At 61.3% G+C, this 56,963-nt stretch carries 49 protein-coding genes and 4 pseudogenes (2 of these 53 running past the window's edge); 23 read left to right on the top strand and 30 right to left on the bottom strand.

The features are described from left to right. Positions 1-405 carry the 5' portion of a non-homologous end-joining DNA ligase LigD gene (gene ligD, locus AC6CIG_RS24725; RefSeq protein WP_498324054.1) on the bottom strand. Its footprint begins 492 nt before the window's first position, so only the first 405 of its 897 coding nucleotides appear in the window; the start codon lies at positions 403-405; the stop codon falls past the left edge of the window. Positions 406-407: 2 nt separating this feature from the next. Then, positions 408-716 (bottom strand): hypothetical protein, encoded by a 309-nt coding sequence (locus tag AC6CIG_RS24720; RefSeq protein WP_102764896.1) that lies wholly within the window; start codon positions 714-716, stop codon positions 408-410. 172 nt (positions 717-888) lie between these two features. Between AC6CIG_RS24720 and AC6CIG_RS24715 the strand changes: the two are divergent. Continuing rightward, positions 889-1,205, top strand: a pseudogene (locus AC6CIG_RS24715) (Y-family DNA polymerase); the annotation flags it as partial. A 23-nt stretch (positions 1,206-1,228) separates the two neighbouring features. Here the strand turns inward: AC6CIG_RS24715 and AC6CIG_RS24710 are convergent. The 8 genes and pseudogenes from AC6CIG_RS24710 to AC6CIG_RS24675 all read right to left on the bottom strand — a co-directional run. Beyond that, positions 1,229-1,735 (bottom strand): annotated as a pseudogene (locus AC6CIG_RS24710) (BCCT family transporter); the annotation flags it as partial. A gap of 171 nt (positions 1,736-1,906) precedes the next feature. Continuing rightward, complete coding sequence (gene sucD, locus AC6CIG_RS24705) at positions 1,907-2,806, bottom strand: succinate--CoA ligase subunit alpha (RefSeq protein ID WP_102763156.1); 900 nt, start codon at positions 2,804-2,806, stop codon at positions 1,907-1,909. An 11-nt stretch (positions 2,807-2,817) separates the two neighbouring features. Further along, the gene (locus tag AC6CIG_RS24700) at positions 2,818-4,002 is read right to left on the bottom strand and encodes a malate--CoA ligase subunit beta (RefSeq protein ID WP_498324053.1); all 1,185 of its coding nucleotides are present in this window, start codon (positions 4,000-4,002) and stop codon (positions 2,818-2,820) included. A gap of 11 nt (positions 4,003-4,013) precedes the next feature. Next, a complete protein-coding gene (locus tag AC6CIG_RS24695) occupies positions 4,014-4,955 on the bottom strand; it encodes an HpcH/HpaI aldolase/citrate lyase family protein (RefSeq protein ID WP_127712387.1) in 942 nt (313 codons plus the stop codon). Positions 4,956-4,977: 22 nt separating this feature from the next. Further along, positions 4,978-6,168: an aminotransferase class V-fold PLP-dependent enzyme gene (locus tag AC6CIG_RS24690; RefSeq protein WP_498324052.1), complete on the bottom strand. Its 1,191-nt coding sequence runs from the start codon at positions 6,166-6,168 to the stop codon at positions 4,978-4,980. Positions 6,169-6,345: 177 nt separating this feature from the next. After that, positions 6,346-6,975 carry a LuxR C-terminal-related transcriptional regulator gene (locus AC6CIG_RS24685; protein ID WP_498324051.1) on the bottom strand — a complete coding sequence of 210 codons (630 nt, stop codon included), beginning with the start codon at positions 6,973-6,975 and terminating at the stop codon, positions 6,346-6,348. 561 nt (positions 6,976-7,536) lie between these two features. Then, positions 7,537-7,845 (bottom strand): annotated as a pseudogene (locus AC6CIG_RS24680) (HAD family hydrolase); the annotation flags it as partial. 118 nt (positions 7,846-7,963) lie between these two features. Continuing rightward, the gene (locus AC6CIG_RS24675) at positions 7,964-8,239 is read right to left on the bottom strand and encodes a hypothetical protein (protein ID WP_498324050.1); all 276 of its coding nucleotides are present in this window, start codon (positions 8,237-8,239) and stop codon (positions 7,964-7,966) included. Positions 8,240-8,623: 384 nt separating this feature from the next. On the opposite strand from AC6CIG_RS24675, the gene AC6CIG_RS24670 reads away from it, so the two are divergent. Together AC6CIG_RS24670 and AC6CIG_RS24665 are read left to right on the top strand one after the other, a co-directional pair. Then, a complete protein-coding gene (locus tag AC6CIG_RS24670; RefSeq protein WP_102762930.1) occupies positions 8,624-9,343 on the top strand; it encodes a response regulator in 720 nt (239 codons plus the stop codon). Continuing rightward, the gene (locus AC6CIG_RS24665) at positions 9,343-10,779 is read left to right on the top strand and encodes a sensor histidine kinase (RefSeq protein WP_338280681.1); all 1,437 of its coding nucleotides are present in this window, start codon (positions 9,343-9,345) and stop codon (positions 10,777-10,779) included. Before AC6CIG_RS24670 ends, AC6CIG_RS24665 begins: the two co-directional genes overlap by 1 nt. Positions 10,780-10,931: 152 nt before the next feature. Here the strand turns inward: AC6CIG_RS24665 and AC6CIG_RS24660 are convergent, their stop codons facing one another. Further along, entirely contained in the window at positions 10,932-11,195 is a 264-nt protein-coding gene (locus AC6CIG_RS24660) for a hypothetical protein (RefSeq protein ID WP_498324049.1), read from the bottom strand. Positions 11,196-11,668: 473 nt separating this feature from the next. Between AC6CIG_RS24660 and AC6CIG_RS24655 the strand changes: the two genes are divergently transcribed. The 7 genes and pseudogenes from AC6CIG_RS24655 to AC6CIG_RS24625 all read left to right on the top strand — a co-directional run bounded on the left by AC6CIG_RS24655 (position 11,669) and on the right by AC6CIG_RS24625 (position 19,651). Next, entirely contained in the window at positions 11,669-12,061 is a 393-nt protein-coding gene (locus AC6CIG_RS24655) for a c-type cytochrome (protein ID WP_498324048.1), read from the top strand. 75 nt (positions 12,062-12,136) lie between these two features. Further along, complete coding sequence (locus tag AC6CIG_RS24650) at positions 12,137-12,607, top strand: (2Fe-2S)-binding protein (protein ID WP_498324047.1); 471 nt, start codon at positions 12,137-12,139, stop codon at positions 12,605-12,607. Positions 12,608-12,617: 10 nt separating this feature from the next. Next, positions 12,618-14,789 carry a xanthine dehydrogenase family protein molybdopterin-binding subunit gene (locus AC6CIG_RS24645; protein ID WP_498324046.1) on the top strand — a complete coding sequence of 724 codons (2,172 nt, stop codon included), beginning with the start codon at positions 12,618-12,620 and terminating at the stop codon, positions 14,787-14,789. 864 nt (positions 14,790-15,653) lie between these two features. Beyond that, the gene (locus AC6CIG_RS24640) at positions 15,654-16,385 is read left to right on the top strand and encodes a helix-turn-helix transcriptional regulator (protein ID WP_498324045.1); all 732 of its coding nucleotides are present in this window, start codon (positions 15,654-15,656) and stop codon (positions 16,383-16,385) included. A 208-nt stretch (positions 16,386-16,593) separates the two neighbouring features. Continuing rightward, positions 16,594-17,664 (top strand): annotated as a pseudogene (locus AC6CIG_RS24635) (class I SAM-dependent methyltransferase). Then, positions 17,661-19,061 carry a hypothetical protein gene (locus tag AC6CIG_RS24630; RefSeq protein ID WP_498324044.1) on the top strand — a complete coding sequence of 467 codons (1,401 nt, stop codon included), beginning with the start codon at positions 17,661-17,663 and terminating at the stop codon, positions 19,059-19,061. Before AC6CIG_RS24635 ends, AC6CIG_RS24630 begins: the two are co-directional and overlap by 4 nt. A 56-nt stretch (positions 19,062-19,117) precedes the next feature. After that, a complete protein-coding gene (locus tag AC6CIG_RS24625; protein ID WP_498324058.1) occupies positions 19,118-19,651 on the top strand; it encodes a GNAT family N-acetyltransferase in 534 nt (177 codons plus the stop codon). Positions 19,652-19,791: 140 nt separating this feature from the next. Here the strand turns inward: AC6CIG_RS24625 and AC6CIG_RS24620 are convergent, their stop codons facing one another. Continuing rightward, positions 19,792-20,772, bottom strand: a complete 981-nt coding sequence (locus AC6CIG_RS24620) for a GlxA family transcriptional regulator (RefSeq protein WP_498324043.1) — start codon at positions 20,770-20,772, stop codon at positions 19,792-19,794. Positions 20,773-20,875: 103 nt separating this feature from the next. Between AC6CIG_RS24620 and AC6CIG_RS24615 the strand changes: the two genes are divergently transcribed. Continuing rightward, positions 20,876-21,478 carry a hypothetical protein gene (locus tag AC6CIG_RS24615; protein ID WP_029961246.1) on the top strand — a complete coding sequence of 201 codons (603 nt, stop codon included), beginning with the start codon at positions 20,876-20,878 and terminating at the stop codon, positions 21,476-21,478. A gap of 132 nt (positions 21,479-21,610) precedes the next feature. On the opposite strand, the gene AC6CIG_RS24610 is transcribed toward AC6CIG_RS24615, so the two are convergent. The 7 genes from AC6CIG_RS24610 to AC6CIG_RS24580 all read right to left on the bottom strand — a co-directional run bounded on the left by AC6CIG_RS24610 (position 21,611) and on the right by AC6CIG_RS24580 (position 28,246). Next, the gene (locus tag AC6CIG_RS24610; protein ID WP_498324042.1) at positions 21,611-22,606 is read right to left on the bottom strand and encodes a Gfo/Idh/MocA family protein; all 996 of its coding nucleotides are present in this window, start codon (positions 22,604-22,606) and stop codon (positions 21,611-21,613) included. Then, positions 22,603-23,484 (bottom strand): sugar phosphate isomerase/epimerase family protein, encoded by an 882-nt coding sequence (locus AC6CIG_RS24605; RefSeq protein ID WP_498324041.1) that lies wholly within the window; start codon positions 23,482-23,484, stop codon positions 22,603-22,605. Before AC6CIG_RS24605 ends, AC6CIG_RS24610 begins: the two co-directional genes overlap by 4 nt. A 22-nt stretch (positions 23,485-23,506) precedes the next feature. Continuing rightward, positions 23,507-24,340 (bottom strand): carbohydrate ABC transporter permease, encoded by an 834-nt coding sequence (locus tag AC6CIG_RS24600; protein WP_018098107.1) that lies wholly within the window; start codon positions 24,338-24,340, stop codon positions 23,507-23,509. Beyond that, positions 24,337-25,260 carry a carbohydrate ABC transporter permease gene (locus AC6CIG_RS24595; protein WP_498324040.1) on the bottom strand — a complete coding sequence of 308 codons (924 nt, stop codon included), beginning with the start codon at positions 25,258-25,260 and terminating at the stop codon, positions 24,337-24,339. The genes AC6CIG_RS24600 and AC6CIG_RS24595 overlap by 4 nt, the downstream gene beginning before the upstream one ends. 101 nt (positions 25,261-25,361) lie before the next feature. Continuing rightward, positions 25,362-26,564: an ABC transporter substrate-binding protein gene (locus tag AC6CIG_RS24590; RefSeq protein ID WP_338280658.1), complete on the bottom strand. Its 1,203-nt coding sequence runs from the start codon at positions 26,562-26,564 to the stop codon at positions 25,362-25,364. Positions 26,565-26,588: 24 nt separating this feature from the next. Beyond that, a complete protein-coding gene (locus AC6CIG_RS24585; RefSeq protein ID WP_498324039.1) occupies positions 26,589-27,566 on the bottom strand; it encodes an alpha/beta hydrolase in 978 nt (325 codons plus the stop codon). Further along, positions 27,563-28,246: a GntR family transcriptional regulator gene (locus AC6CIG_RS24580; protein WP_498324038.1), complete on the bottom strand. Its 684-nt coding sequence runs from the start codon at positions 28,244-28,246 to the stop codon at positions 27,563-27,565. Before AC6CIG_RS24580 ends, AC6CIG_RS24585 begins: the two co-directional genes overlap by 4 nt. 99 nt (positions 28,247-28,345) lie before the next feature. Here AC6CIG_RS24580 and AC6CIG_RS24575 point away from each other — a divergent pair, with 99 nt between their 5' ends. From AC6CIG_RS24575 to AC6CIG_RS24565, 3 genes are all read left to right on the top strand, one after another. Beyond that, positions 28,346-29,425: an ABC transporter ATP-binding protein gene (locus AC6CIG_RS24575; protein ID WP_498324057.1), complete on the top strand. Its 1,080-nt coding sequence runs from the start codon at positions 28,346-28,348 to the stop codon at positions 29,423-29,425. Positions 29,426-30,201: 776 nt separating this feature from the next. After that, positions 30,202-31,131 carry a YobF C-terminal domain-containing protein gene (locus tag AC6CIG_RS24570; protein ID WP_498324037.1) on the top strand — a complete coding sequence of 310 codons (930 nt, stop codon included), beginning with the start codon at positions 30,202-30,204 and terminating at the stop codon, positions 31,129-31,131. Between the two features lie 734 nt (positions 31,132-31,865). Beyond that, entirely contained in the window at positions 31,866-33,404 is a 1,539-nt protein-coding gene (locus AC6CIG_RS24565) for a PAS domain-containing sensor histidine kinase (RefSeq protein WP_498324036.1), read from the top strand. Between the two features lie 398 nt (positions 33,405-33,802). Here the strand turns inward: AC6CIG_RS24565 and AC6CIG_RS24560 are convergent, their stop codons facing one another. The 4 genes from AC6CIG_RS24560 to AC6CIG_RS24545 form a co-directional block, all read right to left on the bottom strand. Beyond that, positions 33,803-35,041, bottom strand: a complete 1,239-nt coding sequence (locus AC6CIG_RS24560; RefSeq protein WP_498324035.1) for an MFS transporter — start codon at positions 35,039-35,041, stop codon at positions 33,803-33,805. 72 nt (positions 35,042-35,113) lie between these two features. Continuing rightward, complete coding sequence (locus AC6CIG_RS24555) at positions 35,114-36,547, bottom strand: aldehyde dehydrogenase family protein (RefSeq protein ID WP_498324034.1); 1,434 nt, start codon at positions 36,545-36,547, stop codon at positions 35,114-35,116. 35 nt (positions 36,548-36,582) lie between these two features. After that, a complete protein-coding gene (locus AC6CIG_RS24550; RefSeq protein WP_498324033.1) occupies positions 36,583-37,812 on the bottom strand; it encodes a CaiB/BaiF CoA transferase family protein in 1,230 nt (409 codons plus the stop codon). A 54-nt stretch (positions 37,813-37,866) separates the two neighbouring features. Beyond that, positions 37,867-38,775: an NAD(P)-dependent oxidoreductase gene (locus AC6CIG_RS24545; protein ID WP_498324032.1), complete on the bottom strand. Its 909-nt coding sequence runs from the start codon at positions 38,773-38,775 to the stop codon at positions 37,867-37,869. 536 nt (positions 38,776-39,311) lie between these two features. On the opposite strand from AC6CIG_RS24545, the gene AC6CIG_RS24540 reads away from it, so the two are divergent. Further along, positions 39,312-40,640 (top strand): MFS transporter, encoded by a 1,329-nt coding sequence (locus tag AC6CIG_RS24540; protein WP_498324031.1) that lies wholly within the window; start codon positions 39,312-39,314, stop codon positions 40,638-40,640. A 69-nt stretch (positions 40,641-40,709) separates the two neighbouring features. Here AC6CIG_RS24540 and gcvA read toward each other — a convergent pair whose 3' ends face one another. Next, complete coding sequence (gene gcvA, locus AC6CIG_RS24535) at positions 40,710-41,618, bottom strand: transcriptional regulator GcvA (protein WP_498324030.1); 909 nt, start codon at positions 41,616-41,618, stop codon at positions 40,710-40,712. A gap of 123 nt (positions 41,619-41,741) precedes the next feature. Here gcvA and AC6CIG_RS24530 point away from each other — a divergent pair, with 123 nt between their 5' ends. From AC6CIG_RS24530 to AC6CIG_RS24510, 5 genes are all read left to right on the top strand, one after another. Beyond that, positions 41,742-42,140: a Zn-ribbon domain-containing OB-fold protein gene (locus AC6CIG_RS24530; protein ID WP_498324029.1), complete on the top strand. Its 399-nt coding sequence runs from the start codon at positions 41,742-41,744 to the stop codon at positions 42,138-42,140. Continuing rightward, on the top strand, positions 42,137-43,288 hold the full coding sequence (locus AC6CIG_RS24525; RefSeq protein ID WP_498324028.1) for a thiolase family protein: 1,152 nt from the start codon (positions 42,137-42,139) through the stop codon (positions 43,286-43,288). The genes AC6CIG_RS24530 and AC6CIG_RS24525 overlap by 4 nt, the downstream gene beginning before the upstream one ends. A gap of 1 nt (position 43,289) precedes the next feature. After that, positions 43,290-44,045: an SDR family oxidoreductase gene (locus tag AC6CIG_RS24520; RefSeq protein ID WP_498324027.1), complete on the top strand. Its 756-nt coding sequence runs from the start codon at positions 43,290-43,292 to the stop codon at positions 44,043-44,045. Between the two features lie 8 nt (positions 44,046-44,053). Then, on the top strand, positions 44,054-44,854 hold the full coding sequence (locus AC6CIG_RS24515; protein ID WP_498324026.1) for an enoyl-CoA hydratase/isomerase family protein: 801 nt from the start codon (positions 44,054-44,056) through the stop codon (positions 44,852-44,854). A 424-nt stretch (positions 44,855-45,278) separates the two neighbouring features. After that, the gene (locus AC6CIG_RS24510) at positions 45,279-46,127 is read left to right on the top strand and encodes an oxidoreductase (protein WP_498324025.1); all 849 of its coding nucleotides are present in this window, start codon (positions 45,279-45,281) and stop codon (positions 46,125-46,127) included. 198 nt (positions 46,128-46,325) lie between these two features. Here the strand turns inward: AC6CIG_RS24510 and AC6CIG_RS24505 are convergent, their stop codons facing one another. Continuing rightward, positions 46,326-47,312, bottom strand: a complete 987-nt coding sequence (locus tag AC6CIG_RS24505; protein ID WP_498324024.1) for a helix-turn-helix domain-containing protein — start codon at positions 47,310-47,312, stop codon at positions 46,326-46,328. 133 nt (positions 47,313-47,445) lie between these two features. Between AC6CIG_RS24505 and AC6CIG_RS24500 the strand changes: the two genes are divergently transcribed. After that, positions 47,446-48,252 carry an SDR family oxidoreductase gene (locus tag AC6CIG_RS24500; protein WP_498324023.1) on the top strand — a complete coding sequence of 269 codons (807 nt, stop codon included), beginning with the start codon at positions 47,446-47,448 and terminating at the stop codon, positions 48,250-48,252. Positions 48,253-48,344: 92 nt separating this feature from the next. Here AC6CIG_RS24500 and AC6CIG_RS24495 read toward each other — a convergent pair whose 3' ends face one another. Both AC6CIG_RS24495 and AC6CIG_RS24490 read right to left on the bottom strand, forming a co-directional pair. After that, positions 48,345-49,550: an adenylate/guanylate cyclase domain-containing protein gene (locus AC6CIG_RS24495; protein ID WP_498324022.1), complete on the bottom strand. Its 1,206-nt coding sequence runs from the start codon at positions 49,548-49,550 to the stop codon at positions 48,345-48,347. 25 nt (positions 49,551-49,575) lie between these two features. Beyond that, a complete protein-coding gene (locus AC6CIG_RS24490; protein WP_498324021.1) occupies positions 49,576-50,460 on the bottom strand; it encodes a LysR family transcriptional regulator in 885 nt (294 codons plus the stop codon). A gap of 119 nt (positions 50,461-50,579) precedes the next feature. Here AC6CIG_RS24490 and AC6CIG_RS24485 point away from each other — a divergent pair, with 119 nt between their 5' ends. Together AC6CIG_RS24485 and AC6CIG_RS24480 are read left to right on the top strand one after the other, a co-directional pair. Then, entirely contained in the window at positions 50,580-51,413 is an 834-nt protein-coding gene (locus AC6CIG_RS24485; RefSeq protein WP_498324020.1) for an oxidoreductase, read from the top strand. Positions 51,414-51,671: 258 nt separating this feature from the next. Continuing rightward, on the top strand, positions 51,672-52,409 hold the full coding sequence (locus AC6CIG_RS24480) for a gamma-glutamylcyclotransferase (RefSeq protein WP_498324019.1): 738 nt from the start codon (positions 51,672-51,674) through the stop codon (positions 52,407-52,409). Between the two features lie 24 nt (positions 52,410-52,433). On the opposite strand, the gene AC6CIG_RS24475 is transcribed toward AC6CIG_RS24480, so the two are convergent. From AC6CIG_RS24475 to AC6CIG_RS24465, 3 genes are all read right to left on the bottom strand, one after another. Then, positions 52,434-54,206, bottom strand: a complete 1,773-nt coding sequence (locus AC6CIG_RS24475; protein ID WP_498324018.1) for a monovalent cation:proton antiporter-2 (CPA2) family protein — start codon at positions 54,204-54,206, stop codon at positions 52,434-52,436. Positions 54,207-54,340: 134 nt separating this feature from the next. After that, on the bottom strand, positions 54,341-54,982 hold the full coding sequence (locus AC6CIG_RS24470) for an Isoquinoline 1-oxidoreductase subunit (RefSeq protein ID WP_498324017.1): 642 nt from the start codon (positions 54,980-54,982) through the stop codon (positions 54,341-54,343). 2 nt (positions 54,983-54,984) lie between these two features. Beyond that, a protein-coding gene (locus AC6CIG_RS24465; protein ID WP_498324016.1) for a xanthine dehydrogenase family protein molybdopterin-binding subunit crosses the window boundary here: on the bottom strand, positions 54,985-56,963 show its 3' portion. Its footprint extends 175 nt past the window's final position; the window shows 1,979 of its 2,154 coding nt (coding positions 176-2,154); its start codon lies beyond the right edge, outside the window; the stop codon is at positions 54,985-54,987.

Below are 56,963 nucleotides of genomic sequence, written 5' to 3'. Positions count from 1 at the left end.
CCGCTTGCCCTCGAGCGTGAACTTGAAGTCACCCTTCCTCAGGGCCTCTTCCGGCGACTTCCTGCCTTCCGGCTCCCAATAGCCGCGGTCCCACAGCATCACCGTGCCACCGCCATATTGACCTATGGGAATGGTGCCTTCGAAGTCGCCGTAGTCGAGCGGGTGATCTTCAACCTCGACGGCCAAGCGCTTGTCATGCGAATCGAGCGAGGGTCCTTTGGTCACCGCCCAGCTCTTGAACACGCCGTCGAGCTCGAGCCGCAGATCATAGTGAAGCCGTGTGGCGTCGTGCTTCTGGATCACGAATCGCCGGCGGTTCGACGGTTTGACCTGAGCCTGACCGCTCGGTTCGTTTGTCTTCTGAAAATCGCGCTTGGCACGATATTTTGAGAGATTGTCGGCCATGCTCAGCGGCTCGATACCCGGAGCGCGCCAGCGTCTGCGAAACTGCGCTCGACGGCAGTGGCTTGGCTGGATGCAATGTCCGCCGAGACCTCGATTCCGCCTGCGAGCGGCGCGTCACGACGAGCGCCCTCTTCATGCGAGGCGTCGCCACCCGACGGCGCCGCACCGGCGGTGTTGCGGTCGCCGGCCGCTCGGATGAAGATGTCGGCCCGGGATATTCCGTGCTGCTGAACCAGATGTTCGACAGCAAGGTCGGCGGCCTCTCGCGTTTCGAATGTCGCACTGATCGTCGTAGTCCTGTCGTCCGTCATCTGGCTCTCCCGTGTTGCTTTGACAGGATGACAACGCCGCCGGCGGCCGGTAGTTTCGATCGCGAGCTCGAGGCGCACGCTGAAATGGTTGTTATCGCGACGAAGCCTGCCATGTGCTCGCTTTGTTCGGCGTATTCCACATGCCGACGCAATCGCGATCGCTGAAGCCGCCATGAACGACATGAGCTCGATCCCAGTTCGAAAAAACGTCCATGTCGACATGGACGCGTTTTATGCGTCGGTCGAGCGGCGGGATAATCCGGCACTTCGAAATAAACCAATCGCCGTCGGCGGATCGGCGGCCTGCGGCGTGGTGGCGGCAAGCTATGAGGCTATGGTGTCCACTCGGCGATGCCGTCGGTGACCGCCAAGCAAAAATGCCCGGACCTGATCTTCGCGTCGCGCTTCGACGTCTATGAAGCGGTTTCGCAGCAGATCCGCGCGATCTTCGCCGAATATACTCCAATGATCGAGCCACTCTCGCTCGAGGGGCCTCGATCTGAAGCAGCAGACTTTCCCTTGCGGAAGGTGAAATAGGCGATGGCGAGGCCAACCACCGCGTAGATGGTCCAGGGGTGAAGCGCCCAGTGGAAGTAGGAATACTTCATCGCGACGGGGCTTTCGAGACTCCTCGGAGCGGCCTGCCCATGCGGCGGGCTGTCGAAATGATAGATGGGTTCGGCGACGCCCCAGAACATTAGGCCAATGCCGATGCCCATGCCGACGCTGAACATCATGCAGATCCACTAGGCGGTACGGAATTCCGGCCGCTCGTCATCTTGTCCGAGCCGGATCTTGCCGAAGCGGCTTACGGCCAGGAAGAGTGCGAAGATCAGGAAGCCGGCCGAAGAAACGACGAACCCCCAGCCGAAGCCGTCAATGATGCTGTTGAGAACCACCTTGCAGATAGAGGACAGGCTTTCAAGAAACACCGTCCCCCAGCCGACGAATCCCAGGATGATGAACATGGCCGGCCAGAATACGGCCGGATCGATCCGACTAGGTCGTGATTGCTGCATTTTTTCCTCCTCCTAGTTAGTCCCTCGGCGGCCGGTGCTACCGCGCGGCCCACCCTCATGCGACCCTATCCGGCGGATCGCGTCCGTCGACAAAGGCGTGCTATTCTCGACCACCTTCATCCCCATCGCCGTCCGCGTCTGTTTTGTCGCGCTCCCGACGGGCTTTCCCAATCAGGCAGCCTTGCCCATGGCGGACAGCACGTCCGCCACTGTGTCGCCGAAGGACGACGGGGTCGGAACGATCGCGACACCCGCACTCTTCAGGATTTCGACCTTTTCCTGCGCCGATTCGCCGAAGGCGGAGATGATCGCGCCAGCATGGCCCATGCGGCGGCCCTTCGGCGCCGAAAGGCCTGCGATATAGGCGATCAGCGGCTTCTTCATGTGGTCGCGCGCCCATAGTGCGGCTTCAGCCTCCTGCGGGCCGCCGATTTCGCCGATCATCAAGACCGCATCGGTGTTTGGATCTTGCTCGAAGAGCTCCAGCATGTCCTTGAAGGACGAGCCGTTGACTGGGTCGCCGCCGATACCAACCGAGGTCGACACGCCGATGCCGAGTGCCTTCATTTGGCTTGCGGCCTCATAGCCGAGCGTGCCCGAGCGGCCGACGATGCCGATGCGGCCGGACAGATAGATCGATCCGGGCATAATCCCCATCAGCGCCTCGCCGGGCGTGATCATGCCGGCGCAATTCGGCCCGATCAGCGTCATGCGGTCCTCATAGCGGTAGCGCCGCATGTAGCGCTTGACCCTGATCATGTCCTGGGACGGGATCCCGTCTGTGATGCAGACGCAGAGCCGGATGCCGGCGTCGGCCGCTTCCATGATCGAGTCGGCCGCAAAGGGCGGCGGAACGAAGACGATTGAGGCATCCGCGCCGGTTTCCTGCACGGCGCCCTTCACCGTGTTGAAGACCGGCATGCCGAGATGGGTCTGGCCACCCTTGCCCGGGGTGACGCCGCCGACCACGTTGGTGCCGTAGCGCTTCATATCTTCGGCGTGGAAGCTGCCGATCTTGCCGGTGAAGCCCTGGACGATGACGCGGGTATTCTTGTCGAGCAGAATGGACATGTCTGGGCTCCTCAAGCAGCCTTGCCGGCAGTGAACGAACGCCATGCGGCGACTGCCTTGTCGGCAGCTTCGGCCAGCGTTTCCGCGACGATGATGTTTTCGCCGGCTTCGGCGAGGATGCGCCGGCCCTCTTCCATGTTGGTGCCGGAGAGGCGGACGACGAGTGGAACCGGCACGCCGACTTCGCGCAAAGCCTTGATCACGCCTTCGGCCACCCAGTCGCAGCGGTTGATGCCGGCGAAGATGTTGACGAGGACCGTCTCGACTTGTCTGTCGTTCAACACGGCGCGGAAGGATTTCGCCACGCGATCAGGCGAGGCGCCGCCGCCGATGTCGAGAAAATTCGCGGGCTCGCCGCCGGCGATCTTGATCATGTCCATGGTCGCCATCGCCAGGCCCGCACCGTTGATGATGCAGCCGATATTGCCGTCGAGACCGACATAGGAAAGCCCACGGTCGGACGCGTAGGTTTCGCGCGGATCCTCTTGGCTCTTGTCGCGCATCTCGGAGATATGCGGCCGGCGAAAGAGCGCGTTCTCGTCGAAGCTCATTTTCGCGTCGAGCGCCACGAGGTCACCCCGACGGGTCACGACCAGCGGATTGATCTCCAGCATCGAGGCGTCATAGTCAACGAAGGCGCGATAGCAGCCGAGCAGGGTCTGCGTGGCGCGGCCGATCAGGGCATTGTCGATGCCGAGCCCGAATGCGATCTCGCGGGCCTGGAAGTCCTGCATGCCGACACCGGGATCGACGGTCGCGCGGATGATCGAGTCCGGCTCGGCCTCGGCGATCTCCTCGATCTCCATGCCGCCCGAAGACGAGGCGACGATCATGATGCGCTCGGATTTTCGGTCGAGCACGAAGCCTATATAGATCTCGCGTGCGATATCCATCGCCTCCTCGACATAGAGGCGGCTGACCAGTTTTCCCTGCGGGCCGGTCTGGTGCGTCACAAGCGTGCGGCCGAGCATGGAATCGGCGGCCTCGACGATCTCGTGGTCGGACGAGCAGAGCTTGACACCGCCCGCCTTGCCGCGCGCACCGGAGTGGACCTGCGCCTTCACCACCCATCGGTCACCGCCGATCTCCCTGGCACGATAAGCCGCCTGCTCGGGACTATAGGCAAGACCGCCGCGCGGGATATGGATCTGATAGCGGGCGAGAAGTTCCTTGGCCTGATATTCGTGAATGTCCATCTCTGTCTCCCTCAGCGGCTGGCGATGATTGCTTCGTGGGTGGCGAGCACGTTGCGGGCCATGCGCTCGGATGCCGCGTCGATCATTTTGCCCTCGAGCGATGCGGCACCCTTGCCTTGGCTCTCGGCGAGCTTCAGCGCCTCAATGATGCGGCGGGCGCGGTCGACCTCGTTTTCCGGTGGAGAGAAGATATCGTTGGCGAGTGCGATCTGGCTCGGATGGATCGCCCACTTGCCTTCGATGCCGAGGGCTGCGGCACGGCGCGCAGCCGCCTTGTAGCCGTCGGGATCGGAGAAATCTCCGAAGGGGCCATCGATGGCGCGCAAACCATAGGCTCGGCAGGCGACCGTCATGCGCGAAAGGCCGAAATGCCACTGGTCGCCGGGATAATCCGGGTTGAGCCCGCCGATATTAACCGTACGGGCCTTCAGGCTCGCGGCGTAGTCGGCGACACCGAAATGCAGCGCTTCGAGGCGTCCGCCGAACGAGGCGATGGCCTCGACATTGGCCATGCCGAGCGCCGTTTCGATCAGCGCCTCGAGCCCGACGCGGGTCTTGTAGCCCTTGGCGATCTCGATCTGGTTGACCATCGCCTCGACCATGTAGAGGTCGGCCGGTACGCCGACCTTCGGCACGAGCAGCGTGTCGATCCGGTCGCCCGCCTGCTCCATGAGGTCGACGACGTCACGATACATATAATGCGTGTCCAGCCCGTTGATGCGTACCGAAATGGTCTTGCCGCGGCCGCGCCAGTCGATCTCGTTCAGCGCTGCGATGATATTGGCGCGGGCCCGCTCCTTGTCCGGCGGCGCCACCGCATCCTCGATGTCGAGGAAGATGTAGTCGGCGTCGGAATTGACGGCCTTCCCGATCATTTCAGGGTTCGAGCCCGGTACTGCGAGTTCGCTGCGCTGCAGCCGCAGGCGGCGGAGATGGTTTATCGTATGGCTCATGATTTCCTCTGCTTCCCGGTTTTCAGGCTGCCTTGGCTGACGACGCGGCGGCGGCAGAACGGAATTGGCTGATCGCCGCACCCACGCCCGCGCCCGCTTCGATCTTCAGGCCGCAATCGAGCAGCGTCAGTTCGGCGGCGGAAAGCGCGCCCAAGACCATGACCTCGTTCAGCGAGCCGAGATGGCCAATGCGGAAGACCTTGCCGGCTACCTTGCTGAGCCCACTGCCAAGCGAGGTGTTGTAGGCTTGGTAGGCGTGGCGGATGACCTCAACCCCATCGATGCCCTCCGGCAGACGGATCGCCGAGACGGTGTCGGAATGCCACTTCGGTTCGGTCGCGCAGAGCTTGAGCCCCCAGGCGGAGACCGCAGCGCGGACGCCGTTGGCGAGGTGATGATGACGGACGAAGATAGTCTCCAGGCCTTCTTCGAAAATCAGGTCCAGCGCGGCCCTGAGGCCGCGCAGCAGCTGCGTCGGCGGCGTGTAGGGGAAGTAGCCGGTGTCGTTGGTCTTGATCATGTCCTCGAAGGAGAAGTAGCAGCGCATGTGGCGCGCGGTCTTGGCCGCCTCGAGCGCCTTCTGGCTGACAGACAGGAAGCCGAGGCCGGCGGGCATCATGAAGCCCTTCTGCGAACCGGAGACAGCACAGTCGACGCCCCATTCGTCCTGGCGGAAATCGATCGAGCCGATCGAGGAGACGCCATCGACGAAGAGCAGTGCCGGATGGCCGCAGGCGTCGAGCGCGGCGCGCACCGCGGCGACATCCGAGGTGACGCCGGTCGCGGTTTCGTTATGCGTTACGAAGACGGCCTTGATCCGGTGCGCCTTGTCGGCGGCGAGCCGCTCGGCATAGAGCTCGACCGGCACGCCTGTTCCCCACTCCCGGTCGAGGCAATCGACCTCGAAACCGAGGCGTTCGGCCATGTCGACCCAGAGATGCGAGAACTGGCCGAAGCGGCTCATCAGTACCCTGTCGCCGGGGGAGAGCACATTGGTCATTGCCGCTTCCCAGGCGCCGGTGCCGGACGACGGATAGATGAAAACGCGACCGGTCTGGTTCTTGAAGACCTTCTTGATGTCGGCAAAGAGCGGCAGCGTGAGCTCCGGAAAGCCTGGAGAGCGCATGTCCTCCATCGGCAGGTTCATCGCCTGGCGAACCTGCTCGGGAATGTTGGTGGGGCCCGGAATGAAGAGATGATTGTAGCCTGACATCGTTCCTCCAATGGCTGCGTCCGCGGACGGCGTTTCCTCGGCACCAAAGCTGCCTTTCGGGGCATGCCCGCACAACACTCGCTCAGGCAGAAAAGAATGCCGGACGGGCAGCGCGAGCGCGGCCCTGACGGGTGGTCGCCTGGAGGAGATGGGTAGGAGAAGACTACCCGCAGGTAGTCACTCCTGATTGCGCCGGCGCTCCTTGGCGTAAAGGGCGACCGCCATGGCGCGATTGCGCACCTCGAGCTTGTCGTACAGATTTTTGAGGTGGTATTTCACGGTATTCTCGGAAATGCCTGTTCGTGCGGCGATTTGAATATTCGTCCAACCATTGGCCAGCATGCCGAGCAGCTCACTTTCCCGAGAGGTGAGCTGTTGGAACGGCGTGTTCGAGATTTTCGAGAGCACCGTATAGGGAATGCAGATCCGACCCTGCATTACGGCGGTGAGCGTCGCGAACAGGATTTCAGGATCTTCGAACTGGTAGCAGAGACCATTGACACCAAGCCGGATCGTCTCGTTGACGACCGAAGGATTGCTGGTGTCGGCGAAGAGAACGATCCGGGGGTCGAATCCGAGCCGGCCGAGATCGGCGAGCACTTCGGGCGCCTCGGCATCGTCGAGCTGCCAACTGAGCAGCACGCAGTCCGTCTCGACGGAGGCAAGCTTCTCGCAAAGTTCGGCCGATGTCCGCGCCGTATCAACCATGGAAAACCTGGCGTTTTCGGAAAAAAGTCCACGAAGAGCGGCAATCACCAACGGGTTGCGCTCCGCGACCAAAACTCGGCCTCCACCGTCCTGCGACATGTGCCTCCCTGCGTCTTATGCCGTGACATGCGCCCATGAGCGATGGCCTGGACACTACCATCAGACGTCGCGCACATTTCACCGTCGAGCGACGAAACGTGTCCTAAAACGCCTTCTTCCGAGGGTAATGTGCACAGGGTTCCGCACATTTCTGCTTCGGAGTGGCCAGCAGAGCACGAGTAGACATCGATCACGCGAGCACGCCGCGACCGGAAGCCAACCCGGTCATCCCACTCCGTTCCACCTCTCGCTCCCATCTCCTCAATGCCGACAATGGTACCCGCATCGGGGTAACCATTCCACCTCTTCCGTCCGATGTACGGAGTCAGAACGACCAGCAGATTGCGGCCGTTTTCCTCGGAGGCCGTTCATATAGGTCCTCTGAATGGTTTCGATGCCGTTGCGTCACGTTCGGATCACACCATTCTCTAACGCCAGCAGGTCACTCGTGCGGAAGGGGTCCCCGGAAAGGCCGTGCTTTGCTCCCTTCGAACGATAAAGAGAAGGGGCGAATGAACCGCCCCGGTCTCATCGTAGCAACAGTGCCTGAGCGCTAGTTTTTCAGGCGCGCTTGAGTGCGGGCTCCAGGCCAACGGCGGCGGCTAACCCGCCGATATCCTCGATCTCGGTATATTCGTAATAGGGATTGGCTGGCTCATGGCCGCGGTTGACCCAGACCTTGCTCTTGATGCCCAGGTCATAGGCGGTCATCAGGTCGTAGCGGAAGGATGAGGACACATGAGTAATGTCTTCGGGCCCGCAGCCGAGCTTGTCGAGCATGTATTCGAAGCCCTTCATCAGAGGTTTGTATGCCCCGACTTCTTCCGCCGTGATGACCATATGGATGGGCGCGCCCAGCTTTTCGACGACGGCCGATTGGAAGGACGCCAAGGCGCTGCAGAGGCCGTTCCCTGCAGAGGCGATGACGTTGCTGCCGGTTGGCCAGCAAATAGAAGCCGGTCAGCAAGCGACGCTCTTCTGAATGCTCTCAACGCTGGCGGCTGAGTCCCTGGCAGTATCCACCTTCACCGCCCTTCATGACCCGTTGAACCGGTTTCATCGTGCTTGGGAAGCCATATGTGGCGGAATTCGTCCTGATGCCGCCGGTCGCGCTATCGTCGGTTTTCTTGGCGGGCGAAGCGGCTCGGCTCTTCGCATTGATATCAACGCCTTCGTAGTAGTCGAAGGCGGCGAGCGCGGGTCCGAAGCTCGTAAGCGTCCCAAACGAGACGATGGCGGCTGCCATATAGTGCTTGGTAGTCATTGAATTCTCCTTTGTGCGGGTTCGCCATCGCGCCCTGGCTCGGGAGGTGTCAGGGCGCGATGGCGACGAAGTCCGAACAGATGCGAGGGAACCGCGCGGCGTCGGACAGGACAGACCCTAGAGGTAAGTTGTCGCGTGGTTATGCGAGTGAATGTGCTGTTCGGGGCAAAGTGTATCAACGACGGTTGGGGGTCTTGGATGCTCGTGCCGCCGCAAATTCCCCGATTTAGTCATGTTGCCGGGCAACATGGGGCGTACAACAGAATGCCATCGTCGAGGCCGAGGTTTCGCAGTTGACACTGTTTGATACACTTTTTTGAATGCGGAGCCTGGGCGCTGGCGATATGTGTTTGTAAAGACAACTCCGCCCCGGACGAGAGCGATATGCAACCGACGCCTCACATCGCCGTTGTGGATGATCATCGCGATATTCGCGACCTGGTCGGGAAATATCTCACACAACAGGGCTACCGTGTTTCCGTCGCGGAAAGCGGCGAAGCGCTTCGACGCCTCTTGGAGAAGGGCGCCCCCGATCTCGTCGTGCTGGACATCATGATGCCTGGCGAGGACGGCCTGACCGTCTGCCGTCAGTTGCGCACGACGACGGAGCTGCCGGTCATCTTTCTGACGGCGATGGCAGACGGGACGGACCGGATCGTCGGCCTGGAACTCGGCGCCGACGATTACATCACGAAGCCGTTCAACCCGCGCGAACTCCTGGCAAGGATCCGGGCGGTGCTGCGGCGCGTCAACAGCCTCCCGCCCCAGCGCGGAAGGATCAGGGCCAAATCGATTCGCTTCGACGTCTGGGAACTCGACACTGGCCGCCGGGAGCTCCTCGGGCGCGATGGCGTGAGCGTGGCGTTGAGCACGGCGGAGTTCCGGCTGCTCAATGCCTTCCTGGAGCACCCCGGTCTGGTGTTGAGTCGTGACCAGCTGCTTGACCTTACGGCTGGGCGTGCGGCCGAGAGCTTTGATCGCAGCATCGACAACCAGGTCAGTCGGTTGCGCAAGAAGATCGAGAGCGACCCGAAAAATCCATCTTTGATCAAGACGCACTGGGGTGGAGGATACAGCTTCGTGGCGGAGGTAGAAACCTACTGATGCGGTGGTGGAGGAAGAGCCTCGCGGCTCAGTTCATCTGTTTTCTGTTGATGGCGCTTGTGTTGTCGCAGGTGATCGGGTTTCTGATCTCCTGGGACGAACGGGACAAGGCTTTGCGTGCGGCATCGAAGGGTGAATTCTTGAGCCGTACGGCGTCGCTTGCAACTCTGCTCGAGTCCATTCCTCCGGGTTTCCATACCGATGTCCTGCGGGCAAGCGGAACAACGTATACACGCTTTTGGATGTCGGGACACGATCCCGTCGATACGCTCGCCTGGCGAAAACAGGCAGTCGCGCAACTGGAGGAACCGCTACCCAACCTGCTCCCAGCCTATCGCCCGCCTGAGCTAACCTCGGCTGCGCCAGCCAAGACGCCGTCAGCCAAGGGTCTCAAGCTTTTCGAGAGGGCGATTGCCTCTGAGGGCTGGACGCGACTTTCGACTGACGTATGGAGCCTGCCCCGGTTTGCCAAGTTTCTTCCGCTGGGCGATTCCCACGGCATGGGACTTGCGGTCCAACTCAGCGATGGGCGCTGGCTGAACTCCGTCTATCGCAAGACGATGCCGAATCCTTTCTGGAACACGCAGTCCCTCGTCTCGCTCGCCGTCACCGCGACAACGCTTGCGTTGATCGGTGTCTTCGTAGCTAACCGCATGGCAAGACCCATGCGCCGGCTGGCAGGCGCCGCGGAGGCTCTCGGCAGAGGCCAATCCGTCGAGCCACTGCCGGAAACGGGTCCCGATGATATCCGCAGGACGACGGAGGCCTTCAACCGGATGCAGGCGCGACTTACGCGCTTCGTCGAGGATAGGACGCGCATGCTCGCTGCGATCAGTCACGATATTCGCACGCCGCTTACTTCGCTGCGTCTGCGGGCCGAGTTCGTGACAGATAGCGACGCTCAGCAGAAAATGATGGCGACGATCGGCGAGATCCAGACGATGACCGAGGCAGCGCTTGCCTTTGCGCGCGAGGAGGCCGTGACGGAGCCAACCCGTACCGTCAATTTGACGGCTTTGATCGAAAGCCTCTGTGACGACCTTGCTGACCTCGGGCAGAATGTAACATTTCTCGATAGCCCCAAGATCACCTATCGCTGCCGTCCGGACGGCCTCAGGCGCGCCGTCCGCAACCTGATCGAAAACGCCGTGCGCTACGGCAACGAGGCTCGCGTCCAGCTCAATGAGACGCCCTCCTCCGTTCGAATCGCAATTGAGGACAAGGGGCCTGGGATTCCCGAAGCAGATTTCGAGCGTGTTTTTGAGCCATTCTTCCGACTGGAGTCCTCGCGAAATCGCGAAACAGGCGGGGTTGGCCTAGGCCTGTCGATCGCCCGGGCAACCGTTCGCCACCACGGCGGCGACATCACCCTGTCGCGACTGAAGAATGGCCTGAGCGCGACGATAACGCTTCCCAAGTCGGATCGAGGCGCTTGAAGCGCTGCTACCTTGGCTGTGGATAAGGTGTTCCGGCCGCCCTTGCGCGGATAGCGGCAACCCTACCGTCCAGATCGGCGACGAGCGCATACCGCATCCCGGCGGTGCAATGGCGATGTGTGCGGCCGCGCCCTTCCCTGATTGGCGGCTTTTCAGCTTGTGTGCCGCAATGACGGTTGCACGCCGTAGGCCTGAGCCGGCGCCAGCTTCAGGCACGGCGCTTGTTTTTCGGCACTTGCTGTCTGAGCCGCGCAAGTCTCTTCGGTAAGGTCAGCCGCCGGAACAATCATCGCGGCGCAAAGGATCGAAGCTGCACTCAGCAGTAAACCCGCTAATACATTCGCCGCTGGCCGCGCACCAGCTTCACGGCGATCACGAAGATACCCAGGCTCACTCTCGACGAGTTTACGTTTCATGCTTCAGAACTTTCTTGAGGGATGATTTGATGGTCGAAGCTTAGCCGCAACTTGTCGCAATATTTTCCCAGATTCTATGGTAATTTGTATCAGCATGTTTCGGCCAGCTTAGTGTAAGGTGCCGGAAATATAATTCAGTCCGAGTAGCGGCCGAATATGCGTCAAAAACAAAGCTCAGCAGAGCCGAAATTCAGCTTGACACTTTCACCAGGGAAACTCGCGCGGGCGGAGCAAAGCCGCAGCGCCAAACCAACCGTCGTGGCGTGGGAACTCGATCGCCCTGCGCCTGTAGCACCAGGCCAGCCTGTCTCGCGCGCGGCCTCATCCAGCATGCTTTGAGATAATTCGTTACAACTCGGCGGTTCCACCGGCAAATCTCTGCGACAAACGCCAACTATCCTTCGGTTGTCGAAGCGATCTGCACGGGAGGTGTTCATGCCCTGCCTCGCAGCCGCCAACTCCGAGGATTGTTCATGAAAAACAAGCATCTGATCTCCGCTCCCATTCTCGGTGCACTGCTTTGTCCTGGCGCGAGCCCGGCACAGGAACCGGCGGCTACCGCAGGCGAGAGACTTTTCCGCACCCGCTGCGCCTCCTGCCACAGCCTGAATCCGGGCGAAAACCGTGTCGGTCCGCATTTATCCGGGCTCGTTGGCCGCTCAGCCGGCAGTGTGGAAGGCGCTCGCTACTCGAAGGCACTCAGCGCATCGGGATTAGTCTGGGACGAAGAGCGTCTGCAAGACTACTTAAACAATCCCCGCCAGGCTGTGCCGGGCACCACGATGAGCGTCAGCATTCGCGACGCGGCGCAGCGATCGGCGATCATCTCCTATCTGCGGAGTAATCCTGGCGAGACGACCCAGTGAGGCAAGCATGCCGCTGGTCAACGTTCAAGCAATCGCTGGCGGTTCGCCGCCGCTAGCCTGGCAAGGAAAGGTATCATGGCTCAATTGACCATCAACGGCGAGAAGCGGAATATCGAGGTAGATCCCGAGACCCCCCTTCTTTGGGTACTACGCGAACAGGTAGGTCTGACCGGCACCAAATTCGGCTGCGGGATAGCGCAATGCGGCGCCTGCACAGTTCATATAGACGGTGCTGCGACGCGCTCCTGCGCGTTGCCGGTCAGTGCAGTAGAATCAGGTCAAAAGATCGTCACGATCGAAGGCCTGTCCGAGGACGGCTCCCATCCGGTCCAGCAGGCATGGCTGGCGCTCGACGTTCCACAATGTGGATACTGTCAGGCTGGCATGATCATGGCCGCCGCCGCCCTCATCAGCAGCACGCCAAGCCCGAGCGACGACGATATCAGCGCCGAGATTAACAACATTTGTCGCTGCGGGACCTATAACCGCGTCCGCGCCGCCATCAAACTCGCCGCTGAAACCGCCAGCGCATCCCAGAAAAGATGAGGACCTGACCATGACAGTCGCAACCTTGTCGCGCCGCAAATTCCTCATTGGCACCGCCGCCACGGCCGGCGGCCTCTCGCTCGGCTTCCATGTGCCCTTTGCGGCGCAGGCTGAGGGGAGCTCCGCCGTCCTTCCTGAGATCAACGCTTGGGTGCTCATCCGCCCGGATGACACCGTGGTGATCCGCATCGCTCGTTCGGAAATGGGCCAGGGAACATTGACAGGTCTCGCACAACTTGTGGCCGAAGAGCTCGAGTGCGATTGGTCGAAAGTGACCACCGAATATCCGACTCCCGGGGACAGCCTAAGGCGAAACCGCGTTTGGGGCAGCTTCTCGACCGGCGGCAGCCGCGGTATTCGTGAGTCACACCAATATGTGCGCGAGGGCGGAGCGGCCGCACGGCAAATGCTCATCTCAGCTGCCGCGAGCCTTTGGGAGGTGCCCGCGGACGAGTGCTCGGCCGCGAACAGCGTCATTACCCACGCTTCTTCGGGTCGCACCGTCACATACGGCACGGTCACCTCGCTAGCCGCACAGATGCCGCTGCCGACGAACATCGCTCTAAAAGCACCGCGGGAGTGGAGGATCGCCGGAAAGCCGCTACCGAGGCTCGACACGCGCGACAAGCTCATAGGCAAACAGATTTATGGCGTAGATCTGACGTTACCGGGCATGTTGAACGCCTCGATCAAGGCCTGCCCGGTCTTTGGAGGCAAAGTTGCAAGCTTCGACGCGACGGTCGTATCTGGAATGCCCGGCGTACGAAAGGTCGTCCAGGTCGATGACACGGCCGTTGCCGTCGTTGCCGACACGTGGTGGCAGGCGCATTCCGCCCTTAATGCGCTGCCGATCGTTTGGGATGAAGGCCCGAACACGAACGTCACCAGCGAAACGATTGCCGCGATGCTGAGAGAAGGACTGGATGCGGAGGACGTCGTCGCTGGCACGGAGATCGGCGATGCGCGAGCCGCGCTTGACGGCGACGCCAAAGTGGTGACTGCGACCTACTCCTTTCCGTACCAAGCCCATGCCACCATGGAGCCGATGAACGCTACGGCGCGATATACGACGGACAAATGCGAAGTCTGGGTGCCAACACAAAACGGAGAGATGAGCCTTGCCGCCGCGGCCGAAGCATCCGGCCTGCAGATCGAGCAATGCGAGGTCTACAAGCTCCACCTCGGTGGCGGCTTCGGCAGGCGCGGCAACTATCAGGAATACGTCCGTCAGGCCGTAAAGCTCGCCAAGGAACTCCCGGGCACACCGGTGAAGCTGATCTGGTCGCGCGAAGAGGACATGCTTCACGGTGCCTACCACCCTGTAACGCAATGTCGTCTCAGAGCTGCGCTCGACGCCAGTGGTAACGTGGCTGCTCTTCATATGCGGATCAGCGGCCAGTCAATTCTGTGGCCACTTCGCGCCGAAGTGCGCGAAACCGGTCGCGATCCGGCCGTCTTCCAAGGTCTGAACGATGGCGGGACGGAGGGCGCCTTTGGCTACACCATTCCCAATCTCCTGATTGATTACGCCATGCGCAATCCGCCAGTTCCTCCCGGTTTCTGGCGTGGGGTCAACCTCAATCAGAACGCGCTTTACGTCGAGTGCTTCATCGATGAACTAGCGCATGAGGCCAGCATCGATCCACTCGAATTCCGCCGCAAGCTGCTCGTCGACCATCCCAAGCACCTTGCCGTTCTCGAGGCAGTCGCCGAACGGGTCGGCTGGGAAAAGCCGGCAGGAAACGGGATCCATCGCGGTCTTGCCCAGATCATGGGATTCGGCAGCTACGTCGCAGCCGCGGCGGAAGTCTCGGTCACAGACGGTCAGCTTAAGATCCACCGCATCGTCGCGGCGACGGACCCGGGCCACATTGTAAATCCCGCCCAAGCCGAGCGGCAGGTGGAGGGCTCGTTCGTCTATGGTCTTTCAGCCTGTCTCTATGGAGAGTGCACGATCAATGGCGGTCGCGTCGAACAGGAGAATTTCGATACCTACGAGGTCATGCGTATGGACCAGATGCCGGCCGTCGAAACCATTCTCATGCCATCGGGGAATTTCTGGGGCGGCGTCGGCGAGCCGACGATCGCGGTAGCGGGACCAGCGGTTCTGAATGCGGTCTTTGCGGCCACTGGCAAGCGCATCCGACAATTGCCGTTGAAGAACAACAGCCTCGGCGTTTGATGGGTGGTGGCGAAGGCATCGCGCGCTGCCGAGGCGCCTTTCAACGACGCTTTATGAGACCGCCCGTTAGGGCGCCCGGATGATTTGTCCTCTCGGCGCAAGCTCCAGGGACGAGAAACGAGGCTCCCGACGCGACCGCGGGTGATGGTGCCGCAGCCATGGCGGGTCAAACCCCGCAAGCTGGCTTAAGCAGCGGCGCCATGGGCGCACCTCGCCAGTGATCTGCCGCTCGAGATAGAGGATTGTCAGCTCGGCCAAGTGGCCGAGCGTTACCTGGAGGTTGTCTAATCGCATTCCATCCGTCAAGCTGGTTTTAGCATTCAACGACCTTGCCGGCTTGCGGGACAGGCAACCCGGCTTAATCGATTGGATGGATCTGCCCTCTCCGGCCGTGTCCTTCTGAGCTATCCAGTGCTGGGAGCAGGGTTGTCTCCGCGGTCGACAAATGTCGCCGCACAATGGTCTTCGCAGGTGGGATCTTCCTAATGTTCGAGGCGCAGTCTCAACGAGCTGCAGCCACCAGAAGCGGAATGATCCTGCCCACGTCCGCAGCAGGGACGCTCAGCACCAAAGTTAGACGGCGCGCTGAGGGACGAAGGCTGAGCGTCGCCTATATGGTCGCGCCAGCCGATGCGTTGAACCGCCGACGCCGAAGGTAAGAACACCAACTCCCCGTTGTTTTACCCAAAGTCCTTCCACCTCATCCAACGTCAACCCAATGAGATTGCGCACTGGCGACGATTTCGGCCACTTGCATCTTCCTACAATTTCGCTGCCCGAACGCTGCCATTAAGATCCGGTTCTCCGATCTGAACAGTCAGGGTCGAAACACAGAGCGATGGCAGCAAACTGAAATTTCCCCCGATGGTCGACAACCGCAGACTCTCACTGTCCCTGAGGACGCTCCACGCAGCGAAGCATCGCGAGGACCTTCACCCCGCATTGCGCAAACTTTGCGTACGACACGGCCTGTCGCACATGACATTGCTTGTGGTTCGCAACGGAGGCAGGTCGGGTTTGTACCCCGACTACTGCACGACATATCCAGATACGTGGACTGAGATATACATCGACAAGGGCTATTTCGACATAGACCCGGTGATTGACGTCGTCCGTTGGGGATTCCTCCCGGTGGATTGGTCCTCTCTCGATCGGCGGTCAGCACAGGTCTACCGATTGTTTAAGGAAGCGCGTTCGTACGATATTGGCCCCTATGGCTTGACGATCCCCATCCGAGGCTCGAAAGGCGAACGGTCTCTCTTTTCCGTGACCTCGAACCTGCCCAAGCGCGACTGGTCGCGGCTACGCGCTTCGAGCATTCACGAGCTGCAGATCCTTTCCCACTATCTTCATGAGACGATGCTGTCTGCAAGCGGTCTTCGAGAGATTGGCCGCTACCGGAACCTCTCCAGGCGCGAAAGCCAGTGCCTTCAGCTTCTTGCAACAGGTCGGATTTCCAAACAAATAGCAGCGGATCTAGGCATCTCAGAAAACGCGGTGAAGTTGTACCTGCGATCGGCAAGACAAAAACTCGGTGCTTTTACAAGTTATCACGCCGTTGCCAAGGCAAGCTTCCTCGAGTTGATCAAAATCTGACCGCGCCCGATCGCATTCGCGGCCCGTCCCTCTCTTTCGACATTCCCGGAACGGTCAACCTCCCGAAATAGGTAGATTGGCTACCCGCTCCCCTGGGTCCACAGATGAGATCAGAAGCTCACGCATGGCAGATGCGGGCGGCAAATAAAACATCTCGACGATGGCTGAGATGAAGCACGCCACCCGCCGGCTATATCGGGAGGTAGCGATGGTAGATCGAATAACTATTGAACACTGGCGGAATGCTCCCAGACTTACCGCGTTCGCAGAGTTCTTCGAAAGAACCGCCAGCGGAAAGGGTGGAGCACCGGATCTTGCCGAACCGAAAATCGACATGAGCCTGCTCGACTTTGATCTCGAGAGCGCAATTTTCGCGGATACGCATCGGCGTCTTTGGGGTAATTTTGACAGCCATTACTTTGCCAGTATTCCCTATAGGCTTGAAGAGGAGTGCCGTCTGGGTGCTGCACTACTTTCCTTCGCCTTAAGGACCTGGGCGCGCAACGCCTCCCCAACGACAATATACACGCTGGGCACGGGCACCGGTTGCCTCGCGCGCACGCTCGCCACGCTTGGCGATGGTCGCATCGAGGCGCTCTGCTGCAGTCCAACCGCAGCCAATCGAGCGTCGTTCTTCGCGAACCGGGGAAGCGAGCACGCGCACTTCTTCCACGGCCCATTCTTTGAGTTGGACGACGATCGATACGCGACCGACAAGGATCTTCTCCCATTTCGGGGCGGCTTTGACGTGCTGTTGGAAGACACGACGTTTCAGATGTACGACCGTGATCGGCTAAAGCAGCTGGAGTTCGTTGTTCCTCGCATCCGGTCTGGCGGTCTCCTCGTGTAGGTGCAGAAGCTCGCGCATGAAGACCACGACATCTATGAGGAACGCGAGCGGCAGAAGGACGAGCTTTTCAAGACCCGATTCTTCTCCACAGGTCACATCTCCAAGAAAAAGGATGAAGTCCTTAACACGATGACGGATCTTCAAGTCGATCTGGCGACCACGGTAGCCGCTCTGCGGGCGTTTTTCCGATACTCAGTGCTGACCTGGAACAGCGGGAATTTCTACACCATCGTGTCATCCAACTCCCGCGCTTCCATGTTGGAATTGGTTTCGCTGATGGTGAAGCCGGCAATTCCACCGAACTATTGCTACGAACGATTGCCAGCGGCGATCATCGATACCGAGGCAGAGGCCTTGGCTCCTGATCTGACGTGGCGTAGCGCGAAAACCATGTTGCTACTCGCCCCCAAGCTCGGCGTCATGAAATGACGATAATCGGAAAGGCCGGCGAGCATTGCAGCGCAGCCGACGTGCGCCGCACGTTGTCTGCCTTGATGCCGCATCTTACCTCCTATTGGGAATGTCCCCTTCGACACTACGCGTCGGTTGCCCACGACGTCGAGAAATTCCATTCCGAGTGTTGCGCGCGTCGCCATGCAATGGAGCTGCTATGCCGTTGCGTCGAGCGGGCAGCTCTCAGATCCGGTTACGACCCTGAGGAAGCTCGAAGCGCCAGCCTTCAGTTGATGGGGGCACCGGTACTGCAGACCGGTCCGCATTGCCTGCTGCTGATCGAGCCGGATGCGTTCTACACGCATCTGTTCAGCCTGCTAGGCCTGCAGGCCCATGGCCGCGAATGGTACATCACCTATCATGCCTCGACGGTCAGTTTCTCGGAAAAGGCAAAGAAGGGTCCGGGCTGGCTCTGGCTTCAAGACGAGCCCCTCAACGTCTTCGGCTTACCCCGGAGCCGAATGGATTCATTCAGCATCTGCGGGTTGAATGGTCCCTATCGCTTCGCGCTCTCGAATGCCAAAGGCGATCCGGCACCAAATGCCACTGCCGCCGGCCTCCTCGGCGAACTGCCGTCGGAGGAATTTGGTTCTGCGGCCGACGCAATCAGGGCGGCCAATCAAACCCTCTGGCGCGGCAAGCTCCCCTCCCCCATCAAGCTGCTTCAGCTCGATGATTTCGACATCGCAGACCTGGTCGCCGACCATCTCGAAGACGCTGGATCCTGGATGTCGGCTGGTTTCATCGGAGACGGAAAGGTCGCCGAGAGCATCCTGGATGCCATGGATCGCCTGAACATTGGACCGTGGCAGGGTTGGGTCCGCAGGACGACCGATCTCTTCTGGCGCATGGAAAAAGGGAGGATTGTTCCGCTCCGCCTCCAAGACAACGCCCTCAGGGCCAAGTGTCCGTCGGACTTCGAAGTGAAGTTCCGGCCGAACAGCATCGCAACGGCGCTTCGGCAGCGAGCGATCGTGCCGAGCCTCTATACTGTGTTCCTGGTGACTTCCATTTTGCCTGGCGTGAGAGCGCTTGGGGGATGTCGCCAGACGATCTACTACCCGCTTATGCGCTATCTCACCGCCATCGGGCTTGAGCGATCGGGTGATTTCGATTTCCTGACCGAAATGCGTGAAGACGACCAACCTGGGCTTTGGGGCCATCGTGTCTTGAAACCTCTCAACGGCAATCCCTTCCGGGAGATCAAGCTCTTCAGAGGAGCCGAGACGCCTCTTGAAACATACGCGGCGATGCCTTTGGTGCAATCGAGCGGTGACCTCGCAAGTTTCATCAGCGATCCGATTTGGGCGGACCTTTCAGGGCACATCGCCAGCGGAGCTATCACCTTGGGGTCCGAGGAGTGGCAGTGGTAGGGCTCGTGATCGAGGATGCTGAGCGGCTTCGATACTGGGATTTCGTCCGACCTGACCTGGAACTTCTGTCGGAGGTCGATGTGTCGATTGAAGAAGAGGCGGTAATCAGACGCCTGTCAGTCCGGGACGTAGACGTGTTTCGCCGCATACGCCTAGAGGCGCTTTCACATGAACCGCTTTCGTTCGCGAGTGTATATGGCGATTGGGTCCATCTCTCCGACCGCGAATGGCGCCGACATCTCGACCAGCCAGTTTTCGCCGCGTTCTTGAATGGTGAGCCCGTCGGCATGATGGGGCTAAGATTTGAGCGTGCAAGGAAAATGGCGCATCGTGCAAGGCTTGTCAGCGTGTATGTGCGGAAAGGCGAACGAGGGACCGGGGTTGCGGCAACCCTTTTGCATGAGGTCACGGAGCATGCACGAGACCGCGGAGCACTGCAGCTGGAGCTTGCCGTAAATGCCGACAATTCGGCAGCGATACGCTTCTATCAGCGTCACGGATTCCTAGAGGTTGGCCGCATTCCAAACGGCTTACTGGGTCACGATGCGGAGAATGACGAGTTAATCATGGTCCTGCGCTTGAAGAGATAACCATTTCCGTTCGTTTCACTTCACTCGCCTCATTAGGCCAATTGACGGACATTTGTTTGAGTATGAGTTCAGCTGAGCTTTGCGTCTAACATGGCTCACCTGTTCGTATGGGTTTGCAGCGCGACAAACAGGGTGAGATCTCATCCAGATTGTCGCTCTATATGGGTTTCACGGAAGAGTCGCGGCGTCACCCCGAAGCGTCTTTGGAAGACCTGCGTGAAGCGTGCGGTCGGCGCAAGCCCCACCCGCCTTGCGATTTCCTTCAACGGAAGTTCTTGGGAGAGCAAGATACGCGCCGCGTCCAGCCGGACGGTCTCGATATACTGTGCCGGCGTCTCGCCGATCGCGGCGACAAACCGTCTGTAAAACGTCCGCTCCGAGAGGCCAACCCTGGCCGCAAGGCTCGGCACATCCAGCGCGGTATCGAGATTGGCTTGTGCCCACACCAGGAGATCTGCGAGAGGAGCATCGGCTTTCGCCTGGGCAAGCAGCAGCGGGCTGAACTGAGACTGATAGCCGGGACGGCGTGCGTAGAGGACTAGGCGCTTGGCGACCCGACTGGCAAGCGCGCTGCCGAGATCCTCGCTGACCATGGCGAGGGCCATGTCAATACCGGTGGTCACTCCCGCCGATGTCCAGACGTTGCCGTCGACGACATAGAGTGCATCGGCGTCGACCGCAAGGGAGGGGTAGAGTCGCGCGAGCGCTTCGCAGGCGCTCCAGTGTGTGGCAACACGCTTACCGTCCACCAGTCCCGCCGCTGCGAGCACAAAGGAGCCGGCGCAAACCGACCCGAGTCGTCTGACGGACGAGGCGCTCCGCGACAACCACCGCCCTAGTTTCGGCGTCCGGGTTGCTGCCGTGACCGCGCCGGCCTCGGCCCCGGCCACCAGGATTGTGTCAACCTCTCGTGGCACCTTCGCCAATGCTTTGGTTTCGACGATGACCCCGCTGCTACTCGGCACCGCACCGCCGGTCGGCGAGGCCAAATGCACGGCATAGCGTCCAGGCTCTCCATCCTCTGCGAGTGCGTGGTTGGCGGATGCGAAAACGGAAGCCGGGCCGGTCGCATCCAGCAATTCAAAGTTTTGATAGACGACAATGACGATATGATAAGGCACTGGCAGGAATTACCATCTTTTTGTCATTCCTGCCAACTCTGTGTGCCTGCTAGTGTTCACACCGGTGGTCGGCCAAGGACCACCACCGCAGGGAGGAGTAATCATGACTGAAGCATCGCAACCATCAAAGTCAGCGCCCGAATCCCCCACGTCGGGCTGGCAGTCGATACAATGGTGGCCCACGGCTATCGGCTTGGCATTCGCGGCTTTCGTTTCGGTCGATCTGCTCAATGGTTCGGAGCACGGCACGGACTTGGCTGCGATCGTCGTCGCCTCGGGCCTCGTGTACCTGGCAGCGGCTGCCTTGGAGATTCCGTGGGTTTCCTGGCCGGTATTCCTGCTATCGGTTGTAGTGATCACCGTCGCAAGGTTCGGCCTCATACCTTTCGATGCGACATGGGCGATGCTTATCCTCGCCGCCCTCTTTGCGGTCTATGGCGTGATCCGGGCTCTGAGACGTCCTAACCGCGAACTGCCGCTGCAAGCCATCGCAATGAGTGCCTTCGGCGGTTTAGCCACCGTGGCCCTCTTTATTAGCCCCTTTGTGGGAGCGCTGCTGGTAGCGGCGGGACTGGTCGCGCATGCCGGCTGGGACGTCTATCACCACGTCAAAAACAAAGTCGTCGTACGGTCGATGGCCGAGTTCTGCTTCGTGCTGGACACTGCTCTCGCGATCGTCATAGTCTTAGCAACACTGAGAGGCTGAGAAGGCTGAGATGGGCACCCTGCCGTAGGTTACGGCGTTGAGGTTGATCTCGATGCGCTCGCGCTGCGACGCCCTTCGACAAACCCGCACGGTGTCCGCTGTGACGCAACCTTGTCATGCCTTGACCCAACACTACAACGCCAATTCGCGGCGCAATGCTTCGAGACGTTCCATGGCAATCACACCGTCTGCGATCGTCGGGGCCGAAGTTTTATGTCCCGCTAACGCCGGGATAACGTCGGCGAGCAGCGGATGGTAACCCTTTGGGTCCTCGTTGGCGGCCGCAGTGAAGTTGGGTTTCCAGATTAAAGTGTCGACGGCATCGTTAAGCGTGGCAGCGGGATCGTCGACCTTAAAGGGCGGGTTGCGGTTCCAGCGTACGTCGATGACGTTGTCGACCTCGATGCGCTGGTGATCGCCCATAATTTCGATGCGTTCGACGGGCGCGCCGCGCGATTGCGCGGTGCCCATGGCGATCGTGCCGATGGCGCCGCATTCGAAATCGAAGTTCACATGGAAGAGCACCTTGCCCCTGCCCTTCTCGACCTTGCGCGCCGTCAGCTTGGTGACCGGCGAGACGAGGAAGGAGACGAGGTCCATGTAATGCACACAGTGATGCAGGAAGAAGCCGGTATAGTCGACATTGCCTGCGAAATAGCCGGGCGCGGTCATGTAGTAACCGGTAAGGCCGTAGATTTCCCCGAAATGACCAGACCGCAGGATGTTGGCCGCGATCTTGTTCCCTGCTGAATAGCGCTTCATGAAGCCGAGAAGCAGCGGCTTGCCGGACTTTTCCGACGCCGCGAGCAGTTCGCGTGCCCCGGCGGCGCTACCGGACGGTGGCTTTTCCATGAAGACGGGAAGGCCCCGCTCCAGCGCCATCTTGCCGAACAGGAGATGCTGGTCCGGCCCGACCGCCATGCCGACGGCGTCGATGTCGGAGCGGCGTATGAGCTCCTCCGCATCACTCGTCAGGTTTGAGACGCCGAACTGCCGACCGGCGGAGGTCAGACGATTGCCGTCGATATCGCAGAGCGCGCCGATCTGCACATCATGGCGAACGAGTTGCGGAAGCAGCATCTGAGTGGCGTGGACGCCGCAGCCAATCCAACCGATCTTGAGTGTCATCGACGATATTCCGTAAGCAGGACGTGGGACTTGATGAATGCGGCACTCGCGGCGAGACGTTCGCTCTCGTCCTCGTGCGGAGCACGCCACTGCGCAAAGGGCACGCCGAAGCGGTCGTCGTTGCGACGGAAGGGTTCGAGCGAGATCGGGCCGGCATAACCGATATCATGGAGCGCGCGGAATACCTCGACCCAATCCGTCGCCCCGGTACCGGGAAAGCCGCGGTGGTTCTCGTTGGCCTGAAAATGCACGACGCGCTTTCCGCCGAGTCGGATCGCCTCGGCAATGGAGGCTTCCTCCATGTGCATGTGGAATGTGTCGAGCATGAGCTGGATGGCTGGATGATCGACAGCGTCGAGCAGTTCAATCGCCTGCTGCGTGGTGCAGAGCACGTCGCTTTCGAACCGGTTGAGCGGCTCGACCGCCAGGACGACGTTCAGTCTGGCAGCATGATCGCCCGCTTCCTTGAGGCCCGCGACGCAGCGAGTCTTGCGGGAAAAGCGCTCCTCCTCGCTCACCGGCTGCGGCGGCCGGCCGGCAAAGACGAGCGGGTTGCCCGTGAGCGGGCCGCCGACGATCGTGGCGCCGAGAGCTGCGGCGCAATCGGCCGCATGTTTGAGGTAGTCGACGCCGGCGCGATGCGCGCCCGGATCATCCGACGAAAGATTGCGCTGCAGGTTGACGCGGGCGGCGAGAACGACCTGGAGCTCGGCAGCCTCGAGCGCATGGCGCGCCTCCTTCAGGTCGAGCTCGCCCGGTTCAGGCACAAGAAGCTCGACGAAATCATAGCCGAGCCTTTTCATCTCGGAAAACAGCGGGAAATGCTCCGACGTAAACGGCCGCGCATATTGCATGGAGATCAACCCGACGGGGTTCATTGTCTGTCCTCTTTTACTCGGTTCAGCCCTTCACCGCGCCTTGGGTCAGCCCGCCGATCAGGCGGCGCTGCACGAGAAGGAAAAGGATGGTGGCCGGCATCGCGCCGACGACGGCGCCCGCCGCAAGCAGGCCCCATTCGATCTGGTATTCTCCGATCAGCGTCTGGATCGCCACCGTGACCGGACGGACGTTCCTGCCGCCGAGCGTCAGCGCGTAGAGATATTCATTCCAGGCCGTGATGAAGATGTAGATGCCGGTGGAGATAATGCCTGGTATCGTGAGTGGCAGCACGACCCTGAGCAGTGCCGTCAGCCGCGAGCAGCCGTCGATCATCGCCGCCTCGTCAAGGCTTTTCGGGATCGCGCCGACATAGCTCGTTAGCATCCAGACCGCGAAGGGAATGGCGACCGTTGCATTGGCGAGGATCAGGCCGAAATGGGTGTCGAGAATGCCAGCCTTCCGCATCAGCACGAAGAGCGGCAGGATCAGGAGCACGATCGGGAACATGTTGATGAGCAGGAACTGCAACATCAGAAGCTTGCGACCCGCAAAGCGGAAGCGCGAGAAGGCGTAGGCCGCCGTCACCGCGACGGCAAGGCCGAGCACCACTGTGCCGCAGGCGATGATCAGGCTGTCGAGCATGTTGTCGAGGAAGGAGGTCTGCTGGAGCAGGCGCACATAGTTGTCGAGGCTCCAGCCGGCGGGCGAGACGGAAACGCCGGTCGCGTTCAGCGCCTCCGTCGGCGTCAGCGAAGTCAGCACCATCCAGACGAAGGGCCCCATGGCGAAGAGCACGATCAAGAGTACCGGCAGGTCGGTGGTGAGGATACGGCGGAACGTGGAGGGTCTGTTCATCGCTCAACCTCCCGCATGGTACGGGCAAGATAGACTGCCACGATCGCGCCGAGCAGGATCGTGAACGTCACGGCGATCGTCGTGCCGTAGCCGAAATCGAGGTTCTGGCGGGCGCGGACGAAGGCGTAGAGCGGCAGGGTATGGGTTGCATAGCCCGGGCCGCCGCCGGTCATGACGAAGATGACGTCCATGGAATTGGCGACCCAAATGACGCGAAGCAGTCCCGCCGTCGCTAGCACCGGGGCGATGCCGGGCAGCGTGATGTGCACGAACTGGCGCCATGGGGAGGCGCCGTCGATGGACGCGGCCTCATAGTGGCTCCGTGGAATTCCCTGGAGGCCGGCAAGGATCATGACGGCGAAGAAGGGAAAGCCCTGCCAGGTGAGCGTCGCTATGACCGCATAAAGCGCTAGATTCGGATCGGCAAGCCACGGCACGGCGGACTGCACGACGGAGAGATAGATGAGGATATCGTTTAAGACGCCCGTATTGGGATCGTAGATCCAGCGCCACATCAACGCGATCACCACGCTCGGCAGGGCCCACGGAATGATGATGAGAGCGCGCGCAAGTCCCCGCCAGGGGAATTCCCGGTTGAGCAGCAGCGCAGTCAACAGGCCGAGCCCCATCTGAAGCGGCACTGTCAGGCCGATCCAGATGGCGGTATTGCCGAGTGCAGTCCAGAAGACGGGATCGGCGAAGAGTTTCACATAATTCCCGAACCCGACGAAACGGCTGGCGTTCGGCTTCCACAGGACAAGATCGTAGAGACTGGTGAAGACCGCCTGGGCCATGGGAAAGAAGACGATGAACAGCGTGACGACCACGGCCGGCGCCAGCAGCATGTATGGCATCAGCCGCACGCTCCAGGGCGTCGGAATGGCAGGCGTCGTCGGAGATGGAGCGGTTGTCGCGGTCATGCGGTCGTTCCCGGCAGTTGGCATTCGGAAGCCATCCGCCCTGAGGTTCGGGCGGGCGGATGGCAAGGGTGGAGCGTGCGCAGACTGCTCGCTCCGGGGGGCTACTGCTGCGCGAATAACGCCTCGAGCTGCTGCATCATCTGCTCGGAGGTGATCTGGCCGGTCAGCGCTTGCTGCATCGCCGTCTGCCAGGCCGTATTGACGAACTCCGACGTCGCCGTGTTCTGCGGCAGCACATGGGCGAACGGCAGTGACTGAACTGTCGCGTCCACGAAACGACGCTCATGCAGCGTCCAATTTTCTGCGCCGCTCTTCGTCACGGTCATCTGGCCCGTCGCCTTGTTGAAGGCCACGTTGTTGTCACCCTCGGCCAGGAAGGATATCCACTTCCACGCCGCATCCTTCACCTCCGACGAAGTGAAGATAGCCAAGGACTCATCGCCGTAGGACGTCCAGCGCCCACCGCCGCATTCCGGCACAGGCACGGCGGAAACCTTGTCGCCAAGCGCCTTGACCATGTCGTTGGAAGAGCCGATGTGATGGATCGTCATCGCCGTCGTGCCATTCTTGAAGGCACCGGTGATTTCCTGGAAGCCATCGTTCGGTGCCGATGGCGGAATGACCTTGTCCTTCTGGAAGAGATCGATCAGCCACTGGTTGGCGGCAATCGCCTCCGGCGTCGTTAGACCGCCGGACTCGAGCTTGGCGCCCTGCGAGAGCACGAAGGCGCCCCACTGGTCCCATCCGCCCTTTCCGCCGCGCAGGCCGAAGCCGTAGGTTTCCGGCGCCTTGGTGAGCTTTATTGCCGCGTCGCGGAACTCCTCGCAGGTCGCAGGCGGCTTCAGGCCCGCCTGCTCGAAGAGGTCGGCGCGATAATAGAGATAAAGCACGACGTACTGGATCGGCAGATAATACTGCTGGCCGTCCGGACCCTTGTTGAGTTCCAGAAGGTTGTCGAGCAGGTCCGCCTTGCCGGGCCAGGCATCGATGCGCTCGCCGATCGGCTCCAGCGCTCCCATTTCGATGAGACGCGGCTGCGCAAACAGCTTCACCATGGCAGCATCCGGGGCATTGCCCCCGACAAGCGCGGTGTAGAGATTATCGTAATAGCTGTTCCAAGGAACGTTTTCAGCCTCGATCTCGATGCCCGGATTGGCGGCCTCGAATTTGGCGACCAGATCATCCATCGGATTTTCGGGATTGTCGAAGTGATACCAGAAGCGGACAGTTTCCGCCGATGCAGTGCCTGCGAGAAGCGACGTCGCGAACGCAGCGCCGATTGCCAGTTTCTTCCAGTTTTTCATTGTCTCCTCCTCTGAAAACCCAAGTCAGTTGCCGGCAGCCATTCGTTTTGCCGCCACCCCCGCGGCCACCAGCGCCTCCCGCGCGGCAGCCAGATCGAGGGTATTCTGCAGAAAGCCGTGCGTAACACCCGGCACGACCGTCAGAGTATCGCTGCGCCCGAGGCTCTTGAGGCGGGCGTGCAGCAGGATGCTGTCGGAAAGCAGCGGATCTACACCTGCGGCCATCAGGTGAAGTGGCGGCAGGGCCTTCAGTGTTTCGTCCGAAGCGACGAGCGGACAGGCCAACGGGTCGGCTGACATATCTCGGTGACCGACATACCAGTGCCAATAGCGTTGCATCTTTGCGGTCGTCAGACCCGGTCCATTCTCGAAATCGCGGTAGGATTGCGTATGAAAATTGCCAGCATAGGTTCCATAGAAAAGCAGTGCGCCGGCAGCGGTTTTCGCTGTGGCTTGCTCGTGAAGCATGGCGGCCAGCGCCAGGTTGGCACCCGCCGAGTCGCCCGCAAGGATGAGAGGGCCGTCAGCGACGCCGAAGGCGCCGGTAACGGCAAAGGCGGAGCGGAACGCTGCGACAACGTCCATCAGGCCCGCGGGATAAGGATATTCGGGCGACAGCCGATAGTCCGGCAGCAGCACTGGCAGACTGCACTCCAGCGCAAGGACCCGCGCACAGCGCTCATGGGTCTCGGGGCTGCAAAACGCGAAACCGCCGCCATGCACGAAGATGACCGCGCCCGGCCGATGATCTGGCGGCACGAGAACCTTCAGCCGCACGCGCGCAGAGCCAAGGATTTCATCCGCGTCGACCCAGGCGTCGCCCACAGCAGCCATCTCGGGGAGATCGCGGTTCCAGCGGCGATTGCCCTGCGCAGTCAGCGCCCTCCCCTGCGCAGGAGGCAGCGTCGTCGGATCCGGTTGCGGGCCGGTTTCTCGCTCGACGCGGTCAAGGAGCGCCGCCATTTCGGAGGACAGCCGGGACATGTGGGGAGCCGCGTTCATTGGCTCGCATCTGGGAAAACGTCGGGACCGAGGTCCACGATGGTCGCGATGTGGTGCCGAAGTGCTTCACTCGCCCTTTCCACGCTCCCACTTTCCACCGCTTCAATGATCGAGCCGTGACGCTGCGCTGTTGCGACAAGATCGCGGGGACTGGTGCTGCGTGAAATCTTGAAGCGGTGATTGTGCACCAGACAGCGGTGCAAGATCGGGTCCAGCGCGGGGAGTTCAGCATCCTGAAAGATGCGACGATGGAAATCGCGGTCAAGAGAGGCGAGCTCAAGCTCGTCGCCAACGGTCGCCGCTTGCAGCATCTCAGCGAACAAAGCCTTAAGATCGGCAACAAGGGTACGGCTCGGCATCTGGAGCGTACGCCGGATGCCGCTGCACTCGATCTGCTGGCGCACGCGGAACATCTCCACCGCTTCGGCTTCAGTGCATTCAGAAACCTGCGTGCCCCGATGCCCCTGCCGACGCACAAGCCCCTCCTCCTGCAATTGCAGCAGCGCCTCGCGCACGGTTCCCTGGCTGCAGGAGAAATGGGCGGCAAGATCAAGTTCCGTCAGTGACGCGCCGGCAGGAAGCACTCCGAGCATGATGTCCCGCTTGAGCGCATTGAAGGCGGCCGCCGACTTAGCCGGTTTTGCGTCTCGCGAATGTGACTGAGCCGAAAAGTACTTCATGTGCGTCCGCGGAGTTGCCAACCATCTTGCCTGCGATTATTGATATTGATATCGATAATGGAGGTCAAGGGTAATGCCGACCTTTTGGAGGACCAAACCGTGACGGCAATCAGCTTGGCGCAGATCCAGAAATCCTATGGCTCGCTACAGGTCATCCATGACATTGATATCGACATAAAAAGTGGTGAGTTCCTCGTTCTGGTAGGTCCTTCCGGTTGCGGCAAGTCTACTCTACTGCGCATGATTGCGGGGCTTGAGGAGATTTCCGGAGGCAGACTCGATATTGGAGGAAAGCTGGTGAACGCGCTTCCGCCATCCCAGCGAGACATCGCGATGGTGTTCCAGGATTATGCCCTCTACCCGCATATGAGCGTGCGCGAGAACATGGCATTCGGACTCAAGATGCGCGGCGCTGACGAAGCGATGATCAGGCAGCGCGTGACGCAGGCGGCCGAGATCCTTCAGATCCAGCCATTTCTCGACCGTCGGCCTGCCCAGCTATCGGGAGGTCAGCGCCAGCGCGTCGCCATGGGCCGCGCCATCGTGAGGGAGCCTTCCGCTTTCCTTTTTGATGAACCGCTGTCGAACCTCGATGCAGCGCTGCGGGTAGAAATGCGGCTGGAGATCGCGAAACTCCATAACCGCATGAAGGCGACGACAGTCTACGTCACGCACGACCAGGTCGAGGCGATGACGCTTGCGGACCGCATTGTGGTGCTGAATGCCGGGCGCGTCGAGCAGGTGGGCCCGCCGCTGGAGCTGTACCGCCGTCCAGCCAGCCTCTTTGTCGCCCGTTTCATTGGCAGCCCGACGATGAACACTATCTCCGCGGAAGTCGTCACACATGGCGATGAGGTCGCAGTTCGGCTGAAGGGCCGCACAATCAAGCTTGGGAACGAGACCGCACATGAACTGCGAGCCGCGACCGCAACCGTTGGAATCCGCCCCGAGGATCTTGTCGTCTGCGCTCCAGAAGAAGCATGGTTCGGCGGAAAACTTGCTGTGGCTGAGCGATTGGGTAGCCAGACTTATGGCTATCTGGAAACCGGCGACGCGCGTATGCTGACGGTAGAGTTTCCCCGCGAGAGTACCATTAGCGTCGGCGATCTGATCCACGTGCGCCCAAACCCAGACGCTCTTCATGTGTTCGATGGCTCTTCCGGTCGGCGATTGAATTGACGAGTGCTGTAAAGGCGAGCGAGAATCCTATTGGGAGCTAATACAGCTCCCGGTTTCTGCGCGACCAGTGTCCGACTGCGTCGCCTTCGCTCTGGCACCACTTGAGAAGGCACTGCACCTTGGCTGAAGCCTCGTGCGTAGGCTCTGTCAAGCTCAAAGGCCGGGAGGACGCCGTGCCGTATCAAGGCCTCATCGTCACAATCAAGAAACGACCCGACTGTTTTCAGGCTCGAACCCTGGCTCATCGAACGACTGAGATGAAGGCGCGGCCTCTTAGCCCCCTCTCGACAGACTCCGCTCACCACCCTTTCGCGGCGGATCAAACCGGAAAGACCGACCCGAACACGTCATTCGGCGATCGGCTTGGCGACGACCGCTTAGAGGTCCGCATTGCGGCCGTCCCTCGTCCCAGCCCTGGAATTTCGTCGTCCACCCACCGACAACGCTGATGAAGGCTAATTCTCGACCCGTTGCAGTAGTTCAGCTATCTTTTGGCGAACGACTGGGCCGCGCGTAAGAGGGGACCATTTCCGGGCGCTTCGGCATTGGTTTTTGGCACGGCGCTCGGGCTGGTCTCCCCTCAAGATCGCCGCGCCCGTGAGCAGCTTCGCAGGCCTGCATGCAGTCGATTGTCAGGGCGGCTTGCGAAATTGGGCCGCTAAGACAGCCCCGAGTAAGTGACTGCGGCACACATTGTCGTTGCCTTTGTGTGTTGACAATTTCTCGAAATTTGCCGCTCTTGTCGTGCCTCCCAGTTTGAGATTTGAGGCATTTCCATGGAGCACTTTCCGTACATTGGCTCGGGCCCATATTGCTACGCCAACTCCTTCGCGATGCTGTTCCGCGCTCATGCGCCATCGACGGCGGTCATCGAGTTCGCGACCGCCAGCCCCTTTGGGATGCAACTCGTCGGCGGAACTCTGCCGTTCTTCGATCCCTATGGATGGACGCCGGAAGCTGGCTTCGACGGAGCCCTTCAGGCGATGGGGTGGGCTTCAACGGTCATCAAGAGCACGAACGCGAACGAGGCTCTGAACCAGCTTCAACGGGCACTCTCCGATGGCCCCGTATGGGTTGGTCCGGTTGAAATCGGGCATCTTGGGCATCAGCCGGGAATGAGCGGCCCTATCGGATCGGACCATTACCTCGTCGTGCTTGCCATCGAAGATGGGCGGGTACGGATGCACGATCCGCAAGGATATCCTTTCGTGTCACTGCCGGCAGACGCCTTTCTGACCGCATGGCGCGCCGAAACCATTGACTACGGCGCGCCCTTTACGATGCGGACCAATTTCCGGCGCGATCGAGAGGTCCGTGAGGATGACATGATCCGAGCGTCGCTGTCGAATGCGATACGGTGGCTTTCAATGGAGAACGCGACGCATTTACCCGATGGAACGGTCGGCAATGCCGAGGCGGCCGAGGTCTTGGCAGACATGATCGAAGGCGGCTGCAATGACGATCTGCGTGGACACCTGATCCACTTCGCCGTGCGCGTCGGCGCAAGGCGTCTCGCAGATGCGGCGACGTGCCTGGCACGGATCGGCCATGCTGAAGCGGCCCGCATCGCATCCGAACAGGCTCAGTTGGTCGGATCACTACAGTACCCGCTGGTGACAGGTCATGATGCAGAGGCCGCCGCCATATTGAGAGCTTTAGCGCCGACCTACGCGCGATTGCTGTTTTCCTTACAACGAGCACAGTAATGCGGGGCTGTGAACGCCCCCAAGTGAGACCAACAGGAACCAGAACAATCGACCCAATGCGGCCGCTCCGCGACTTGCTCTCGGATTTCCGCTGTTGGGCGTAAAGCAGTGTTCGCGGTGCTATGAGCCAAACTTGACAACCGCCACAAACGTCAACCGATTCCGCAGTGCGAGCGGACGCCTTGCGAGCGCTGTACCTCGATCCGTGCAAGAGCTGGGGCTCCCAGGTGAGACTGGAGTTCTTGAAAACATCGGGTAGTTGAAGCCAGAAGGGCTGCCCGCAGCACGGCCTACCACGCCATTTAAGGCTGGTCCCAGAGTGCTCCTCGCACCTTCGCCGACGCGAGGGCAGACTTTACTGACCGAGAACGTCTTTTCGCCAGCGGCCGGATCGGCTGCCAGGGCCGGCATCGCATTGCAGATAGCGCGACAGAGCGGTCATCACTCGAAGCTTCATGCAACATACCTCTTGCCCCGTCTTCAGCGCTGCGGGGGCGCGGTACGAGCAACGCCGTTAACTGAACAGCCCTTTGGCGAAGGCAGGGTGCGGTGCGATGCGATTGACAAGCATGAAAGGCGGAGTGGTCGGAAGTGCAGTCATCATGGGCGGCGTGAACGATCAGTCACACGGGATCTTGCGCTCCTTGCGCAGCGTCCGCTTCATCGGCCTGTACACAGATCGCATGACAGAGTAAGCAATCTCTAATCAATACTTCCGAGGGGAAAGGACAGCAATGGAGTTCGATCTCCGCCGCGTTTTGGACGCGCTTCCGGCCATGGTGTGGATCGCACTGCCGGACGGGCAGCTCGAGCTTGTCAACCGAAGCTGGTCTGAATACACCGGCCTCGGTCTGGACGAAGCCCGTGGCGCGGAATGGCAGGCCGCGGTCAACCCGGACGACCTCCCCGCACTGCTCGAACGCTGGCGGTTGATTCTGGCGTCCGGCCAACCAGGCGAGATCGAGGCGCGCGTTCGACGCTTCGACGGGCAGTATCGCCGGGTTCGTGTGCAATGCAGTCCGATGTTCGACGATGCCGGACGGATCCTCAAATGGTGCGGAACGGTCACCCACGTCGAGGATCTGCGGCGAGCTGAGGAGACCTTGCGGCGACGTGAGCTCGACTTTCAGTTGATCGTCGACAGCATCCCGGTTCCGGTCGCAGTGACGATGCCGTCGGGGGCGGTCGAGGGCCTCAATCAGGCCACGCTCAAATATTTTGGCAAGACCCTGGAGACGCTGAAGGAATGGGAAGCCACAGACGCCGTCCATCCTGAGGACTTGGAGCGCACAATCGCCGCCCACAATGCAAACTATCAAGCAGGTCGATCCTACGACATCGAGACCCGTCTGCGACGCGCAGATGACGTCTATCGCTGGTTCAATGTGCTGGCTATGCCGCTGCGGGATGTCGACGGACACATTCTGCGATGGTTTGAGTTGCTTATCGATATTGACGACCGAAAACGCGCCGAGGCGGCCCTCCAGGCCGCGAACGACAGGCTGGCGCGTGCATCGCAGGTCGCAAGCCTGGTGGAACTCTCCGCCTCGATCGCGCACGAGGTCAATCAGCCGATTGCCGCTGCACTCGCCAACGCGCAGGCCGCGCTTCGCTGGCTGGGAAGGGACCCGCCCGATCTTGTGGAGGTGAGAGAGGCGCTCGACGATGTCGTGAAGGACGGCACGCGGGCCGGCAATGTCATTGATCGGATACGCTCCCTGTTCAAAAACGCACCGCCGTCGCTCGAGGACCTGGACATCACCGAGGCGCTCAGCGAGATCGTTGCCCTTAGCCGCAGCAAAGCCCTGAAGAACGGTATCTTCCTCAAGGTCCAACTCTCGGAGAGCTTGCCGACCGTCCGAGGAGACCGCGTACAGTTGCAGCAGGTGATGCTCAACTTGATCACCAACGCCATCGAGGCGATGAGTGATGTCGACCATGGCAATCGCAATCTTCGGATCACCGCCGGAAGAGACGACGACAATGTCTTTGTCAGCGTGCAGGATTCCGGTCCGGGCTTGAAGCAAGCCACCTTGGAGCGTGTCTTCGAGCCGTTTTACACGACCAAGCCGACCGGTCTCGGGGTGGGGCTGTCAATCTGCCGTTCAATCATAGAGGCCCACAGCGGGGCGCTATGGGCGATGAACGCCGCGAATGGCGGCGCCGTGTTTTCGTTTACGGTTCCCATTTCCGCGTCGGCCAAATCCAGAATGGGCGTTCAGGATGCCATCATGCCCTCTCAAGCGCCCCAACCGCTCGCCGTAACCTCCTGAGCTGCTTCGGTCAGTTCCACAAGCGAATCGATGAAGGGACCGTATCAAGTGCTATCGTAGTGGTAATCCTCCTAGGCAGCGCGACTCGCGAGGTCTCGCGCAGTCCTGCCGACCAATGCCACCGGTGATTTGATGACCGTGCGACCTGCCGCATCTGCGTCGGCATATTCAACCATGGACCGCCAGGCGCGAGCGCCTACCTACAGCCAATGCAAGGCGGCGATAGCGTCGAGGGTGATGACCTCGGACCCGTCGCAGCGAAGAATTCGCGTGAACTAATTGTCCAGGCGCGATCAACACGCCACGCTCTCGACGCGCCGCGCTAGAAGTGCACGAGCCACAGAAGGCCAACAAACCCTGCCCAACTGCATACTTACAGCGGAGAGAGTCGCCACAGGCTATCCCGGCATCTGTTGCCCCATTTTCGGTTGGCGTGGATCGGCGAGCGGGGGCACGCGCGCGACCCCGAAAGCGATTGCGAGTGCAAGCAAGCAGAGCAGCCCGCAAAACACGACGATGCCTGGCCATCCACTGCGGCTCCACACGAAGCCGCCAGCCGAACCTAAAAGGCTCGATCCGGCGTAATAGCTGAAGAGATAAACAGCGCTTGCATAGCCTCGTTCGCCGAAGGCGCGACGGCTGACCCAGCTTGATGCAATCGTGTGCGCGCCGAAGAAGCCGGCGGTGACGAGGGCGATGCCCCCAACGATGATCCAAAGCGGCGTGGAGCCCGTTGCGACGATCCCGGCTAGAAGCACCGTCAGCGGAACCCAGAAGGTGCGGCGGACGCCAAACTTACCGGCCGCTCGGCCGAACCATGTTGAACTTATCGAACCCAGTATGTAGAGAAGAAATATGGCCCCGATAGCCGAGCCGCCAAGGGCGTAGGGTTCGGCAACCAGACGGAAAGGCACGTAGTTGTAGACCGTCACGAAGGCTCCCATCATCAGGAAGCCTTCGGCATAGAGCAGCAGGAGAGCCCGATCCCTCAGAACCTTGCGATAGCTTGCCAGGGCGGACCGGAGCGGTTGCGTTCTTGTAACGAAGCCTCTTGAGTTCGGCGCACAGGCCCAGAAGACCAGTGCCGCCGCGGCGCTGAAGAGCCCGGTGGCGCCGAGTCCCCATCGCCATCCGAACCATTCGGCCGCGAAAGCCGCACCAAGGCGACCGATCATCCCGCCAAGGGCAGAGCCGGCGATGAAGAGCCCCATTGCCGGGCTGATGGCCGATGGCACAACCTCCTCGGAAACATAGACCATCGCGACTGCCGGCACCCCCGCAAGCGCGATGCCAGCCAGGCATCGCAGCAAGAGCAGACTTTCCCAACTCGGCGCCAAGCCCGCGAGCGAACCGTATACTGCAGCGCTCGCCAGAGAAAAGACCATGATCGGTCGGCGTCCGACACGATCGGCAATCCAGCCGGCGAAGATGATTCCGATGGCCATGGGGCCCGTCGCAAGCGAAACGGCCAGGCTCGCCGTCTCCGGAGAGACAGCAAAATGCGCCGTGAAGAACGGGAGCAGCGGCTGCGCACTGTAGAGGAGCGAGAATGTCGAGAAACCGGCCATCACCATAGCGAGGGCCAGGCGCCGATACTCGCGCGTGCCGAGAGCGATTAGAGCGGTGTTATTGTCCATGGCGCAGTGCCGACCTGGCAACGATAAAGGAATACGACATCTTTGCTCCTCCCCCGACACGCCGTCTTTGGTTCACAGGCGGATGATCACCGATTTCAGTTGCGTGTAGTGCGACAATGCGTCGATGCCCTGCTCGCGGCCGTAGCCGCTATATTTGAAGCCGCCGCACGGGGTCTGCACAAAGCCACCGCTATACTCGTTGACGACGATACGGCCCGCTTCGAGTCCGGCGGCGACACGATGCACGCGGCCGATATCTCTCGACCAGATGCCTGCGGACAAGCCGAGCTCGGAATCATTGGCAATGCGGATGGCGTCCGCCTCATTCTTGAACGGGATCACGCACAGGATTGGGCCGAAGATCTCCTCTCGCGCGATCTCCATGTCGTTTCTGACGCCGGTATAGACAGTAGGCTCAATGTAGTTGCCGCCCTCGAGCTCGGCGCCGACTGCAACTTTGCCGCCGATCGCTGGCGTCAGGCCGTCGCGCTCGGCAACGGCGAAGAAGCTCTTGATCTTCTCGAACTGGGCTTGCGTCGTGATCGGTCCATTGGAGGCATCGAAATCGGGTCCAAGACGCAACAGCGCGACGTTGTCGATGAGCTTCTTCACAAACGCATCGTGAATGTTCTCCTGGACGAGCAGACGCGTTCCTGCCGCGCACCACTGCCCGCTGTTCCAGGTGAACGCACGCGTGGAGCCGGCCGCCGCGGCTTCGAGATCCGCGTCGTCGAAGACAATGTTGGCGCTCTTGCCACCAAGCTCCAGTGTCAGCGGAAGGACGCGCTCCGCCGCTATGCGTCCCAACTCCTGGCCTGCTTTGAGGCCGCCGGTGAACGAGATCTTGCGCACGTCAGGATGCGCCGCCATTGCCGGTCCTATGGCGCTTCCCTTGCCGACGACCACATTTAGGACGCCCGCCGGCAGACCGTGGTGGACGGCGAACTTCGCGAAGGCCACGAGGGAGCCGGAGGTGTGCTCCGAAGGCTTGGCAACGACCGTATTGCCCGTCGCCAAGGCGGGAGCGATGGCACGGGCAGCCTGGTGCAGCGGCGCGTTCCAGGGCAGGATGACACCAATGACGCCGAAGGGATCCCGCCGGGTATAGACGTGGTAGTTCGGCCCGACATTGATGACTTCGCCGTCCATGACGTTGACGATGCCACCATAGAACTCGAAGTACTGCGCCGTCAGATCGAGCAGCGTCGCCATCTCCCGGCCGGGTTTGCCGGTCTCCTGGCTCTCGATGTCGACAATGTGCTGTCCCTCTTCGCGAAGCTTACGGGCGACGTCGACGAGGATGCGCCCGCGTTCGGACGGCCGCATGTCGCGCCACGCCGGCAGCGCTGTCGATGCCGACGCGACCGCGAGGTCGACATCCTTGGCGCCGCCATTGGAGACCTCCTTGATTTTCCTTTGGGTCCGGGGATCCAGCTTGTCGGCATAGTGCCCTTCGATCGGTGCGACATCAGTGCCGCCGATGAAGCTCAAAGTCCGTTCAACCATTTATCTTCTCCTTGGCCGGAGGCCGTTATTGTTTCCTAGCCGACCGCAGCCACAGACTTCGACTCGGCCCATCGATCGCCGACGGCTCCCTTTTTCACCAGTGCATCGATCTCGTTCTCCTCGAATCCGAACGATGCGAGTATCGAACGCGTATGCGCGCCGAGTTCGGGGGCTGGCTGATGATCCATGCCGTTCATCTCACGGCTGTTGATCGGAAAACCTGGCATGCGGATCCGCCCCAATTCTGGGTGGTCGAGTGTCATGATCATGTCATTTGCCTGCAACTGCGGGTGCCGCAGCAGGTCATCATACGTGGCGACCGGGGCGCAGAGAATGTCCGCTTCCAGGAGTGCCGAAAGCCAATGGTCACGGCTCTTCGTGCGGAAGCGGGCACCCAGAATTTCCCGCATTATGCGCCGGTTGGCGACGCGCTTCGACGAAGTGGCAAAACGTGGATCCGACGCCAACTCCGGTAGACCGAGGACGTCGCAGAGCCTTTCCCACCGGCCGCCATTGTAAGCGGCGAGCATAAGCCAGCCGTCCGCGGCTTCGAACGCCTCGTTCGGCGCCGAATAGGGCGCGGCGCTCCCGATCTTCTCCGGCACCTCACGATCCGTGAGGTAGTTGGTAAGTGATACCTGCTGCAGTGCGATGGATGCGCCGAAGAGGCTGACGTCGAGGTGGGCACCGAACCCGGTGGCCTGGACTTTGCGCAATTGCGCAAGGATACCCATTACCGCGACGTAACCCGTGAAGACGTCGACGACCGGCGCCTGCACCTTCGTTGGCTCGGCTCCTTCGCTGCCGATAATGCTCATGAGACCGCTGTCGGCCTGCATGATGCCGTCTACCCCGGCACGACCCGCATAGGGGCCCTCCTGGCCATAGGCGGAAATGGAGCAATAGATCAGCCGGGGATTGAGCTCCTTGAGCGCCTCATAACCGAGGCCTAGCCTCTGCATGACCCCTGGTCGCATGCTCTCCACCAGAACGTCCGCCTTTCCCACGAGCCGTCTTGCGAGATCGACCGCACCGTCCGCCTTCATGTCAAGGCTGAGGCCCAGCTTGTTTCTGTTGAAGCCGTGAAAGAGGGCACTGTCCTGCCCCATCCAGGCCGGACCGAGCTTGCGGCCGAGTTCACCGTACGGCGGCTCCACCTTGATGACGCGCGCCCCCATATCGGCCATCAACATGGTGCATGTCGGCCCTGCCCCAACATGGGTGAAATCGATGACGGTGAGATTGTTCAAAGCATCACGCAACATGATCGTCTCCTTGTCCTGGTACGGCGCAGGGCGTTATTAAGCCGGCGACTGCCATCACAATGCAGCTTGGGTTCGGCGCGCGATCTCGGCGCCCGCCAACTGCTCGAGTTCCTTGACCACCACGGTCATGTCTTCAGTCGCATGACCATGCGCATGAGCGAGCTCGTAGAACTGCTTGGCGAGCGCCGAAACTAGAAGCGGCGCGCCGGCGGCATCGGCTTCGCGGGCGCAAAGCCGCAGGTCCTTGCGCATGAGTTCCAGGCGGAAGCCGAAATCGAACCTGCGATCGAGGATCCGGCCCGCCAGAATTTGCTCGGTCACATAACTACGCGCCGTGCTGGCGTTGAGAACCTGCAGGATGACGTCGGCGTTGAGCCCCGCCTTCACTCCGAACAGGATCGCCTCCGCGGCGACGACCAGGTTCGTCCCGACGATCATGTTGTTGATGAGTTTCAGGATCTGCCCTTGGCCGACGTCGTCGCCCACGTGCACAACGTTGCGGCCGAAACTACGAAACGCTGGCTCGAGCGTTTCGTAGGCCCGCCGGCCACCGGAAACCATGATGGAGAGTGTACCGGCTTCGGCACCTGGGACGCCCCCTGCCAGGGGACCGTCAAGCGCAACGATGCCCCGCTCGGCGAGCGCCTCGGCGACCTCCCGCGCAACGCTTGGACCAGTCGTCGAGTGGTCGACATAATATCGTGCTCGGCTTCCGTGGATGATGCCATCCTCGCCCAGCGCGACGTGTTTGACGATTTCCGGGGTTGGCAGGCACACGAGCACCGCATCCGAAACGCTGCCTACCTCAGCGGCAGAGCCGCAAACCTTGCCGCCCAACCGGGCGATCATGTCAAGCGAAGCCGTGTTCGTATCGAATATGTTCAGTTGAAAGCCGGCTTTGATGAGGTGTCGGGCCAAATGGGCGCCCATTGCGCCCAGCCCTATGAATCCGATGTCCTGCATGGCTGGATACTCCGTTCTTCGATTCGCGCCGTGGCGATGGCGGTTCGGGTGGCTTGCGCGCTCAGAGTGTGCGAGTGCGTGCCCTGAAACGGACCCGAGCGACATCGGCGGCGGGAACCGAACACACGGCCGCCGCCGGGAAGAACGCCCCGCCTGCAAGCATGATGGTGCTGAACCAGCCGGTTAAGTTTGGCATTGGGGGGCGCTTCGCGGATAGAGCCGAGCCGAGCCGCCCGAATACGGCCGCGATGCGGGACCCGGCAACGAGCAGGCGCGGCCCTGGCGGAAAGTTCGTAGTGATTGTCATGGTCTCCTCCACGTTCTGTGCCCAACAGGGAGCGCCTGTTCTCGCCTCGCCACAAGCGAGTTTTGGTCACCCTTCGTTGACCTGAGGTCAACACTCTGGCGAGGGCGCGACCGTTGACTTTCGGTCAACAACAGCGCTCAAAAAACTCGCTCACGCCTATCCGTCGAATTTGACATCGTTCCGAACCGGTCCGAGGAGGACCTTTGCTGACGGCAGGGAGGAACACGCCATGTCAGAGATTCTCGAGCAGATGCCCACCGGCCTATCCCGCGGGACGGCCGCGGCAGGCAAGCTCACAACCGCGCAGAAAAAGGCGGTGGTAGCGGCGACCCTTGGCACAATCGTCGAATATACGGACTGGGTCATCTACGCCACGTTCGCCTCGATTCTGGCACAACAGTACTTTTCCGCCGGCGATGGCCTGACGGCGCTCCTGCAAGTCTTCGCTGTCTTCGCCGTGGGCTTCGTGATGCGACCGATCGGTGGTGCGGTGCTTGGTGCATTCGCCGACCGCTATGGAAGAAAGGCGGGTCTGACGCTTTCGATCCTCCTGATGTCCGTCGCATCCCTCGCAATCGGCGTGTGCCCCAGCTATGAAAGCATCGGCATCGCTGCTCCGATCGTACTCGTCCTGGCGCGGCTGGTGCAGGGCTTCTCAGCCGGCGGGGAGTTCGGTTCGGCCTCGGCGTTCCTGGTGGAATCGGCCCCTGCCGAACGACGCGCCTTTGCCGGCTCGTGGCAATGGTTCGCCATCAATGCCGGCACGCTGGTTTCGTTCATTCTCGGCTTTGGCCTGGCGACCTTCGGCAGCGAATCGGGGCTCGCCGATTGGGGATGGCGCGTCGCCTTCATCATTGCTGCCCTGCTCGGACTGATCACCCTCTGGATTCGCCTGTCTGTCGGCGAGACGGAGACTTTCAAGAAGCGCGTCGCCGCCGAGGGCGTCGTGAAGAACCCGCTCAAGGACGTCCTCTTGAATCACCGTCGGGACGCCCTGCGCGTGGTCGGCATCGCGATGGCCGGCAACCTGCTCAACTACGTCTGGATGGTGAACTACCCGTCCTACATTCACATAGTGACCGGCATGCAGCGGGCCGACACGCTCCTGATCGGGGTGATCTCCGTCACGATCTCGCTGGTGATTATTCCTTTTATCGGCAAGCTCGCCGACCGGATCGGACGCAAGCCCGTGCTGATCGGCTTCTCGCTTCTCTCCGCCGCTTGGGCGTGGCCGAGCTTCGCATTGCTCTATCCTGGCATGAGCTTTGCAGAAGCGCTTCTCATGATGACGATCCCGATGGTGATCATGACCGGATTTGCCGGCGCTGCCGCCGTCATGATGGTCGAGCAATTCCCCGCAAAGGTCCGCGTCACCGGAGTCGCCCTGCCCTATGCTCTCTCCGTGACGCTTTTCGGCGGCACTGCCCCTTACATCATCACCGCGATGAACGGTTGGGGATATGGTGGCTATACCTGGATCTACCTCGCCGTGATCTGCCTGATTGCGGCCATCACCTATTCGCGCCTGCCTGAAACCAAGGGGCAACCTTTGCGCTGACAGGCGGAGTCGGTCAGAAGTGTTCCCGCCCTCGCAAGAGGGTGGGCCCTTTCCGTTTCATCCCCCGGCTTAAACCGGTTCTGTTGCGTGCCCCGCAATCTCGGCCTGCTCCAGCAACCATACCCGGAAGCGGCGGAAGGCCGGATTTCGCAGCCGGTTGCGGGGATAGAGGAAATAATAGGTGAAGTCGCCGCGATCGAGTGCGCGATCGAACGGCGCTACGAGGCGCCCGGATCGAAGGTCGTCCAGAAAGAGGGCCTTCTGGGCGATCATCACTCCCTGCCCCTCGAGTGTCGCCTGATAGGCAAGCGTTGAACTCGCATATTTGGGACCGGCATAGGGGTCGATGGACCGGCCCCCCGCGGCTTCCACCCAATAGCGCCAATCGTCCGGCCGCACGAGCGAATGCAGCAGCGGCACATGTCCGAGGTCGTCAACCGCCTTCAAGGCGTGTCGTGCCTGGAAGGCGGGCGTGCACAGAGGAAGCAGCTCGTTCTTCATCACTCGGTCGACTTCCACGCCGGGCCAATTGCCATCGCCGAGACGAATGGCGCCGTCGACGTTCTCGCGTTCGAAATCCACCGTCTCGTTCGACGTCGTGAGCCGAACCTCAGTCGTGGGGTTGAGCTCGTGGAAGCTGCTGAGCCGCGGTATCAGCCATTTCATTGAGAAAGTGGTATAGGCGCGCACGCGCAGGATCTCGACCATCTTGCGGCCGGTGAGCTTCTGCGTCTCCTCGCGAATCCCATCGAGGTGTCGGGTGATTGCGGCGAGGTATTGTTCCCCCTCGGAGGTCAACACGATCTCCCGCGGATCCCGCCGGAAGAGCCGTACGCCGAGAAACGTCTCCAATCGCTGCACTTGGCGACTGACGGCGCCCGGCGTCACCAGCAGTTCGTCGGCAGCCCGCCTGATGCTCTGAAGGCGGCCAGCGGCCTCAAAGGCACGCAGCGGATTGAGTGGCGGCAATGTGTCCATGACCAAGCTTAGGCAGCTTGTTGCCTTTTGGTCAACACCGCGCCGCAGCTTTGTCGTTCTGCCGAATTTCGGTTCGCCATTAACCTTCAGAGATCGAAAGGCAGTCTGAAGTGGAGGAACCCAATGGACTCGATCGTCAAGGCAGCGGAGCCCCCGCGGTCGGCAGCGCCAGCCGATGGCATAAGGCTGGAGGCATCGCGCGACAATGAAAGCGGCAAGGGCGTTTTTCCCCGTATTCGTGCCAGCTCACCTGTCGCGGATCGCTATGAGCCGATCATGCTTTCGCCCGAAGCGACCATCTACAGCTTCACCGTCATCCATCCCAACCCCAAGTCGGGCCTGAAACCGTTCGCGCTGGTCTACGCCGATTTCGCCGAGGACGTACGGGTGTTCGGACGACTGGCGCTCGCTGAAGGCGAGCGGCCGCGCATCGGCGCGCCGGTCCGCGTGGCCGCCGCACCCGATGCCAGCGATGTCAACAAGGAGTACCTCTTCGTGGTAGCGGAGGAGAACGTTCAATGAGCACCGAAGTCTATGTCAGCGGCGCCGCAATGACTCCCTTCGGGCGCCATAACGATCGCTCCATGCAGGAGCTGGCCCAAGCGGCTGTTCTGGGGGCCCTTGAGGATGCGGCAATCGAAAAAGGCAGCATCCACGCCATTTATGCGGCCAATGTCTACGGCGGCATGGTTCTCGGCCAGGTGTTGATGCGCGATCTCGGCATCACCGGCCCGGCGCTCTACAATGTCGAAAACGCCTGTGCAAGTGGCGCGACGGCCGTTCATCTCGCCTGCCAGGCGCTCCGCCTGGGTCTCTACGAGACGGTGCTGGTCTTCGGCGTCGAGCAGCTCACGCAGCTCGGCGGCGGCACCATCCCGCTGCAGCGCAACGATTACAAGACCGAGCTCTACGCCGGTCAGGGCATGACGTTGCCCACTGTCTATGCCATGCGCGGCAGCCGCTATCTCTACGAGCGGGACGAGACCCCGGACGTGCTGGCTGAGGTTGCGGTCAAGAACAGGGCGCACGGTGTGCGCAATCCGTTTGCCCAGCAGCGCACGGCAGTGACTGTCGAAGAGGTTCTGCAATCACGCCCGGTGGCCGAGCCGTTGACCTTGCTGCAATGCTGCCCGTCCGCGGTCGATGGCGCCGCGGCCGTGATCCTGACCACGCGCCGGCCGTCGCAGCAGGCCGCTCCCGTGCGCGTGCTCGCATCGGCGGTCCAGTCCGGTCATCAGGAGCTCGGTTGCGACGATATCCTGGATGCCGAGATCACGTCCCGTACGGCGCAACTCGCCTATGAGCAGGCCGGCGTCGATCCCAAGGACATCGGCATGGTCGAACTGCACGACGCCTTCACCATCGCCGAGCTACTCTACTATGAAGCGCTTCAGCTCGCCCGGCCGGGAGAGGGCGCGGCGCTTCTGCGCAGTGGCGCCACGGCGCTCGGCGGTCGTGTGCCGGTCAATCCCAGCGGCGGACTTCTGGCCAAGGGCCACCCGCTGGGTGCAACCGGCGTCGCCCAGATAGTCGAGGTCGTCTGGCAGATCCAGAATCGAGCCGAAGGCCGGCAGATCGAGAACCTGCGCCTCGGCCTTACACAGTGCACCGGCGGCGGCATCGCGGGAGTCGACCATGCAGCGTCCGCGGTTCACATTCTGGGGGTGTAAAATGAGCGATCAAAATGTAGCCATCGTCACCGGCGGCGCGCGTGGCATAGGCCGCGGGATTGCCGAAGCCCTGTTGACGGCGGGTATGGACATAGCGCTGCTCGATCTCGACGCCGATGCGCTCGCCGCCACCGCCGCCGAGCTGATGACTGCTCACTTAGAGCGAAGCGTCGTCGGCATCCGCACCGATATCACGAAACGTGACGAAGTCGAGCACGCTGTGGCCACGGTCATCGAGCGGTTCGGCCGGATCGACGTGCTCGTCAACAATGCCGGCATCGTGCGCGACCGCCGTCTCGTCAAAATGGAAGAGGATGACTGGGACAGCGTCATTGCCACCAATCTCAAGTCCCAATTCCTCACCTGCAAGGCGGTCGTGCCCCATATGATCGACCGGCAATATGGCCGGATCATCAACATTTCGTCGCGCGCTTGGCTCGGCGGTTTCGGCCAGGCGAACTATTCGGCGGCCAAGGGTGGCGTCGTCAGCCTCACGCGGAGCCTTGCGATCGAGCTGGCATCGCAGGGCATCACCGTCAACGCCGTTGCACCGGGCATCGTCGAGACACCGCTTTTCCAGACATTCGCAACCGATGTGCAGGAGCGGCTGAAGAAGAGCGTGCCCATGCAGCGGACAGGCACGCCGGAAGACATAGCACAGGCGGTGCTTTTCTTCAGTTCGAAGGCGAGCGCCTACATCACCGGCCAGTTGCTCTACGTCTGCGGCGGCCGTTCATTGTCCAGTCCAAGCGTGTGAGAGGCATCATGACAATCGTGACAACGATCAATGGCGCTGTGGCGACCATCCGGATCGATCGACAGGAGAAGCTGAACGCGCTGGATGTGACACATCTCTGCGAACTTCGTTCGGCGCTCAAGCAGGCCTCGGACAACAACGCGGTGCGGGTCCTGGTGCTGACGGGAACGGGCCGGGCCTTCTGCGTCGGAGCTGACCTGACAGCCGGCCGCGACAACGAACGCAGCCTTGCCGCGGCCTTTGGGCTGCCGCTCTCGCAGGCAGGGGACCAAGGGCTCTACATCCGCCTCTTCAACCTGCAAACGCTCGAGATTCGCAAGCCCCTGATTGCGGCGGTCAACGGTTTCTGCCTTGGCGGCGGCCTTGAACTGGCCCTGCAGTGCGACTTCATCATTGCGACCGAGGGCTCGAGCTTCGGTCTGCCTGAAGTCGTCGTCTCCAGCCTTCCTGGCGGGGGCGGTGTTCCGAGCTTGCTCGACGCGGTACCCAAGGGTGTGGCGAGGCGCATGCTGCTCACCGGGGAGCGCATCGATGCCAAGAGAGCTTACCAGATCGGCTTGGTGACCGATCTTTGCGCCGACGGTGAATTGGGGGCCCTGATCGAGAAAATCGCGACGACAGTTGCCGGCAACGGTCCGATTGCGGTGCAACTCGTGAAGATGATCGCGAGCCAATCCGCCAATATGTCCAAGGCGCAGGCGTTCCAGCTCTCCGAGCTTGCCTGGGGTATCCTGCGCGACACGGAGGATCGGCGGGAAGGTCGACTTGCCTTTAGTGAGAAACGGCAGCCGATCTACGTCGGCCGTTGAGCAATGTCAGTGCTCGAGGACCGAATCTTGCCAGGCCTTCACCATCGACGCCGACCCAGTGGTCTCTGAGCAGGCATTTTCCTGCGGGTCGCCTCGGTCGTAGGTGGCGCTGTTCCATCTGGACGGGTGGTGAGCCGAGCGGCGGAGGGCGAGACGGCGTTCGGAAATCGACACGTCCAGGAGCATCCCACGCGATCACTATCGACGCCGTGCGGCCGCCCGGCGCGGACCTCGGCGACCGGGCATCGCCTGGACGAGGCGGTTCTTGCCGCCCGCGGCCATCTTGCCTGATCGCCCAAAGGCGCGGGCCGACAGTGCACTGGCATCGCAAGAATGCGACAGCGGCCGAAAGCGGGGGACGGCGCATGTTCACCAGGGGAGCTAAATCCTTCACGTCTAGTTCACAGATTGAAGGAGAATGATCATGAAAACCTGGTTCATCACCGGCGCCTCCCGCGGCTTTGGCGCAAGGGTCGCGCAACTCGCGCTCGAACAGGGCGACAATGTCGTGGCCACTGCACGGAACGCTGCGGGTGTCACGGACAGGCTGCGCCAGCATTCGAACCTGCTGGCGCTGCCGCTCGATGTCACCGACGAGGAGCAGGCCCGCGCGGCGGCGGCGCGCGCCGTAGAGCGGTTCGGCCGCATTGATGTGCTGCTGAACAATGCCGGCTTCGGCCTGCTCGGGGCTGTCGAGGAAGCCACGGCTGAGGAGGTCGAGCGCCTCTATCGCACGAATGTGTTCGGCCTGCTCGGCGTCACCCGCGCGGTGCTGCCTTACATGCGTGCGCAACGCTCCGGACGCATACTCAATATCTCTTCTATCGGCGGCTATCGCAGCGCGGCGGGCTTCGGCGTCTATTGCTCCACCAAATTCGCTGTAGAAGGCCTCTCCGAGGCCCTTAACCAGGAGCTCGCGCCACTCGGCATCCATGTCACCGTCGTCGAGCCGGGCTATTTCCGGACCGACTTCCTGGATTCGTCGTCTCTGTCGGTGAGCCCCACACGCATTGAGGATTACAACGGCACGGCTGGCGCCACACGCAGCCGCACAACCGACCTCAACCATAGCCAACCCGGCGATCCAGCCAAGCTTGCCAGCGTGCTCGTCGCCTTTGCGGATGCGGTCAATCCGCCGGTGCGGCTGCCGCTGGGGAGCGACACTGTCGCTGCAATCGAAGCGAAGCATGCCGCCGACGCAGCGATCGTGGCAGAATGGCGGCAGATCTCGCTGTCGACGGACTTTGCCCCGCCTGAGGCGGCGAACGCCTGAGTTCGTGCGCGCCGGCGTACACCGCTGCCGGCGCGCTTCATCTGTAAAGCGTGGCGACTCGGCACTTGAAGGTGCCAAGTGCTGTCACCGATCTCAGGTATCCTGAGCAACCGTTCGAACAACCTCGATGAGGAGCGCTCAAATGTCCAAGACTAAGCCCTCGGGCAGCAAGCCTGGGCGGCCAAACAGGCGAGACCTCTAGGGGTGCCGCCCTTGCTTGGATGAGCTTAGGTCCCCAGCCCCCTCGCTCAAAAGCGTTTTGCGATACTCCGTCGGCGTGGTGGCTGTCACCTTACGGAACGCCGCAGCGAATGCCGAGGGTGTCTGGTAGCCGACCGAGAGGGCGATCTCCGTCACCGGCAGCTCCGGCATGGCCAGCAACTGCCGCGCCTGCGCAATCCGCAAATTGACCAGCCATTGGTGCGGCGTCTGTCCTGTGGCACGCCGGAAGGCGGTACAGAAATGAAAGCGGCTGAGATTGACCGTTGCCGCCAGTTCATCGAGCCCGATTTCCTCCTCAAGGTGCTCGCGCATATATGCGGTCACGCGCTTGACCTGCCAGTCCGCGAGCCCTCCGCGAGGTTCCTCCACCGTCAGCGCCCCGAGGGAGGAGTGTCCACGCACCAGTTGCAGGCACAGGAGGTCAATGGCTTGCTCCACGAACAACCGAGACGACGGGTCGTCCAGCCGCGCCTCGCGGCTCAACAATTCGAGAATGCGAGCGGCTGAAGGGTCTTCGAAGCCGACGCGCCCAATCAACTCGACGCGTTTGCCGCCGGCAAGGAGATCAGCGCTCGCTTGGAGCCGCTCCTGAGGGAAATAGACGTGCGACACTTCGATCGGGCCGGCGATATCCCACCGCCCGTCATGACCTTCTGGAATGAGCGTGATCGTTCCGGGCCTTGTCCTTGAAGCATGGCGCCTGCCATCACAACGCCAGGATATCTCCTGGTCTGAACCGTAATAGGTCATCACCACATGGCTCGACAGCCCTTGCAGCGAATCGTGCAGCGCCCCATGGCTCCAGCGGGTGGTCAGTCGGGTTTCACTTCGAAGCGCCTCGCCCACCAGAGCGGGTGGACGGTCCAGGATCTTGCCAATGCTTTCGACGGCATCACCAGCCAGGCCAATGGATGCCTTATCGCGGGCATTTTCCGCGGTCGTTGCTCGCGTTGGAAATGTCATCAATCCCTCTCAGAGTGCGATACCCGCAATCTACGAACACTCGCCGCAACCGAGCGACGGCCCGACTTCCGCACAATACGTATTTCTTTTCCTCGACGGCAACACCGCCTCACCGCAGAAAAGGAGACTGATCATGAGCAAGAAGACCATCCTCATCACCGGCGCCGGTTCGGGCTTTGGCAAGGACGCCGCCATCGGCATGGCCAAGAACGGCCACGACATCATCGCGACCGTCCATGTCTCGTCGCAGGTTACGCCGCTGCGCGAGGAGGTGAAGGCGCTGGGGCTCGACAATGTCCGCGTCGAGCGGCTGGACCTGACCGACCCCTATGATATCGCCCAGGCTCAGGCGTGGGACTTCGATGTCCTTTGGAACAACGCGGGCATGGGCGAAGCCGGTCCGGTCTGGGAAATCCCTATCGACCTCGTCCGCAAGAACTACGAAGTTAACGTCTTTCTGCCGCTCGTCCTCACGCAGGGCGTGCTGCGCCGCTGGGTGTCGGAAGGCAAGAAGGGCAAGGTGGTCTTCACCTCGTCGATGGGCGGGCTGTTCACCCCGGCCAACTGGGGCACCTACGTTTCCACCAAGCACGCGCTGGAGTCGATCGCCGAGGCGCTGCAGCAGGAACTGGCCGCATACGGGATCAAGATCCAGACGATCAATCCGGGCGCCTACTACACGGGCTACAACGAAACGATGGCGGACAATCCGTTCCGTTGGCTCGACGACAGCAAGCACTTCACAAAGCGTGCCGACCTGCGCAAGGGCTTTGACGACTTCTTCGCCACGCCCGAGGGTCGAATGGACCCCGCCGAGATGATCGACCGTATGATCGAAATCGTCCCGGCCGACACCGGCAAATTCCGCAACGTCGTTCCGAAGAAGATCGAGGACATGCTGAAGGAACACCAACTCGCCGCCTGGGAAAATCAGATCTGACGCCGCCCCATCCGGCCGTGATGCGAACAACCCCTGCCCCGTCACGTTACGGCCGGACCCTTCTCTCGAGGAGCACAGACATGAGCTTTTACTCAATCTTGGGGGGCATAGAGTCGTCTCGGATTCCGTACTCCTTTGAGTTGGAAAGTGCCTACATCGGCCAGGTACTCCGCATCTCTGTCAGCGAGCAGCGCACGAAAGTTTTCCGACACCAGCAGCGATCGTCCCAAAGTTCTGCAACTCGCCGCGATCCGGCAAACTTCGTTCACCGCCGGGCCGATCACGGTAAAGTCCAGCCTTTCGTCGCTGCCGATGTTGCCGTAGAACACTTCGCCGAAGTGCAAGCCGAGATAGATCGACGTTGTGGCCAAGCCAAGACCGCAACGCCGTTCGTTGAGCAATGAGAGGTTCTCCGCAAGTCTGCTTCTCGCCCGAAGCGCGGCGTCCGCCGCTTCCTTGGCATCTGTCCGATTGAAGATGGCAAGAACGCCGTCGCCGATCAGTTTCAACACATCTCCCCCACAGTTGTGGATCCCCGAGATGGTCGCCTCAGCATAGTCATTCAGCATGGCGATAAGCTCGCTGCTGGGCACCGTTTCGGACAGCGACGTGTAGTTTGCCATATCCGAGTACCAGAGCACCGTATGAATGCTCTCAACTCGACCCCGTGCGATGCGACCTTCCAGCACCCGCTTGCCGGCATCGTGCCCGAGGTAGACTTCAACAAGTGAACTCGCCACCTGACGCAGCGCCGCCGACTTGATGGCGAGCGTCAAGGCGGGCACTAGCCTGCGAAAGGCATCCAGATCCTCACGGCGAAAGCCGCCCGGCCTGTCCGTCGACCAGCGGCAGTAGAGATTGTCCATCTCCCCGATCGCGTCGTTCCCACCCAGCGGGAGTATCTGGGCAAAGTAGCCGGTGTGGCCTGCTTGCTTGAGATCCGCGAGAACTGGGAACTGGTCCGGCACCTCGCCGACCAAGGGCAGATGGAGCTCGGAAAGCCCATTCTCCAGCATGTGATGGAAAGGGCTGCTGCGCCACTGCCGCGTATTGTCTTCGGAATCGTCGCGAAGGAACTCCCGCTGCCGGGCGTCGACGCTCTTGCTCGGTTCCCAATAGAATCCCTCCGATTCTCGGACCGGATGAAGCGTATCCAGGAAGATCGCCGCCTCGACGAGCTCGACGCCGAGCGCGCGCACGCGCTCGCAGAAGCCCGCGATCAGGTGGCCCTCGCTCGCGCCGCGAAGGCCCTTGTTGAGAAGCCAGTCGAGAATTCGGTCGGTCCTTTCGCGGGTCATCGTCTGCACTTTCCCAATCGTCCCCTCATGCCTTGATCGCGTCGACAAGTGCGCGAAAGCCGGCGGACATATGCCGCCGGCTCGGATAGTAGAGATATAACGGCTCTTCCGGCTGGCACCAGTCGTTCAGCACCCGGATCAATTCACCGGAGGCAATGAACTTCTCGACACGATTTTCCCAGACATAGGCGAGCGCAACGCCGCCGAGCGCGGCCTGGGTCATGAGCTCGTGATCGTCGAGCGACAGCGGCCCTGTCGGCTGGAACGTGATCGCTTGCCCGTCCCTCTCGAATTCCCATGCATAACGCGCCCCGGACGGAAACATGTTCTGGATACAGAGGTGACGCTTGAGGTCATGCGGCGTCAGCGGAACCGGCCGCCGCTCGAAATAGCCCGGCGATCCGACGACCACGAGCCGCAGTCTCGGCTTGATGCGCACGGCGATCATTCCCTCCGCCACGCGCTCACCGAAGCGAATGCCGGCGTCGAAACCTTCCTGCACAATGTCGACGAGTCTGTCGGTCGCGCTGATCTCGAGCTCGAGATTGGGGTTCTTCTGCAGCAGCGGGCCGATGATCCAGCCGATGACGAACGGGGCGATCGAGTTCGGGACGTTCAGCTTGACCCTGCCGAAGGGCGTATGGCGAAAGCGGTTCAGCGCATCGAGCGCCGACGTGATCTCGCCGAAGGCCGGATCGAGGTGCGACTGCAGCAGCGCGCCCGCCTCGGTGAGCGAGACGCTACGCGTGGTACGATTGAGAAGGCGAACGCCGATCCGCTCCTCCAGGTTGAGAACGGCGTGACTGATGGCCGACGCAGTCACGCCCCGCTCCTCCCCCGCCCTGCGAAAGCTCTTGTGGCGGGCAACGGCCGCGAAAGCCGACAGCTCAGACAACTCGCTCGCACGCATTACTGAATCTCGCTCAGCATTATCTCTCAAAAAACAAATCTTATACATCAGCGATTTTGAGGTCAAATTCCATGCCGTCAGCAGAGAGCTGAAGAACAGGACATCGGAAGGAGATCGTCATGAAAGTATGGTTCATCACCGGCGCGTCCCGCGGTTTCGGAGCGCTGATCACCAAGGAAGCTCTGGCCGCTGGAGACGCCGTCGTCGCCACCGCGCGCAACCCCAAGGCCGTCGCGGAAAAGATCGGCGAACACCCGAATCTGTTGGCGGTCGCCCTCGACGTCACCAACGAAGATCAGGCAAAGGAGGCGGCAGCACTCGCCGTCGAGCGGTTCGGCCGCATCGACGTACTCGCCAACAACGCAGGCTACGGCCTGTTGGGCGCAGTCGAGGAAGCAACGGCAAGCGAGATCGAGGCCCTCTACGCCACCAATGTCTTCGGAGTCCTGAAGGTTACGCGCGCCGTGCTGCCGCACATGCGCCGCCAGCGCTCGGGCCATATCCTGAACTTCTCGTCGATCGGCGGCTACTTCGGTTATCCGGGCTGGGGCGTCTATGGCTCGACGAAGTTCGCCGTCGAAGGCCTGTCGGAGTCGTTGGCAGCGGAAGTCGCTCCCTTCGGCATCAAGGTGACGATCATCGAGCCTGGCTTTTTCCGGACGGACTTCCTGCACGACACCTCGCTGGCGATCAGCCCGGCTTCCATCCCGGACTATGTTGGAACCCCGGCCGGTGACATGCGCCATTTCGCAGCCACTGCCAATCACGCCCAGCCCGGTGACCCTGCAAAGCTGGCCAGGGGCATCCTGACCCTCACCAATGCGGTCAATCCTCCTTTGCGCATGCCATTTGGCAGTGACACGGTTGCAAAGATCGAAGAACAGAATGCAAGCGTTGCCGAGGAGCTGGCGAAATGGAGGGAGCTTGCTGTCTCCACGGACTTCGACGTCTGATAGAACGGCGTCCCTCAAGTCATCCCGGTCGGCAGAGCCACCGGGGTGACTAACGTAATACATGCATCCACACGCAGGCTATTGATTGACGCCAGCACATGGTGGGCAGCCGCCGCATGCAGCTAAACGAGGGTTCGTTGGAGGTCCAGGACGGCTCGCCTTTCAAGCGACTCGAACATCGCGCCGGGTTTTAGAGGCTATCGTCTTGACTCGATTGAAGCTCACACCTCCTATGGCCGCACAGGAATGGGGTATAGGATGCGAACTGCACGCGTAATGTCGTTAACGCCCGAACTTGTGGCCATGTGCGAAAGGGAGGAGCCGGAGCCGGAGCCCGAAGAAGGGTGGATCCCGCTGTCGGATCGGGAGTACAGCGATTTGGCTGCCCGACTTTCCAATGACTGCGTTGACGGCGAGCTTTGGATCTTTGCCTATGGTTCTCTGATCTGGAAGCCGGAATTTGAAATCGCCGATCGTTTGCGGGCGGCGGCCTTTGGATGGCACCGTTCCTTCTGCCTCGAACTACCCACCTGGAGAGGCACTCCAGAGCAACCCGGCCTGATGATGGCACTGGAGCGCGGAGGTCGATGCGACGGGTTCCTCTTCAAGGTTGCGGGAAACGACTGCCAAAATTCGATCGAACGACTCCTGCGGCGCGAGGTCTGGGACCAAGAAAGCATGTACACGACGCGCTGGATCAAGACCTTGACAGAGAGGGGGCCGATCAGGGCCTTGAGCTTCTGGGTCGGACCTGTGGGAGAGGGAGTCGCACTTCGTCAGCCACTTGAAAGGGTGGCATGGATATTGGCGAGAGCATGCGGCTATGCCGGATCCTGTGCCGAATATCTATATAACACGGTATTCCATCTGGAGAATTCCGGAATACATGATAGCAAGCTTTGGCGGCTTCAACAGTTGGTCGCGAAAGAGATCAGACTCCTTCATCAGCAACACGGTGCAGCGGATCGGGCGTCTCGACGAACCGTGATGGACTAACACAGGGATGGTTGTGAAACCGCCTTACGCGTCCGGCGCGATTTCCGGCTGCTCGCGCTTGCCGCGGAACATCGGACGTCCAGCATAAAGGCCACCCGCAATTTCCAGTTGGAAACGCTGCTCGTCGCGATCGCGGACATTACCCGCTATGGCGTCGATTTCATGCAGCTCCGCGCCTAGCGTTTCCAGCGCCTTTTGGCCGAGAAGCATTGCCGATTCGAATGTTTCGCGAATATGGAAATCGACACGCGCCTTGACGAGGTCGAGCGCATGACGGCGATCAGTTGCGCGCGCCAGAACCGGGACAAGGGGGAACTCCGCCTTCACGAGCTCAACGATCTGCGTGGCGTCCTCAGCCCTGTCAACGCAGACCACGACCGCCTGGCTGCGCCCCGCGCCGGCTGCATGCAGTATATCGAGCCGCTTTCCGTCCCCATAGTAGACCTCGAACTCGAACTCCCGCGCCGTATTGATCATCTCGACGTCGATGTCGATGATGGAAATGTCATGACCGTGATCGAGCAGGAGCTGGCTTACAATCTGCCCCACCCTGCCGAAACCGATGATCAGGACGGTGCCCTTGAGGTTCTCCGGTCGCTGCACCCCTTCCAATGAAGCGGGGATCGACTTCTCCACGACATTCAAGGCCGCGATAATCAACGGTGTCAACACCATCGAGATTATGATGATGGCCGTCAAAATGGCGCTCTGCTCGATGGTGATGATGCCGACTGAAAGTGCAGCCGTATAGAGTACAAAGGCGAACTCGCCGCCCTGCGCCATGAACACCGCCCGCTCGATCGCCTCCCAATGGGAGGACCTAAGCAGCCGTGCGACCACGTAGATGACGAGCGCCTTAACGACCATATAGGCCGCGACATAGAAGAGGATCGTCTGCCAGTTGCGGACAACGACGCCAAGGTCGAGAGACATCCCGACGGCGAGAAAGAACAGGCCGAGAAGGATGCCGCGAAACGGTTCGACATCGGCTTCCAATTGATGCCGGAACGTGGACTCGGACAAGAGTACGCCGGCGAGAAACGCGCCCATCGCCATCGACAGGCCGCCAAGTTGCATCACATAGGCAGATCCGATCACTACCAGCAGCGCTGCGGCCGTCATGACCTCGCGCGCCTGGGCGCTCGCGATTAGGCCGAATAGTGGGTTCAGGAGATAGCGTCCGGCCAGTACCAGACCGGCGATCGAAGCTACCCCGACGCCGATCGCTAACCAGTCGATGCCCTGGCTCGCAAGCGCGCTGCCGGGAACGATTGGGGCAAGAAAGGCGACCAGGGCGAGCAAGGGCACGATCGACATGTCTTCCAGCAGGAGGATTGAGACGATCCGCTGCCCCTTCGGCGTCGAGGTCTCGCCGCGCTCCTCAAGGAGCTGCATTACAATCGCGGTCGACGTTAGGACGAAACCCGCGCCCGCCACGAATGAGGGCGCGACCGGAAAACCAGTGAACACACCGATCGCCGTGAGACAGACGGCGCACAGCCCAACCTGGGCGGCTCCAAGGCCAAAGATCTCGCGCCGCAATCCCCACAGCCGCGAGGGTCTCATCTCCAGACCGATGATGAAGAGGAACATGACGACGCCGAGCTCGGCGATCTGGAGGATTGATGCCGGATCATCGAGCAGCCTCAGTCCGAACGGGCCAATCACCACACCACCGGCGAGATAACCCAGAACGGAGCCGAGCCCCAGGCGTTTGAACAAGGGAGCCGCGACGATCGCCGCACCGAGGAGGCCGATCACAGGCAGCAGATCCATGCCGTGGGACTCTGAAGACACTTTATCCACTCCCCGCCCCGTCGCGGCTCCTAAAGCTGCGCTACCGAGATTTACCCCCGCCTCACCGTCGTGAATGATGAAACTGGCGGGTTTTTCTCGAAATGGTAATTGGCATCCCTGTGCCCCTCAGCCCCTTAATCGGGACATTCGGCACCGGTGCTGACCCAGGCATCGATCAATGCGGCAAACGTCTCCTGCGAACCGGGAGGAGCACTGCGACCTTCGCCAGGGTGCCAGGCCCAGCCGACCAGATGGTCTTCGCCCATGTGGCGTATGAGATCGGCAAGGGACCGATTGCCGTTCCGGCTCGTGTCTTTCACCTGCCGGCAGATCTCGCCCACCGTCAATCCTTGCCACGCCATGCTGGCCGGCGCCAATGACCAGTGCGCGTTCCCCGGAATTGATTTCATGCGGCTGCCGACCACCGGACGATTCTCGGCACCGTGGCAGGTGCTGCAGACAAGTCCCGCCCGACCCAGTGAGCTTTCGCTGGCATTCATCAACGGCACATGCGGGTGCATGTCTTCACCCTGCGTCGGGCTGCGGGTCGCCGGATGGCAGTTGATGCAGCGGGGATGCGTGATGACACGGCTTGCCTCCTCGAAGATGGCCTTCGAGCGCGAGCTGGTGTCCGCAATCGCCTCAAAGTCGGAAACGGACTTGAGGGCTCCACCATCCGACGTTTCGGCATAAGTCTGCAGGGATCCCATACCGGCAACGATACCTGTCGCAGCGAGAACGGCGACGAGCGGGATGGCGAAAATCCGCTTGATCATGATCACGCCCTCCGCAATTCGTTATGGTCGATCGGCAGCGAGCGCAGACGCTTGCCGGTTGCCACAAAGATCGCATTGAGGAGCGAGGGCGCGACGCCCGGTGTGCCGACCTCTCCTATGCCGCCTGGCGCCTCGGAACTTGGCACGATATGAACCTCTATCTTCGGCGTCTCGTTTATTCTCAGAACCGGAGAATCGTCGAAGTTGCCCTCCACGACGGCGCCGTTCTGGACTGTGATGCGTCCATAGAGAGCAGCGCTCAGACCGTAAATGATGCCGCTCTGTATCTGGGCTTCGACCGTGTCCGGATTGATGACCTGGCCGCAGTCGACGGCGCAGATGATGCGCTCGGTCCTTAGGCTTCCGTCGTCCCCCACGCTCATTTCCGAGATCATCGCCGCGAAACTGCCGAAATCCTCCGAAAGTGCAATGCCTCTTCCCTTACCAGGGGGCAGAGCGGTTGCCCAACCGGCCTTCTCCGCCGCAAGATCAAGCGCGGCGAGGAGACGCGGCTTATGCTGAAGCAGGCGCCTGCGGTATTCCAGCGGATCGACGCCGGCGGCATGGGCCAACTCGTCGATGCCGCCTTCTATGGCAGGAAGGTTGCGTGTGGCACCGACTCCGCGCCAGTTGCCAGTCAACATTCCCTCCGGTGCCTCATGGCGCACGAAGTCGGTATATTTGTTCGGGATCGCATAGGGGGTTTCGGCCCCCGCCATGATGTCGAGGTCTATGCCATCGCGGGTGAAGGCCGGCAGCCAGCGCGCCATTACGGCAGGGCCGATGACGCGGTGACGCCAGGAAACGGGCATGCCGTCGGCGCCCAAGGTCGCCGTGACCTTGCTGTAGTTCAGGTAACGATAGCAGTCGTGGCGGATGTCCTCCTCGCGGCTCCAAGTGACCTTGACCGGGCCCTCGACCTGCTTTGCGATTTTCGCCGCCAAAATGATCCCGTCGACATCAAGCCGCCGCCCGAAACCACCGCCCAGCAGGTGGTTGTGCACAATGACCTTCTCCAACGGAAGCCCGGTCACATCGGCGACGGCTTGCCTCGCTCGCCCCATGACCTGCGTACCAACCCACACGTCACAGCCATCGCTGCGAACGTGCAGCGTGCAGTTCATCGGCTCCATTGCCGAATGGGTGAGGATCGGGAGACGGTAGACGAACTCCAGCGCAGGTCCGTGCTCGGCTTCGGCTTTTGCAACATTGCCCTCGTTGATGTGCGGCAGGGCGTTGCCATCAATCGCCTCTTCCGCACGCTTCTCCAAGTCCACCAGCGAAAGAGTGCCATTCGGGCCTGGCTCCCATTCGATAGAGAGAGCAGCGAGGCCCTTTCGTGCGGCACCGGTATTGTCGGCCACGACGGCAACAGCATCCTCGATCCGGACAACTTGTTTGACACCTTTTACCGCCATTGCCGGTCCGGCTTCGACCGCGCCCAGTTTGCCGCCGAAGTGGGGACAGATTGCGATCGCTGCGTAAGACACGCCTTGCGGACGGGAGTCGATGCCGAACTTCGCGGTGCCGTTGACCTTTTCCGGACTGTCAAGGCGCCGGACGGACTGGCCGATCAGCTTGAAGCTGGACGCAGGCTTCAGTGGCATTTCCTGTGGAACGGCTTCGGCTGCCGCGGCCTGTATCAGGCTGCCATAGGCGGCGCGGCGGCCGCTTGTGGCGTGGACGACGTGCCCGGCCTCGGCACTGCACGTCTCGGGCGCGACGCCCCAGCCACGCGCAGCAGCGTTCACCAACATGATGCGAGCGGCAGCGCCCGCCTTGCGCATCGGCTCGTAAACAGCGCGGATTGCGATGGAGCCGCCGGTGATCTGGTCGCCGAGCAAAGGGTTTGCATAACGCGTGGGATCAGCAGGCGCATGCTCAAGCTCCACCTGATCCAGGGAAACTTCCAACTCTTCGGCCAAGAGCATGGCTACCGAAGTATAAATGCCCTGTCCCATCTCCACGGACGGCATGACGA

The sequence above is a fragment of the Sinorhizobium sp. GQ132 genome, from assembly GCF_059758575.1.
This window is presented reverse-complemented; position numbering and strand designations above follow the sequence as displayed.

Coding starts and splice junctions, on each gene's coding strand:
- AC6CIG_RS24720 (WP_102764896.1), bottom strand. CDS start 716: ATGACGGACGACAGGACTACGACGATCAGTGCGACATTCGAAACGCGA.
- sucD (WP_102763156.1), bottom strand. CDS start 2,806: ATGTCCATTCTGCTCGACAAGAATACCCGCGTCATCGTCCAGGGCTTC.
- AC6CIG_RS24700 (WP_498324053.1), bottom strand. CDS start 4,002: ATGGACATTCACGAATATCAGGCCAAGGAACTTCTCGCCCGCTATCAG.
- AC6CIG_RS24695 (WP_127712387.1), bottom strand. CDS start 4,955: ATGAGCCATACGATAAACCATCTCCGCCGCCTGCGGCTGCAGCGCAGC.
- AC6CIG_RS24690 (WP_498324052.1), bottom strand. CDS start 6,168: ATGTCAGGCTACAATCATCTCTTCATTCCGGGCCCCACCAACATTCCC.
- AC6CIG_RS24685 (WP_498324051.1), bottom strand. CDS start 6,975: ATGTCGCAGGACGGTGGAGGCCGAGTTTTGGTCGCGGAGCGCAACCCG.
- AC6CIG_RS24675 (WP_498324050.1), bottom strand. CDS start 8,239: ATGACTACCAAGCACTATATGGCAGCCGCCATCGTCTCGTTTGGGACG.
- AC6CIG_RS24670 (WP_102762930.1), top strand. CDS start 8,624: ATGCAACCGACGCCTCACATCGCCGTTGTGGATGATCATCGCGATATT.
- AC6CIG_RS24665 (WP_338280681.1), top strand. CDS start 9,343: ATGCGGTGGTGGAGGAAGAGCCTCGCGGCTCAGTTCATCTGTTTTCTG.
- AC6CIG_RS24660 (WP_498324049.1), bottom strand. CDS start 11,195: ATGAAACGTAAACTCGTCGAGAGTGAGCCTGGGTATCTTCGTGATCGC.
- AC6CIG_RS24655 (WP_498324048.1), top strand. CDS start 11,669: ATGAAAAACAAGCATCTGATCTCCGCTCCCATTCTCGGTGCACTGCTT.
- AC6CIG_RS24650 (WP_498324047.1), top strand. CDS start 12,137: ATGGCTCAATTGACCATCAACGGCGAGAAGCGGAATATCGAGGTAGAT.
- AC6CIG_RS24645 (WP_498324046.1), top strand. CDS start 12,618: ATGACAGTCGCAACCTTGTCGCGCCGCAAATTCCTCATTGGCACCGCC.
- AC6CIG_RS24640 (WP_498324045.1), top strand. CDS start 15,654: ATGGTCGACAACCGCAGACTCTCACTGTCCCTGAGGACGCTCCACGCA.
- AC6CIG_RS24630 (WP_498324044.1), top strand. CDS start 17,661: ATGACGATAATCGGAAAGGCCGGCGAGCATTGCAGCGCAGCCGACGTG.
- AC6CIG_RS24615 (WP_029961246.1), top strand. CDS start 20,876: ATGACTGAAGCATCGCAACCATCAAAGTCAGCGCCCGAATCCCCCACG.
- AC6CIG_RS24610 (WP_498324042.1), bottom strand. CDS start 22,606: ATGACACTCAAGATCGGTTGGATTGGCTGCGGCGTCCACGCCACTCAG.
- AC6CIG_RS24605 (WP_498324041.1), bottom strand. CDS start 23,484: ATGAACCCCGTCGGGTTGATCTCCATGCAATATGCGCGGCCGTTTACG.
- AC6CIG_RS24600 (WP_018098107.1), bottom strand. CDS start 24,340: ATGAACAGACCCTCCACGTTCCGCCGTATCCTCACCACCGACCTGCCG.
- AC6CIG_RS24595 (WP_498324040.1), bottom strand. CDS start 25,260: ATGACCGCGACAACCGCTCCATCTCCGACGACGCCTGCCATTCCGACG.
- AC6CIG_RS24590 (WP_338280658.1), bottom strand. CDS start 26,564: ATGAAAAACTGGAAGAAACTGGCAATCGGCGCTGCGTTCGCGACGTCG.
- AC6CIG_RS24585 (WP_498324039.1), bottom strand. CDS start 27,566: ATGAACGCGGCTCCCCACATGTCCCGGCTGTCCTCCGAAATGGCGGCG.
- AC6CIG_RS24580 (WP_498324038.1), bottom strand. CDS start 28,246: ATGAAGTACTTTTCGGCTCAGTCACATTCGCGAGACGCAAAACCGGCT.
- AC6CIG_RS24570 (WP_498324037.1), top strand. CDS start 30,202: ATGGAGCACTTTCCGTACATTGGCTCGGGCCCATATTGCTACGCCAAC.
- AC6CIG_RS24565 (WP_498324036.1), top strand. CDS start 31,866: ATGGAGTTCGATCTCCGCCGCGTTTTGGACGCGCTTCCGGCCATGGTG.
- AC6CIG_RS24560 (WP_498324035.1), bottom strand. CDS start 35,041: ATGGACAATAACACCGCTCTAATCGCTCTCGGCACGCGCGAGTATCGG.
- AC6CIG_RS24555 (WP_498324034.1), bottom strand. CDS start 36,547: ATGGTTGAACGGACTTTGAGCTTCATCGGCGGCACTGATGTCGCACCG.
- AC6CIG_RS24550 (WP_498324033.1), bottom strand. CDS start 37,812: ATGTTGCGTGATGCTTTGAACAATCTCACCGTCATCGATTTCACCCAT.
- AC6CIG_RS24545 (WP_498324032.1), bottom strand. CDS start 38,775: ATGCAGGACATCGGATTCATAGGGCTGGGCGCAATGGGCGCCCATTTG.
- AC6CIG_RS24540 (WP_498324031.1), top strand. CDS start 39,312: ATGTCAGAGATTCTCGAGCAGATGCCCACCGGCCTATCCCGCGGGACG.
- gcvA (WP_498324030.1), bottom strand. CDS start 41,618: ATGGACACATTGCCGCCACTCAATCCGCTGCGTGCCTTTGAGGCCGCT.
- AC6CIG_RS24530 (WP_498324029.1), top strand. CDS start 41,742: ATGGACTCGATCGTCAAGGCAGCGGAGCCCCCGCGGTCGGCAGCGCCA.
- AC6CIG_RS24525 (WP_498324028.1), top strand. CDS start 42,137: ATGAGCACCGAAGTCTATGTCAGCGGCGCCGCAATGACTCCCTTCGGG.
- AC6CIG_RS24520 (WP_498324027.1), top strand. CDS start 43,290: ATGAGCGATCAAAATGTAGCCATCGTCACCGGCGGCGCGCGTGGCATA.
- AC6CIG_RS24515 (WP_498324026.1), top strand. CDS start 44,054: ATGACAATCGTGACAACGATCAATGGCGCTGTGGCGACCATCCGGATC.
- AC6CIG_RS24510 (WP_498324025.1), top strand. CDS start 45,279: ATGAAAACCTGGTTCATCACCGGCGCCTCCCGCGGCTTTGGCGCAAGG.
- AC6CIG_RS24505 (WP_498324024.1), bottom strand. CDS start 47,312: ATGACATTTCCAACGCGAGCAACGACCGCGGAAAATGCCCGCGATAAG.
- AC6CIG_RS24500 (WP_498324023.1), top strand. CDS start 47,446: ATGAGCAAGAAGACCATCCTCATCACCGGCGCCGGTTCGGGCTTTGGC.
- AC6CIG_RS24495 (WP_498324022.1), bottom strand. CDS start 49,550: ATGACCCGCGAAAGGACCGACCGAATTCTCGACTGGCTTCTCAACAAG.
- AC6CIG_RS24490 (WP_498324021.1), bottom strand. CDS start 50,460: ATGCGTGCGAGCGAGTTGTCTGAGCTGTCGGCTTTCGCGGCCGTTGCC.
- AC6CIG_RS24485 (WP_498324020.1), top strand. CDS start 50,580: ATGAAAGTATGGTTCATCACCGGCGCGTCCCGCGGTTTCGGAGCGCTG.
- AC6CIG_RS24480 (WP_498324019.1), top strand. CDS start 51,672: ATGCGAACTGCACGCGTAATGTCGTTAACGCCCGAACTTGTGGCCATG.
- AC6CIG_RS24470 (WP_498324017.1), bottom strand. CDS start 54,982: ATGATCAAGCGGATTTTCGCCATCCCGCTCGTCGCCGTTCTCGCTGCG.